The sequence below is a fragment of the Tenacibaculum haliotis genome (assembly GCF_025215075.1).
Lineage (GTDB): Bacteria > Bacteroidota > Bacteroidia > Flavobacteriales > Flavobacteriaceae > Polaribacter > Polaribacter haliotis_B.
The window spans coordinates 115,343-173,013 of sequence record NZ_JAOBTH010000029.1 but is presented as its reverse complement, the minus strand read 5'-3'; the positions used below and the strand labels follow the sequence as shown (position 1 = coordinate 173,013).

Sequence of the window (57,671 nt, the reverse complement as noted above, 5' to 3'; positions counted from 1 at the left end):
GAAGAGTTTAAGGATGCAGGTATTGTTATGTTAGGTAATTTACACCCGTTAACACAAGCATCTGTTTTAGATCAAATGAACGAACGCCCTAAATTAGTAGTATTAGATACTATGAATTTTTGGATGGATATTGCTTTAGCAGATTTACATACCGTTTTAAAACGAGTAGATGTTATTACAATTAATGATGAAGAGGCGCGTCAGTTAAGTGGAGAATATTCGTTGGTGAATGCAGCGAAAAAAATCCATGAAATGGGACCAAAATATGTAGTGATTAAAAAAGGAGAACACGGAGCTTTATTGTTTAATGAAGGAAAGATGTTCTTTGCACCAGCATTGCCATTGGCAGAAGTTTTTGATCCAACAGGAGCAGGAGATACTTTTGCAGGAGGTTTTTGCGGGTATTTAGCAAAAACAGAAGATGTTTCGTTTAAAAATATGAAAAACGCAATTATCTATGGTTCTAATTTAGCTTCTTTTTGTGTTGAGAAATTCGGAACACAGCGAATGGAAGAACTAACGAAAGACGAAGTGCAAACGCGCTTGCAGTCTTTTAAAGAATTAACACAATTTGATATAGAATTATCATAAATAAAAATCCGCGCTTTTTGCTGCGGATTTTTTTATATAACAACAACACAATACAATTAAATATTTTATCAAATGAGTGACGCTATTAAACATGAATGTGGTATTGCAATGGTTAGATTATTAAAGCCATTACAATATTATAAAGACAAATACGGAACCGCATTTTATGGTGTAAATAAAATGTACTTGTTAATGGAAAAACAGCACAATCGTGGTCAAGACGGTGCAGGTTTGGCGAGTATTAAATTTAATGTAGCACCAGGAACAAGATATATTAGTAGAATACGATCTAATCAGTCGCAACCAATTCAAGATATCTTCGGAAAAGTAAATGAAAGAATTAGCGGTGTTTTAGAAGAAAATCCTGATAAAGTAGACGATACTAAGTGGCAAGAAGAAAATGTGCCTTATTTAGGAAACCTTTTTTTAGGGCACGTACGTTATGGTACTTTTGGTAAAAACTCTATAGAAAGCGTACATCCATTTTTGCGTCAAAGTAATTGGAAACATCAAAGTTTAATAGTTGCAGGTAATTTTAATATGACCAACTCTAAGCAATTGTTAAATGATTTAGTTGACTTAGGTCAGCATCCAAAAGAGTTTACAGATACGGTTACTGTAATGGAAAAAATCGGTCATTTTTTAGAAGATGAAGTTTCAGATTTATACATTAAAGCAAAAGAAGCAGGTTTTAGTAAAAAAGATGCATCACCGTTTATAGAAGAACATTTAGATATTCAGCGAATTTTACAGCGATCAGCAAAAAACTGGGATGGTGGTTATGCAATGGCAGGGCTGTTAGGACATGGTGATGCTTTTGTTTTAAGAGATCCGTCTGCAATTCGTCCAGCATTTTATTATCAAGATGATGAAGTTGTTGTGGTAGCATCAGAGCGCCCTGCAATTCAAACAGTATTTAATGTACCTATTGATGAGATTAAAGAAATAGATAGAGGACATGCTTTAATCATCAAAAAAGATGGTGAAGTTTCAATGAAATCGGTTTTAGAACAACGTGTTAAAAAAGCATGTTCTTTTGAGCGTATCTACTTTTCTAGAGGAAGCGATGCTTCAATTTATGAAGAGCGTAAAAATTTAGGGAAATATGTTTTTCCAGAAGTGTTAAAATCGATTGATAATGATATTGAAAATGCAGTTTTTTCTTACATTCCTAATACTGCTGAAACGTCATTCTTCGGAATGATGGAAGCTGCTGAGGATGTGTTGAATCAGCAAAAAACTGCTGCTATTTTAGCAGGTGATGGAAAATTATCAAAAGAAAGAGTTGTTGAGATTCTTTCTAAAAGACCACGTTTTGAAAAAATAGCCATTAAAGACGCAAAACTTCGAACTTTTATTACTGATGATAGTAGTCGTAATGATTTAGTAGCGCATGTATATGATGTAACGTACGGAGTTGTAAAATCAACTGATAATTTGGTGATTATTGATGATAGTATTGTGCGTGGTACTACTTTAAAGAAAAGTATTATTAAAATATTAGATCGTTTAAATCCGAAGAAAATAGTTGTAGTTTCTTCAGCGCCACAAATTCGTTATCCAGATTGTTATGGTATCGATATGGCTAAAATTAATGACTTTATCGCTTTTAAAGCAGCTTTAGAATTATTGAAAGAAACGGATCAATATCATATCATTGATACAGTTTACGAAAAGTGTAAAAAGCAGGCGTCGAATGAAGATAAAGACGTAGTTAATTATGTAAAGGAAATGTATGCCCCTTTTACTGATAAAGAAATTTCAGCTAAAATTGCTCAAATGTTAAAAACTGCTGATATTACATCAGATATTGAAGTGATTTTTCAGAATGTAGAAGATTTACATAAAGCATGTCCTGATAATTTAGGAGATTGGTATTTTACAGGAGATTATCCTACAGATGGAGGTAATCGAGTAGTAAACCAAGCGTTTATAAACTTTTATGAAGGAAGTGATGAAAGAGCCTATTAAAAGGTGATATTCAAAACAAAAAAAGCGAAATCAATTGATTTCGCTTTTTTTATTCTTAAATTTTGGTTTATAACGGAACAACAATGGCACCATTAAATTTTTCTTTTATATCATTCAAAGCTCTGTCGGCTTGTAATTTTGTTTTATAATTACCTACTTGTGCTTTCCAATCTGGTTGGTCGTATTTAAGTTTTGTATAAACACCAGGAAATTCAACTTGAAATCGATAGCGTAAGCTTTTAGCTCTTCTTTCCAAACCGTTATATAATTGGATTCTAAAGCCAGTTCCATTGTGTTTATTATACTCTCTTTTCTTTGCTATTAAGGAATTAATATCTTTATTATCAGTATAATTATCTTGAGCACTAGTGCTAAAAATACCAAAAGCAAGAGTTAAAATTAAACTTACTATAATGCTTCTTTTTTTCATTTTATTAAACTTTTTTACAAAAGTAACGACTTGTAATTTAATAGATTGTCTGCGGGGATTATTTAGAATAGTTATAAATTAAGAATTAGCAATCTCTTAACATTTCACAATTTAGAGAGAAGTAGTACTTTTGTCCAGCTTTCTATGTGCTGATTTTATATTAGCATTATAGAAAAAACTGTACCAAAACAGATACAAAACTTATATTTAATAGTATGAAAAGTGTGAAACATCACAGCAGATTAACCCAAACACTCGTAAAGAGTTTAGCTTTCTTATTAGTTTTATTCGTAAGCTTTTCAGCGTTTTCACAAGAAATTGACGAGGCGCGTCAGAAAGAAGGAAAGAAATTATTTAAGTCTTTATGTGCTTCTTGTCACAAGTTAGATAAAAAACTTGTGGGACCTAAGTTAGGTAGTATAGAAGAAAGAAGAGAAAACGACTGGTTGAAGTCTTGGATTAAAGACAATGCAGCGTTAAGAGCTTCTGGGGATAAGGATGCTAACGAAATTTTTGATGAATATAAGCAGTCTAACATGACCGCTTTTCCTCAGTTAACAGATAAAAATATCGATGATATTCTGTATTATACAACTGTAGGAGAAATTAAAAAAGCAGGTGAAGCAGTTGCTGCAGTTGGAGCTGCTGAAAAAGGTGATGCTCCAAGATGGTTGTTGTATTTATTAGCAGCAGCTATTATTACAGCTTTCTTAATTATTGCTAGTTTGTTAAAAACAATTAGTGAGTTAAAAGGAGCGCCAAAAACTCCTGGGTTATTAGGGCAAACAGCTGAGTTGTGGGCAGGTATTAAGAAAAATACTTTTTTACACGTGTTAACGGTAATATTCGGAGCCTTAATTGGAGCTTATATTTTATTCGGAACATTGTTTCAGGTAGGTGTTGATGAAGGGTATCAGCCAATTCAACCAATTGCTTTTTCACATAAAATTCACGCAGGTGATAATAAGATTGACTGTCAATACTGTCACTCTTCTGCAAAACACAGTAAAACTTCAGGTATTCCTTCAGTAAGTGTTTGTATGAATTGTCATAAAAACATTTCAGAAGTTGCTGATGATACGAAAGTAGTGATGGATGATCATACTTTAGTGAAGTCTGACTTAGATAAAGAAATTGCTAAGATTTATGATGCAGCCGGATGGGATGCTGAAAACTTAGAGTATACTGGTGAAACGAAACCTGTAAAATGGGTTAGAGTTCATAATTTACCAGATTTTGCATATTATAATCACTCACAACACGTAACAGTTGCAGGTTTAAAATGTCAGAAATGTCATGGGCCAGTTGAAGAAATGGAAGAAGTATATCAGTACTCTCCATTAACAATGGGTTGGTGTATCGATTGTCATAAAGAAACTAAGGTTGACTTAAAAGGAAACGAGTATTATGCGAAAATTCATAAAGAATTAGCAGCAAAGTATAACGTTGACCAAGTTACAATTGCTCAATTAGGAGGAAAAGAGTGTGGTAAGTGCCACTATTAATCAATTAGAAAGTAGAAAAACACGTATATAAATGGCTTCAAACAAAAAATACTGGCAAAGTGTTGAAGAACTTAAAGGTAGTTCTGTTGTTGAAACGCTACGTAATAATGAGTTTGTACAAGATATTCCTACAGATGAGTTTTTAGGTGATAAAGAAACATTAGAAACATCATCTACTTCACGTAGAGATTTCTTGAAATACGTTGGATTTACAACAGCTGCCGCTTCTTTAGCTGCCTGTGAAGGTCCCGTAAGAAAATCAATCCCTTATGTAGTACAACCTAATGATATCGTTGCAGGCGTTGCTGATTGGTATGCAACTACAATTGCAGATGGTTTTGATTTTGCAAACGTATTAGTAAAAACACGCGAAGGTCGTCCTATTCTTGTAATGCCTAATAAGCAAGCAGGAGGAGAAACAAACGCACGTACGCAAGCATCTGTCTTATCATTATATGATGGTGACTTACGTTTAAAAGAACCTAAAAAAGGAGGTGCTGAAATTTCTTGGGCTGATGCCGATAAAGAAATTGTAGCTAAACTTAATGAATTAAAAGATGCAAACGAACCAGTAGTTTTATTAACAGGTACTTTAGCGAGTCCTTCTACTGAAAAAGTAATTGCTGATTTTACTGCTGCATATCCAAACGTTAAACACGTTGTTTATGATGCAATTTCAGAAAGTGCAACTGCTGATGCTTTTGAAGCTATGTATGGTAAACGTGCTATGCCTAATTACGATTTTAGTAAAGCAGAAGTAATTGTTTCTGTCGGTGCTGATTTTATTGGTGATTGGCAAGGTGGATATGAGAAATCTTATGCAGATGGGCGTAGAGCTGAGTCTGGTAAAATGTCTCACCATGTTCAAATAGAAAGTAATATGTCTTTAGCAGGAGCAAATGCTGATAAAAGAATGGTGGTAAAGCCTTCTGATCAAGTATACGCTTTGGTTAATTTATATAATGCTGTAACAGGAGAATCTCTTCCGTCTAAAGCAACAAAGCTTGATGCTGAAATTAAAAAGCTAGCTAGCGATTTAAAGAAAGCAGGTTCAAAAGGAGTTGTAGTTACAGGTTTAAATGATAAAAACGCTCAGTTAATTGCCTTTGCAATTAATGAGAAATTAAATAGTGAGATTTTCGATACTCAAGCCGTTAATTTAACGCGTCAAGGTAACGATACTCAAGTAGCTGAATTAGTTGCAGATATTAAAAGTGGTAAGGTTAAAGGTTTAGTTACTTATAACACCAACCCTTTATATACTTTAGCAAATGCAAATGAATTAGCAGAAGGAATTAAAAAATTAAAATTATCTGTTGCTTTATCTACTCAAGATGATGTAACAGCTAAGGCTACACAATATACACTGCCTACACCTCATAACTTAGAAAGTTGGGGAGATGTTATGGCAACTAAAGGTACTTATAGTTTAATGCAGCCAACTATTTCTCCATTATTTAATACACGTCAGTTACAAGATGTGTTGTTAAAATGGTCTGGTAGTTCTGTAAACTATTACGATACTTTAAAAGAATTTTGGAGCACTACTGTTTTAGGTGGCGCATCTTGGAATCAAGCATTACATGATGGTTTCTTTAAACCAGAAACATTATCAGCAGAAGAGGCTTTTGAAACTACAGTAGTTATAAATACAGCTGCAGTTGAATTAGTAAGAGCTGCTCATAATTCTTCAGGATTCGAATTAAACTTATATTCATCAACTGCATTAGGTGATGGTAAGCAGGCCAACAACCCTTGGTTACAAGAATTACCAGATCCTATTACTCGTGCAGCTTGGGATAACTACCTAACTGTTTCTATGGCTGATGCTAGAGAATTAGGTTTTGAAAACCCAGTGAAAGATAACGGAGCAATTAACGGTAACTACGCAAGCGTAACAGTAAACGGAGTAACAATTAAGAATGTTCCTGTAATGATTCAGCCAGGTCAAGCAAAAGGATCGGTTGGTTTAGCATTAGGTTATGGTAGAACTGAAGGTTTAAAAGAAGAGATGCAAGTTGGTATTAACGCGTATCCTTTCTTAAAGAATGGTAACAATGTACAATACAATGTTGCTATCGAGAAAACTTCAGGATGGCATAAGTTTGCTTGTACTCAGGTACAAAGTACACTTGCAGGTCGTCATGATATCTTAAAAGAAGCTACATTACAACAAGTTAATAATAAAAACTTAGACCCAAAACATACTTGGAATAAGCCAGCAATGGTTTCTTATGATCACCAAGAAACAGAGGCTAGTAAAATAGACTTATGGGACGATCATAATCGTGAAGTTGGTCACCACTTTAATTTATCTATTGATTTAACATCTTGTACAGGATGTGGGGCATGTGTAGTAGCATGTCATGCAGAAAACAATGTGCCAGTTGTAGGTAAAGATGAAGTACGTGTAGGTAGAGATATGCACTGGTTACGTATCGATCGTTATTATTCTTCTACTGTTGCAGATAAGCAGCATGAAGCTTCAATGACTATTGAAGAATTCAAAGCAGAGAATCCTAACTTAGCGAATAAAGACGTTGAAAGAAAGTATACAGAAAGAGTTTTAGAATTAAGTAAAGGTGATTTATTTGACGCTTTAGAAAATTCTGCAGAAAACCCAGAAGTAGCTTTCCAACCAATGATGTGTCAGCACTGTAATCACGCACCATGTGAAACAGTTTGTCCGGTTGCAGCAACATCTCACGGTCGTCAAGGTCAAAATCAAATGGCATATAACAGATGTGTTGGTACAAGATACTGTGCAAACAACTGTCCATATAGAGTACGTCGTTTCAACTGGTTTAACTATGCTGAAAATAACGAATTCGATTTCAACATGAACAACGAATACGGTAAGATGGTGTTAAATCCAGATGTAGTAGTTCGTTCTCGTGGAGTTATGGAAAAATGTTCTATGTGTATTCAAATGACTCAAGCAACTATCTTAAAAGCTAAAAAAGAAGGTAGAGCTGTAAATAAAGACGAATTTGAAACAGCATGTTCATCAGCTTGTTCTACAGGAGCAATGGTGTTTGGAGATGTTAACAATTCTGAAGATGCAGTAGCAGCATTAAAAGAAGATAATAGAGCTTTCCACGTGTTAGACTATATTGGTACAAAACCAAACGTAGTATACCAAGTGAAAGTAAGAAATACAAACGAAGCTTAATAATATAATTAATAAGTATATAGATTTATGTCGTCTCATTACGAATCATCTTATAGAGAACCTTTAGTGTTGGGTAACAAAAGTTACCATGATATCACTGAAGACATTGCAAAACCTATCGAAGGTAAAGCAAATCAAAATTGGTATATCGCATTTTATATTTCTTTAGCAGCAATGCTATGGGGATTTGGATGTATTTTCTACACAGTCGGTACTGGTATCGGTGTGTGGGGATTAAGTAAAAACATTGGTTGGGCTTGGGATATTACCAACTTCGTTTGGTGGGTAGGTATTGGTCACGCAGGAACATTGATTTCGGCAGTACTATTACTATTCCGTCAAAAATGGAGAATGGCAATTAACCGTTCGGCAGAAGCAATGACAATCTTTGCGGTTTTTCAAGCAGGATTATTTCCAATTATTCACATGGGGCGTCCATGGAATGGATATTGGGTGTTACCAATGCCAAACCAATTTGGTTCGCTATGGGTAAACTTTAACTCACCATTATTATGGGATGTATTTGCAATTTCAACTTATTTATCGGTATCATTAGTTTTCTGGTGGACAGGTTTATTACCAGATTTTGCAATGATTCGTGATAGAGCAGTAAAGCCTTTTCAAAAGAAAATTTACGCTTTATTATCTTTCGGATGGTCTGGTAGAGCAAAAGATTGGCAACGTTTTGAAGAAGTGTCTTTAGTGTTAGCAGGTTTAGCAACACCATTAGTACTTTCTGTACACACAATCGTATCGATGGATTTTGCTACTTCTATTAACCCAGGATGGCACTCAACAATATTTCCACCTTACTTCGTAGCAGGAGCAATCTTTTCAGGATTTGCAATGGTACAAACCTTATTAGGTATTATGCGTAAGGTTACTAATATGGAAGCTTATATTACACGTTTGCACGTAGAATATATGAATATCGTAATCCTTTTAACAGGTGGTATTGTTGCTGTAGCATATGCAACAGAATTCTTTATCGCATGGTATACAGGTTCACCTTATGAAAACTATACATACTTATCATTTGGAGCCGAAGCAGGAGCATACGGATGGGCATTTTGGTCATTATTATGGTGTAACATCATTTTACCACAGTTTTTATGGATTAAGAAATTAAGAAGAAGTTTTATCTTTTCTTTTATCATCTCAATCATTATAAACATTGGTATGTGGTTTGAGCGTTTTGATATTATCGCAATTGTATTAAGTAAAGGACACTTACCATCTACATGGTGGCGTTTTGAACCAACATTTGTTGATGTAGGTATTTTTGTAGGAACTATCGGATTTTTCTTTGTATTATTCTTATTATATGCAAGAACATTCCCAGTAATAGCACAGGCAGAAGTTAAGACAATCTTGAAATCTTCAGGAGAGAATTTTAAAAAATTAAGAGAGGAGAACAATGAGCACTAATAAAGTAATTCACGCATTTTACAATGATGATGATATCTTAATGGATGCCGTTAAGAAAATCAAAGGAGAAAATCATCACCATATCGAAGAAGTATTTTGTCCATTTCCAGTTCACGGACTAGACAAAGCATTAGGATTAGCGCCAACACGTTTAGCAATTACTGCATTCTTTTACGGAATTACAGGATTATGCTTTGCTATTTGGATGACTAATTACATGATGATTCAAGATTGGCCACAAGATATTGGTGGTAAGCCTAACTTTAGTTGGTTTACAAATATGCCAGCTTTTGTACCAATTATGTTTGAATTAACAGTGTTTTTTGCAGCTCACTTAATGGTTATTACTTTTTATATGAGAAGTAGAATATGGCCATTTAAAGAAGCAGAAAATCCAGATCCAAGAACTACAGATGATCATTTCTTAATGGAGATCCCTGTTCATGGTAATGAAGACGAGTTAAAAGCATTGGTTGAATCGACTGGAGCTGTAGAGATTAACATAGTAGAAAAGCACTAATAAAGAGATATGAAAAGTTTTGTAAAAATAATCGTCGCTTTAGTTGTAATAACAAGTGTTATTTCATGTGGTGATAAACGTACACCTCAATTACAATATATGCCAGATATGTATGTATCTGTTCCTTATGACGTAAATGGTGCTGATGGTTTAAATGCTAAAATGGTTAATAGATTACCAGTTGCAGGAACTGTAAGCAGAAAAGGTATTGTAGCATATGATATTCCGAATACTCAAGAAGGATATGAGAAAGCAAAAGCTGAATTGAAAAATCCATTAGCTGTTACTGAAAAGAATTTATCAAAAGGTAAAGAGTTATACGGAATTTACTGTGCTACTTGTCACGGAACAAAAGGTGATGGTAATGGAGTTTTATCTCAAAGAGATAAATTTAATGGTATACCAAATTATAAAGACAGAGATTTAAATTCAGGAAATATTTACCATGTTATTATGTATGGTAAAAATTTAATGGGATCTCATGCTACACAATTACAGTACAAGGAGCGTTGGCAAGTTGTACAGTATGTAGAGAAGTTAAGAAGCGAATTAAAATAAGTATATAATAGATAGTTAAGATATGTACAAGTTTTCAGGAAAATTAAAAATGCTAGCTATTATTTTAATGGCTTTGGGACTTATAGGAACTGTTTGGAGTTTTTATAGTGCACCTAAAACATTAAAAGAAGCAAAAGAGATTTTAGCAAAACAACACGATGCTCATGGAGCAGACCACAGTGTTGCTGACTCTCATGAAACAACAGCAGTAGCACATGTTGAAGAAGCGAAAGCTGAAGCGCATGGTGAAGAAGAAAATCATGAAGAAAAAGTAACTGAAGAGCATGCTAGCGATAGTACAGCTGTTCATACAACAGATACTGAGACAAAACAAGTAGCAGATTCAACACATAAAGCAGCAGTAAAAGAACATCATACTGAAACTGAAGTTGCGCATACTGATGCTGTTAAAACGCACGAAGAGAATCATGATGCTCATGCAGAACATGCTTTTCACCAAATGCAGAATCGCCCTTGGGCAGCATTCTTTGTAGCTTTAATGTTTTTCTTAGGAGTTACATTATTAGTGTTAGCTTTTTACGCAATACAAAGAGTAGCACAAGCAGGTTGGTCTATCGTATTATTTAGAGTAATGGAAGCTATTACAGCAAACTTACACTATGTAAGTGCTATAATGTTAGTGTTTTTAATCGCTACATTTATGCATATGAATCATTTATTCCCTTGGATGGGTGAAGGTGTTTTTGATCCACAAAGTCCAAACTACGATGCTGTAGTAGATGGTAAAAAATGGTTTTTAAATACACCAGGATGGTTAATGAGAAGTATCTTTTATTTAACGGTATGGAATGTATATCGTTTTGTAATTAGAAAAGGATCTATAGCGCAAGAAAACGGAGATTTAAAATTACACAAAAGAAATTATAATATTTCTGTAATTTTCTTATTCCTTTTTATGATTACTGAATCTATGATGTCTTGGGATTGGATTATGGGTATCGACCCACACTGGTTCTCTACATTATTCGGTTGGTATGTATTAGCAACTTTCTTAGTCTCAGCTTTAACAGTAATTGCTTTTGTAACAATTTATTTAAGAGCTAAAGGTCATTTACCATTTGTAAACGATAGTCATATTCATGATTTAGCAAAATACATGTTTGGTTTTTCAGTATTCTGGACATACTTATGGTTTGCACAGTTTATGTTAATCTGGTATGCGGATATTCCTGAAGAAACTACCTATTTCTTATTGCGTTTTAATGAATACAAAGTGCCGTTTTTAGCAATGGTAGTTATGAATTTCATCTTTCCAATATTATTATTAATCAATAGCGATTTTAAAAGCGTTCCTTGGTTTGTAACAATAGGAGGAGTTGTAATCTTAGCTGGTCATTATTTAGATTTATTCGTAATGATTATGCCAGGAACAGTTGGAGCTCAATACGGGTTCGGAATAGGAGAAATAAGTGGTATTTTATTCTTCTTAGGATTGTTTATATACGCTACTTTTAGCGCATTCGCAAAAGCAAATCCACTAGCAAAAGGAAATCCATTCTTACACGAGAGTGAAACACACCATTACTATAACATCGAACACAGAGGTGAAGATAGTAACGACCATTAATAATTATAATTAATAAACAAATAGTTTAGATAATATGCTCGCTTTATTTTATATTTTCATAGCAGTTGCAATAGGAGTTAGTTTCTGGCAAATTACTCGTATCATGAATCTTCGTTCTGTACTTGCTACAGATAAGGACAACGAAACACAAGGTAAATTAGCCATAGGATTCTTAGTTTTCCTATACGCAATGATGGTTTACTGTTTAATAGCAATGAATGTAATTATGTTACCTGAATCTGCTTCAATTGAAGGAGAACACGATGACAATTTATTTAATATTACGTTTTGGCTAATTGGTATTGTACAATTTGCAATGCAATTCTTAATTTTCTTTTTTACTTATAAGTATAGAGGAAAAAAAGAAAACAAAGCATTGTTTTATGCAGATAGCCATAAGTTAGAATTAATATGGACGGTTATACCAGCAGTTACAATTGTAATCTTAATTGGTTATGGTTTATGGGCATGGAACAATATTATGTATGTTGGTGATGATGAAAATCCGATTGAAATTGAAGTATATTCAAGACAATTCGACTGGCAAGCACGTTACGCAGGAGCAGATAATGAATTAGGTTTAGGAAATGTAAACTTTATTAAAGGGATCAATTCTATGGGAGTTGATATGTCTGACCCTAGTTCTCAAGATGATAAAAAAGTAACAGAATTAGTTTTACCAAAAGGGAAAAAGATCTTATTTAAGTTCCGTTCTCAAGACGTATTACACTCAGCTTATATGCCTCACTTTAGAGCGCAAATGAACTGTGTACCTGGTATGGTTACTCAATTTGCATTTACACCTAAGTTTACAACCGAAGAAATGCGTCAAAGTTCTGAAGTTATTGCAAAAACTGATGGAATTAATAAAATCAGAAAAGTAAAAGGAGAAGATCCTTATGAGTTTGATTACTTGTTGTTGTGTAATAAAATTTGTGGTGCATCTCACTACAATATGCAAATGAAAATTACTGTTGTTGAAGAAGCTGAATACAACAAGTGGTTATCAGAACAAAAAACGTTAGCTCAAGTTATTAAATAAGATATTTTTTAAAAGTATATATATAGATTATGTCAGATCACCATCACAAAGAAACATTTGTAACCAAATACATCTTCAGTCAAGATCATAAAATGATCTCGAAACAATTTCTTGTTACGGGTATATTTATGGGAGTTATAGGAGGTTTTATGTCTATGTTATTTCGTTTGCAAATTGCATGGCCAGAAACATCATTTTCAATCATTGAAGCATTTTTAGGAGACCATCAAACAGATGGAATCATGAATCCTGATATGTACTTAGCATTGGTTACAATTCACGGTACAATAATGGTGTTTTTTGTATTAACTGCTGGTTTAAGTGGTACATTTTCAAACTTATTAATTCCATTACAAATCGGTGCTCGTGACATGGCTTCTGGTTTCTTAAACATGATATCTTACTGGTTATTTTTCTTATCATCAGTAATCATGATTATTTCATTATTTGTTGAAGCAGGACCTGCTTCAGCTGGATGGACAATTTATCCACCTTTATCTGCATTGCCACAAGCAATACCAGGTTCAGGAATGGGAATGACGTTATGGTTAGTTTCTATGGCTATTTTCGTTGCATCTTCATTAATGGGATCGTTAAACTATATTGTTACGATTTTAAATTTACGTACAAAAGGAATGAAAATGACAAGATTGCCGCTAACAATGTGGGCTTTCTTTATCACTGCTATTATTGGTGTTATTTCTTTCCCTGTATTATTATCTGCAGCATTATTATTAATAATGGATAGAGGTTTTGGAACTTCATTTTTCTTATCAGATATTTTTATCTCAGGAGAAGTATTACATTATCAAGGAGGATCGCCTGTATTATTTGAACACTTATTTTGGTTCTTAGGTCACCCTGAAGTATATATTATTTTATTACCAGCATTAGGACTTACTTCTGAAGTAATTTCAACAAATGCTCGTAAACCAATTTTTGGATACCGTGCAATGATCGGATCAATCATCGCGATTGCTTTCTTATCAACAATTGTATGGGGTCACCATATGTTTATTACAGGAATGAATCCTTTCTTAGGATCTGTATTTACATTTACAACGGTATTAATTGCAATTCCATCTGCTGTAAAAGCATTTAATTATGTAACAACTTTATGGAAAGGTAACTTACAATTAAACCCTGCCATGTTATTCTCTATCGGATTAGTTTCTACATTCGTAACAGGAGGTTTAACAGGATTAGTTTTAGGGGATTCAGCTTTAGATATTAACGTACATGATACGTATTTCGTAGTAGCGCATTTCCACTTAGTAATGGGGGTATCTGCTTTATTAGGAATGTTTGCTGGTGTATATCACTGGTTTCCTAAAATGTATGGTAGAATGATGAATAAGACATTAGGTTATTGGCACTTTTGGTTAACTATTATTGCGGCTTACGGAGTATTCTTCCCGATGCACTTTGTTGGTTTAGCTGGTTTACCACGTCGTTATTATACGAATTCAAACTTTCCAATGTTTGACGATTTAGTAGAAATCAACGTATTCATGACATTAATGGCATTTGTTGGAGGAGCTGCTCAGTTAATTTTCTTAGCAAACTTCTTTATCTCTATGTATAGAGGTCAGAAAGCGACACAAAACCCTTGGAAGTCGAATACTTTAGAATGGACTACTCCAGTAGAACATATTCACGGAAACTGGCCAGGAGCAATTCCTGAAGTTCACAGATGGGCATATGATTATAGTAAAACTGATGAAAATGATGAGTATGTACACGGAAAAGATTTCGTATTACAAACCACCCCATTATTAGACGGAGAAGAGCCATCTTAAGATAAAGAATAAGTAATCAAGATAGATTACGTTTTAAAAAGCTGAACAATAATTATTGTTCAGCTTTTTTTATATCTAAATATTAATAATACATATTTGTTTGGTTTAAGATTGATAAAAGGTGCATTAGAACAGGTATATGTTATTAGAATCGATTATTAGCCTAACCTATTATTTTGCTGAAAGCCATTATATATAATTTATAGCGTATATTTTATCATTATTTTTGCAATATGATGCAGCTTACAGAAAAAGACTTACTTGTAAAATTAAAAGCAAATTTTGGTTATGATAGCTTTCGGTTACAGCAACAAGCAATTATCGAAAATGTTTTAAATAATAAAGATACCTTGGTAATTATGCCAACTGGTGGAGGGAAATCGATATGTTTTCAATTGCCAGCATTATTTTTTGAAGGTATCACCGTAGTTGTTTCTCCGCTAATAGCCTTAATGAAAGATCAGGTAGATAGTTTAAAAGCAAATGGTATTGCAGCCACTTATTATAACAGTAGTCAATCATCCGAAGAACAACAACAAGTTTTTGATTCGGTTATAAATAAAACTGTAAAGCTGTTGTATGTGGCTCCAGAAAGTTTATCGTTACTTCAAAATATTTTAAATCCAAATTACGTTAGTTGTATTGCGATTGATGAAGCACACTGTATTTCTGCTTGGGGTCATGATTTTAGACCGTCGTATAAACAATTATCATTTTTAAAAAGAATACTACCAAATGTTCCTATTGTGGCGTTAACCGCAACTGCGGATAAAGCTACACAAGAAGATATTTTAGAGCAATTAGCAATGCCGCATGCTACTAAATATGTAAGTTCTTTTAATAGAGAAAACATCAGTTTAGAAGTTCGACCTGCAAACGACAGAGTTCAGCAAATTATTAAATTCATCAATAAAAAACCGAATGAAGCTGGTATTGTATATTGTTTAAGTAGAAAAGCTACGGAACAATTAGCAAGTAAATTAAAGCAGCAAAATATAAATGCGAAGGCATATCATGCAGGATTAAATTTTGAGGAACGCGCCAAGAACCAAGAAGACTTTATTAAAGACGAGGTTCAAATTATTTGTGCTACCGTTGCCTTTGGTATGGGAATCGATAAATCTAACGTGCGTTGGGTGATTCATTATAATATGCCTAAAAATATCGAAGGATATTATCAGGAAATCGGTCGTTCTGGGCGTGACGGATTACCAGCACAAGCACTACTTTTTCATAGTTATGCTGATGTAATTCAGCTACGTCAGTTTATAGCAAATACAAGTAACAAAGAAGTTCAGGAAGCAAAGTTAGATAGAATGAAGCAGTTTGCAGAAGCAACTGTGTGTAGACGGAAAATATTGTTGAGTTATTTTGGAGAACTGATTGAGGAAAATTGTGGTAATTGTGATGTTTGTAAAAATCCTGTGCAGTTTTTTGATGGAACAATTATAGCGCAAAAAGCACTTTCTGCAATTTATCGACTGCAAGAAAAAGAAGCCATGGGTACGGTGATTGATGTTTTACGTGGCGCAAAAAATGCGGCGGTTTTAGATAAAAATTATCAAAATTTAAAAACATACGGAATAGGAAATGATATTTCTTGGCAACATTGGCAACATTATATTATTCAATTGATAAACCAAGGATATTGCCAAATAGCGTTTCACTTAAACAATACGTTACATTTAACAGATTTTTCTAAAAAAGTACTTTTCGATAAAGAAAAAATTCAATTAACAACTCCAGTTGAATTCAAATCAACTGAAAAAGCTATTAAAGCAAAAGGTAAAAAAACATCGAAATCAGCCGTAAAAGATACTTTATTTGAACGTTTACGTAAATTACGATACAGAATTGCACAGGAAGAAAATATTGCAGCCTATTTAGTTTTTAGTGATGCTACTTTACGTGAGTTAGAAAACGAGCGTCCACAAACAGATAATGCTTTTTTAGCGATTAGCGGAGTAGGGCAACGTAAATTAGAAGTGTATGGTGGAGAATTCATGGAAGAGATTAAAACTTTTGTAAAAGAGAAAAAGAAAGGTAAAAAAGATACAACGCTCGAAACCTATAATTTATACAAAGAAGGTTTTTCGATTGATGAAATAGCAGATAAAAGAAATTTAAAAGCACAAACAATATTTTCACATTTATCTAAATTATATTTAGAAGGAAAAGATGTGAGTTTAGATGAATTTATTGATGCGACAACTATTAAGTTAATAGCGAACGCAAAAAAAGTATTAAAAAACGAACCGACTTTAAAGCCTTATTTCGAGTTTTTAGGAGAGAAAATTCCGTACGAGCAAATACGTATTGGATTGACGATTTTACAGAAAAGAAGATAAAATAATGTGAGTTTGATGTAAAAATGTTGATTTTTTAAATTGTCACTTCGAGTGATTTTCGATAGAAAATTATATCGAGAAGTATAATTTAAAACGAAAAAAGTTGTCTTCGATACTAAATTATTTCAGAATTTCACTCGAACAAATATTTTTTTACACCTTGAAATCACGCTTAATTAATCTAAGACATCATTATATAACAACAATAAATCCCGTAATTCTAAAGCAATTTGTTTTCTTAAAACAGCAGGTGTAATAACTTCAATTCTACTTCCATATTTTAAAATTTGCTGACGCAATTCAACAGTGTTTCCAACAAATAATTTAAGAATAAAATAGGTAGTATTTTCTTCAATTATTTCTTGATTTTTATAAATAGGTGTGGTTTTAATATATTCTTTTTGACTATTATCAATCTTTAATTTTATTATTTGAGGTTTTATCGTTTCTTCATTAAAACTAACTCCAACCACATATTGTAGTTCTTCGTCAACTCTATCTAAATTTATGTTTATATTTTTACTTGTAATTATTAGGTTAGAAATTCTGTCTATAGCAAAAGTTCTGTAGCCATTATCAGTTTCGCCAATAGCATACCATCTATTTTGATATTCTTTTAAAGCATAGGGTTTAAAGCAATACGTTTTAATAATATTATTTTTTTGATAATTAATGTGGCTAAATGTAATTTCTTTTTTCTTTTGTATGGCTTCAAAAATATCATTAAAAACATCAATATTAAACTCTAAAGCATTGGGTTCAAATAAAATGTATTGCATGTGTTTTTGCGACATTTGCAACGCTTTTTGATACGCGATAGCCATCGATTGGTATTTTATAAAATGCGAATACAATTCATTACAACCATCTAAAAGTAACGAATAATAGCCTTTTACGGTATCGTCTATTTTAAAACCAGTTTCCTTTAAACTTTTAATATCATTACTTAGTGTACTAGTGCTATTGCTGTGCCCTTTTATATTTAAGTGCGTAAGTAACTCTTTACTCGTTTTATTGCCTTCTTTTAAAAAGTTAATAATAACTATTTGACGTTGAATTTTTTTGCTGATAGTTGTTTTTATGCTCTTCATTGTATTAGTAGCTTTTAAACAAAAGTAGTATTTGATTTTCCATAAAAATAGGAAAACGTTTTGTTTTCCCAATTTCGTGGAAAACGATGATTTTACTTTGTGGTATAATTAAAAACAAATTATTATGAACAAACAAGTATTACAAAGTCAATTAAAAGATTCGGGAAAAGCGTATTTATTTTATTTTTTTGGAGGAGCGCATTATGCGTATTTAGGAAACTGGGGAACACAAATTTTATTCTGGTTCACAGGTGGAGGTTTATTTATTTGGGCATTTATTGATATGTTTAGAATATCAAGTATTGTACAGCAACATAACATGCCTATTTTACAGCAAATTTCAGATTTAGAAAAAAGAGAAAAAGATGAAGACTTTCAAAAACAAATGATGATGATGCAAGCTGTGAAAAATGGGTAGGGAAATTAACAATACTTATAGTGTTTATCGCTTTAAATAGTTGCAATTCTTTCAAAACAAATGTAATTGTAAACTCTATGTATAAAACGTTAGTAAATGGTATTTATATCGGAGGAATTAGTATGAAATCACTACAAACTTACGATCTTATTACAACTGGAAAACTTAAGTTTTATTAATAAAAAAAGAAAAATAGATTCATTTTAATTAATGAATTTATTTTTTATATTTACTTAAAAAAATAATATGAATAAAAAATATGTTTATCTAATACTTATTTTTGTTAATCTTAATTTGTTAGCACAAGAAAAAGGAAGATGGGAAAAAGTTAAATCTTATTTTAATTCAGTTGATAGTTTACAAAGTAAAAGACTTATAGTATATAATGATTTTTCATTTAATAAAATGAAAATAATTTCTAATAATTTAGAACAAGTAGATATAAAACTAAACGAAGATAAAGAAATAAAACAAGTTGATTTTTTTAAAGAAAATAAAATTGTAGAAACTTTAAACGATGATTATTATTTTATAAATTCAAATAATAATTTATTCTCTATTCTTGATGATAAAATACAAGTAATTAATACATTAAATGATAAGAAATCATCATTTGATTTTTATTTGTTAGAACACATTTTAAAAATAACCCTTACATTAAATGATGAAATAGATGAAGTTTTTATTGCAAATTCTTGTTTTGAAAAGGAATACGATGAAGAAGGCGCCTTTATAGGGAATAATATTATTTTAAAAGAAGTATTACCTGATAATGTAACACAAATCGTACTTAAAGGAGATAAGTATATTTACTTATATAAAGTTAAGTATTCATTAAAAGATGGAATAAAAGTTTTTGCTGATGATACTGGTATATTTAGATATCAACTATCAGGTCATTGGACTTATAGTAATTCTGCTATTGAGGAAGTTTATTTAAACATCAATCAAACAGATGTGAAAACTATAAGAACTAAATATACAGATTTCAAGTATTCTTTAAGTAAGGACAAGTTCGTTTGGAGGTCAAATAATCATGAGCAAACATATTCATTAAAAAAAATAACTAAAATATCTGAAATTCTAAATGAATTATTCTAAAATAGTATTGATGTTCTGTCTTTTTTCATGTAGTGATTTCTATCCTCAAATGTTTGAAAATAAAATAGATAAAGAGCTAGAAAGAGTAAAAAAAAATAAGGTAGAAATTTTTTATGATAATTTTGAAGATAAATTAAAACTTTTAGTTGATTGGGAGTTAAAAGAACTATATAAAACAAGAAAACAAATATTTTTTTTAACAAAGAACCTTCCAGAAAAAGATAAGTTAAAAATACAATTTGAAAAATTCAATGAATGGAAGCATACGATTTCTGAAAAAGAAATTGAGTTAGATTATTGGTATTTAGAAAAAATATCGGAAATAAATGAAATATATAACTGTCATGATAAAAATTGTTTCAAAAAAAACTTACAAATTGAAGGGAGGTTTTTGAAATTTGTAATTAGGATTGTAAATGAAAATAATGATTTGGTGAAAGAAATTGGAGTTATAAAAACTAATGTCAATAAAAATCTTGAATATCTGTCTAATACTCTTAATACCGCAAGTGTGTTTTTAATGTTAACTCCTGAGCCTGCTGTAAGTAAAGGAGCAGTCGTTATAATCGAAGCAGTAAGTGTTTTTGTGGTATTAACTAATTCAAAATTAAATGATTATTTTGAAGATATAAAAGAAAAGTTAATAAAGAATTTTTCAAATTATTATATTCAAGGCTTTTTAATAAATGATAAAATGAATAATTTAGATATTTTAAAAAACATCAATAAATGAAAAAAATAATACTTATTATTTTTTTAGCTACAAACCTACCTGTTTCTTCTCAAAAAACTAAGATTATAACAGCTGGGATTAAAGCAGTTTCGAAAAAAGGGATATCTAAAAAAATCTCAACTAAAACATCAATAAAGTCATTAGAAACATTCCGCTTTTCACCAAAAAAATCATTGGAAAAATCAACTTATAAGTTGTCTCCAAAAGAAAGTAAAGTTTTTTTGAATAGAGTTTTTTCTGAAAAAAGAGCAACTGAGGTGTACAAGAACCTAGGTCATGAAAACATTAATAGAATTCATAAATTATTACCCAAAAACTCTCCCAAAGAATTAAAAAAAGTATTTATTTCAGATTTTGAAAAAAATCCAAAACTACTTACTTTATATGAAAATGATAATTTACTTAATTGTTGTTATAAAAAGATTATGAATATGGGAGCGAGCTATAGACGAGATTTAACCTTTATTAAACAAATAAAACAAGGAGTTTCACCTATAAAAATAAATACGATTAATCAAGGTAAAGCGGGTAAAACTATTAATGGTGTTTTTTTTAGATTGAAGGAGATAACATTACCAAATGGGCTAAGAATTAAAGGTGTTTTTCCTGATTTTAAAAAGCATTCTATTTTTGAAGTTACTATACCTAACCACAGCATGTTAAAAACTGATAATTCCCAGTTCAATTTAGCCTTTTTAAAATTGAAAAACTCATTAAAGAGAAGTACTGAATTACAAGAAAAATTCCCAAAGAAAATTGTAGATGAAATAAGTTCTAGAAAATTAAGTATTTCAAAATCGAATAATCGAGTTAAAGGTCATGTGTGGCATCACACAGAAGATGGAACTTTGCAACTTATTAAAAGAGAAATACACGATGCTGCAAGACATACTGGGGGTAGAGCTATTTATGGTGCAGGAAGTACATTAAGGTAGTTAGAGTTCTCTTACAAATCTTACAATCGTCTTTTTCTTGAAGTTCGCCAACTAGTTTTCCATCAGTATTCAAAACATAACCAAAGCAACCCATAAAACGTCAGTTCGAGTAATTTTAATGTAGTGAAACGGAATGAAAATTGTATCGAGAACTAGTAAGGACCTTCTCAATAGAAAATTATTTCCCATTTACATTTCAATAATTTCACTCGAAGTGATAGGTGTTATGAAAATTAGAATGGTTAAATTTAAATATTTTATTTTCAATAATTATTGAAAGTTTAATAATAAGTTGTATATTTGCCATATGGATTTAGATGACGCAAAATTAAAATACATTCATACTTGGGGAAGTTTAGCTACAAGTTGGGGAATTAATAAAACAATGGCGCAAGTACACGCGTTGTTGTTGGTGTCAACCAAACCAATGTCTGCAGATGCTATTATGGAAACTCTAAAAATATCTAGAGGAAACGTAAATATGAATGTAAGAGCATTAATTGATTGGGGAATTGTAAGTAAAGAGTTTGTAATAGGAGAGCGTAAGGAGTTTTTTGTTGCTGATAAAGATATTTGGGAGTTGTTTAAGCAAGTTACCAAAGAACGAAAGAAAAGAGAGATTGAACCAGTTTTAAAAGTGTTAGATGAGTTACAAAACGATGTAAATGATAATTCTGAAGAAGCAATGGAGTTTAAAAAAGTGATGAAAGATTTAGCTACCGTAACAAATACAGTTAATTCTATTCTTGATAGAACAATTAAGGCTGATGAGCATTGGTTACTATCAAGTTTTACCAAAATGATTAAAAAGTAAAAAAATTTAAAATAAAATTTTCAATAATTTCTGAAACTATGAAAATAAATATCTCAATAATGACCTGGATTAATAGAGTTTTAATGATTCCATTTTTAGTGCTCTTAATTTTATCAATTTTAGAAAATGATTTCCTCTCTTTAGCGGCTATTTTAGCTTTTGTGATAGGCGTTTTTCAAGTGTTTTCATTCTTGCTCACCTTATTTTATTCGGGAAGTATTAACAAGTTTGAGCGAAAATTAATGTTGATTTATGGTATAGCAGTTGTACTTTATTTTGGTGCTTGTTTTTTTGTAAGTGAATATAATTTCAATAAAAATGATATTATTTATTACATATTATGTGCTATACCAGTAGTCTTATCAATTCATTGGACTTCTATTTTAGAAATGATAAAAAAAGAAATATGAGTCAGTTTACATACATAATATACCTATTATTATCAAGTACAATTGTTCTTTGGGTAGGAGAGGCTTGTTATAAAAACGGACAAATATATATTCTAAATTATTTTCCTGATAGAATCAATTTTGGAAACGGCATAAATAATCTTTTAAGAATAGCTTATTATTTATTAAACATTGGTTTAATCGTTTGGAGTTTAAATACAATGAATCCTATAAATAGTTTAGAAGAAGTAATACTAGAAATAACAAAGAGGTTGAGTTATATGATTCTTATAATTGCCTCACTGCATTTTATTAATATTTATACAGTTTATTTAATTCACAAACATTTTAAAAATCAATAACTATGAACACTTCATTAGAATTAATCGCCTACATTATTTATTTACCAATAGCAATAGGATTAACAACGTTTGTATCATATCACCTTTTTAAAAACAGTAAAATATTTATGTTAGATATTTTTCATCAAAAGGTAGAAATTGCAATGGCAACAAATAAACTTTTTAAAATCGGTTTTTATTTATTAAACGTTGGTTTTGCGCTACGTATTTTAGAAATATATAGTTTATCTAGTTATAAAGATTTAGTTGAAACTTTAAGTGCTAAAATAGGAGGATTCTCTATTTACTTAGGAGTTGTAATGATGTTTTTTATCCTCTTCTTTTTAAAAGGAAGAAAAGCAAGTAAACAAACTACTTTAGAGGTTGAAAATAAATAACAACTGAAAACATTACAAATTACAGGAAGAAAAGAGCATAAAAAAACCTCACAAATTAATGTGAGGTTTTTAATATTTATCAGAAGGCATTGCCTTTTACATATTACGCCTATATTGTCCACCAACTTTAAATAAAGCTTCGGTAATTTGACCTAAAGAACAGAATTTTGTAGCTTCCATCAACTTATCAAATAAGTTTTCATTCTGCACAGCAGCTTCCTGTAAAATTGCTAGTTGTTCTTGCACTTTTCCGTCGTTAGCTTTGTTTAAAATGCTTTTTGTTTTTATTTGATATTGCTTTTCTTCTTCCGTTGCACGGATAACTTCCGCAGGTTGTACTGTTGGAGAACCTTTAGAACTCAAGAAGGTATTCACTCCAATAATTGGGAATTCTCCTGTATGTTTTAAAGTCTCATAATACAAACTTTCCTCTTGTATTTTACTACGCTGATACATGGTTTCCATCGCTCCTAAAACACCACCACGTTCGGTAATTCTATCAAACTCTAACAATACTGCTTCTTCAACTAAATCGGTTAATTCTTCAATAATAAAAGCGCCTTGAATTGGATTTTCATTTTTAGTTAAACCTAATTCTTTATTGATAATTAACTGAATTGCCATTGCTCTACGTACCGATTCTTCAGTAGGTGTTGTAATCGCTTCATCATACGCATTGGTGTGTAATGAATTACAGTTGTCGTTAATAGCATATAAAGCTTGTAATGTTGTACGGATATCGTTAAAATCAATTTCCTGAGCATGTAAAGAACGACCAGAAGTTTGAATATGATATTTTAACATTTGTGCTCTAGAGTTGGCACCGTATTTATGTTTTAATGCTTTTGCCCAAATTTTACGAGCAACACGACCAATTACTGAATATTCCGCATCGATTCCGTTAGAGAAAAAGAACGATAAGTTTGGTCCAAATTTATTAATATCCATACCACGAGACAAGTAGTATTCTACATAGGTAAATCCGTTAGATAATGTCAACGCTAATTGTGTAATTGGGTTGGCACCAGCTTCAGCAATATGATACCCAGAAATTGATACTGAATAAAAATTACGAACTTGTTCTTTAATAAAATATTCTTGTACATCTCCCATTAAACGCAAGGCGAATTCTGTAGAGAAAATACACGTATTTTGAGCCTGATCTTCTTTTAAAATATCAGCTTGTACCGTACCACGAACTTGTGCTAAGGTTGTTTTTTTAATTTCAGCATATACATCCGCAGGTAAAATCATATCACCTGTTAAACCTAAAAGCATTAAACCTAAACCATCATTTCCTTCAGGTAATTTACCTTGATAAACAGGTCTTTCTAGATCTTTTGAATCGTAAATTTCTTTGAATTTCGCTTCAACTTGTTTTTCTAACTTATTTTCTTTGATGTATTTCTCACAATTCTGATCGATAGCAGCATTCATGAAAAAACCTAGCAGCATTGGTGCAGGCCCATTAATTGTTAAACTTACCGATGTTAAAGCATGCGTTAATTCGAAACCAGAAAATAATTTCTTGGCATCATCTAAACAACATATAGAAACTCCTGCGTTACCGATTTTTCCGTAGATATCTGGTCTTACTCCTGGGTCATTACCATATAAAGTAACCGAATCGAAAGCAGTAGATAAACGCTTTGCAGGCATTCCTAAACTTACGTAATGAAAACGTCTGTTCGTACGTTCTGGTCCTCCTTCACCAGCAAACATTCTTGTTGGATCTTCACCGGTTCTTTTAAATGGATACAATCCTGCGGTATAAGGAAACTCTCCCGGAACATTTTCTTGTAAATTCCAACGTAATAAATCTCCCCAGGCTTGGTATTTTGGCAAGGCTACTTTCGGAACTTGCGTATGTGATAAAGTTTCACTGTGAGTATCTATATTTATAACTTTATCTCTTACTTTAAAGCTATAAACAGGGTCTTTATATTTTTTTACTTTATCAGCCCAATTTAAAATAATCTCCCAGTTATGAGGATCGAGATTTAATTTTACTTTGTCGAATTGAGCTATTAATAATTTAATGAAATCTTGCTCGTCATTCTGAACTTGTTTCAGAATCGCATCAGAATCTAATCCAATTTTAGAAATGGCAACATTCGAATTTGTAATAGATTCGATAGTTTTATAAATACCATATAATTTTTGAGCAACGATAACTTGACTATCCACTTTTTTATCATAAGCTCTATTGCTTTCTGATATTTCAGATAAATAACGAACTCTACTTGGCGGAATTACAAATATCTTTTCAGACATTTCTTTGGTAATTTCCATCTTCGATTTTAAATCAACTCCAGTTTTTTCAATTAATTTATCCATAATACGTTTGTACAACGTATTCATTCCTGGATCATTAAATTGAGAAGCAATGGTTCCGAAAACCGGCATATCATCCATATGAACATCCCAAAGGTTGTTGTTACGCATGTATTGTTTCTTTACATCACGAATTGCATCTAAAGCACCACGTTTATCAAATTTGTTTAGAGCAACCAAATCAGCAAAATCAAGCATGTCGATTTTTTCTAACTGTGTTGCTGCTCCAAATTCAGGAGTCATTACATATAATGATGTATCAGAATGTTCTATAATTTCGGTATCCGATTGCCCGATACCTGAAGTTTCTAAAATGATTAAATCAAACTCAGCGGCTTTTAAAACTTGCACAGCTTCGTTTACATATTTAGATAATGCTAAATTAGATTGACGCGTAGCTAAAGAACGCATATAAACACGTTCGTTATTAATCGCATTCATACGAATACGGTCTCCTAATAAAGCACCTCCTGTTTTTCTTTTTGATGGATCAACAGAAATTAATCCAATTGTTTTTTCAGGGAAATCAATTAAAAATCGACGAACTAGCTCGTCAACTAAAGATGATTTTCCTGCTCCACCAGTTCCGGTAATTCCTAAAACCGGCGTTTTAGAATTTTTATTTTTTTCATGAATTGCCGCTAAAGTTTCTTTTGCTACTTCAGGGAAGTTTTCTGCCGAAGAAATAATACGCGCAATGCTTCCGATTTCTTTATCCGCTAAATGATCAATTTCATCGTTTAAAACATCACCAATTGCAAAATCAGAAGTTTTAACTAAATCGTTAATCATTCCTTGTAAACCAAGTTCACGACCATCATCAGGAGAATAAATACGTGTAATTCCATAATCCATCAATTCTTTGATTTCTTCAGGAAGAATTACACCACCACCACCACCAAAAATTCTGATATGGCTAGCTCCTTTTTCTTTTAATAAATCATACATGTATTTAAAATACTCATTGTGTCCTCCTTGGTAAGATGTAATCGCAATGGCATTTGCATCTTCCTGAATTGCACAATTAACTACTTCTTCAACACTTCTATCATGCCCAAGATGAATTACTTCTACTCCTGTAGATTGAATAATTCGACGCATAATATTTATGGCAGCATCATGACCATCAAATAATGCAGCAGCAGTTACAATTCGTACTTTATGTATAGGTTTATAGGGTGCTATTTGTTCCATTCGTAAATTTTATAAAAAATTGATGGGGCAATTTACGAATTTCTTAAAAGATATAAGAATTGTTTAAGGATTATAAATAGTTAAGAAAAGCCCAATGTTTTCTTTTTTCGATGTAGTATAAATTATTTTCGTTTAAATAAGCTTCACGTTCAAAGCTTAAATTTTTGTAGGCTTTTAATTTGTCTTTATATTTTAAAAATTTAATAAACCATTCTATAAAATAGAATAGAAAAAAGAAGATGATAAAAAGCTCTCGTTGTTGCTTTAAATGTATTTTTTCGTGATTTACAAGTTCTGCATTATGTTTTAAATCTTCTCTTTTTAAAAAGATAAAAGGATATAAGGTTACTCCAACAAATCCTTTAGGAACCATGTGTTTAGAAACGAGAATCATAAGTGGTTATGAGAAATTTATAGGTAAAAATACTCATTTATATTTTAGGAGATATTTTCTTTCGTAGATTTTTAAACAAACTGTTTCTTGTTAGTTGGTTTTTAAGTAGAAGTTTTTAGTACGGTGAAAAAAATAATAGTTCTATGCTAAATGTTCTATAAAACGATTTATAATAAAACGGTGCTTTGTTTTTAAAACAAAGCACCGTTTAAAATAATTTTAAAAATTGATGTTAACGCCAGCCACGAACATTATAGCTTACATTTTTTGGTTGGTTTTTACCGTATGCAACTCCAACATCTCTTGCTGCTTTAATATACGTTTTTTTCAGATCTAAAACTTTTAATTTATAGTTCCAGTCTCTATCTTTTAAATCTTTAACACGTTTTGCAATTTTAGCATATAACGTTTTAACTTGATTATAAGAAGAGGCTTTAGGTTCTACTTCACTTAATATAGCTGCGGCATCATTAGCAGCATCTATATCTTGATTCGCAATCCAAATACTTTTAGCTCTCGCTAACTTTTCTTTACAGTCTTTATCAATGATTTTTTGATAGGCTTTTTTAATTTTGTTTTCTATTTTAGAAAAACAAGTACTTGCTACAGGAACGCTTGTATAAAGAGCTAAAGCTTCTTTTAATTTTCCTTGAGCTTCTAATGAACCAGCTTTACTAATTATCTTACTACAATTGGCATTGTAATAATCAATTATTTTAGCTTTTCCGTTACTAATAAACTCTTGAACTGCTGGGTTTTTAGCTTTTAACCTTTTTATAGCGCTAATATATGCTTTGGTTTCATTAGAGCCAACTCCTTTTAATTGAAAAGATTCACTGGCAAATAAAGTACCATCTTTTCCATCACCAATATAAAGAGTAAGATCTAAATTTAAAGCAATTTTTACAGGAGCAGAACCTATAATATCTTTATTAGATACATTAATTAAAGGTACCATCACAAATCTAGCATTATAACCACTATTACTTATGCCGTTTTTAGTAATTATTTTGGTCAATTTGTTTGCCAAAATTCGCTTTGCAGAAGTAGGTATTCTTTCAGTTTGATTAGGAATAAAACTAGATAGAACAATTCCTTCGTTATTATTTTGCTGTGCAGAAACTTCGAAGAAACTAACTAAGAATAAACTAAATATTATATATTTTTTCATGTCTTTTTATTTTCCTCCTAAAATAATGGTAGCTCTACCTAAACCTTTCATAACCAGTTTATTTGGTATTTGATGAGTCTTTTTTAGGACTTTACTTAATTTTTTAACAAACCTACGAGCGTCAATAGCCCTTCCTTTCTCGTTAAAAAGAGGAATTCTTACTTGTTCAAATAAGGCCATATCTTCTGTCATATCAGTAGTGCTAAACCTCCCTTTAACAGTGTTGTCTGCAAGCCAATCTTCAATAATTGTACCTAATTCTTCACCTCCGTATTCAGTTTCTAAATCATCATCCCAATCATCCCACTTTTGTATTCTTACAATAATTTCTCTACCATTTTCAAACATATCATCAAAATGTGTTTGTAAAGAAGATGAAAAATTATCCATATGAGATAAAACTGCTTCTTCTAATAAAACAGGTATTTCTGCAGAAAAAGATTGAGCTCCTGTTCCGGAAGCAGATGCTACTTGTTTATCAGTATAAGAATCTAATCCTTGTAAGTTAAAAGTAATAGATTTTTTTGGACCTGTTTTATTTAACGTTAATGTTAATTGTAAAATAATATCTGCTTTAGCAATTGCTTTTAATTGATCAATTGGATTTTCATTTACACTTGCACCTGTTTCTTTAGAGCTACGCATTGCATTTTCAGCAGCGTTAGATTCTAATGTTTTAATAGCAGATTCCATATTTTTTAAAGGAAACCCTCTTTCAGCCATCATCTGGTTTATTTTACTAATTGTTAGTAAAAGATATGTGCTTTCTTGAAAGGCTCTTTTATAATCAGGTACTTTTACGATATTACCTTGATTTCGATAGGTTTTCATCCATCCATTTTGATTACAAAGTACATCACTAGGCACGACCATTAAAGTTGGTTTCTTTGCTTGTGAAAACACGATACTTGTAAGTACAGTAAATAATAATGTTATAAATATTTTCTTCATGTTATTTTTTTTTAAAAACCAGCATCTAAGCTTTTGATTATACCAGCGTTTTCTAATTCTTTTCTAAGTTCATCTTTATTTACAGAGACAACAATACCTATTTTGTACATTTTTTTGCTAACTTTTAATCTATCTCCAGCAGCAATTGCACCATCGTTAGAAGCGGTAACAAATTTCATGTATTTACCTCCGTCTTTAAAAAAATTTGTAAAAAAACTTTTCTTTTCACTTTCTAAATTAGAATTTCTGGCTAATGGTTTTTGAGATTTACAACCTTGTTTACCTGCAGTAAATCCTTTAAATATAACACCATGTACAGCATTTCTTTTTGCTTTTTCGATAGCGAGTCTTGGCTTTTTAGAATACGACCAAACTTTTACAAGATAAGTTCCTTGTTTTCCTGTACTCATACAGTCTAACTCGTAACGCCATTCGTGAGTGTCTTTGGTTTTTTTGTTTTTACGTCTTTGAGCATTTGTATTTAAAGAGAATGCAAATATTGCTACGAGTAGTATTGTTATACTTTTAATGTGTTTTTTCATGATTAAGAGTATTAAATTATTTTAATTGTCTAATTAACATTCCTGAGTAATAATCTTTACCTCCCTTAAATGTAGTTGATGTAAGGTTTGATTTTTTATCATTAGCATCTTCACCAGCATTAAAACGATTGTCCCAAATTTGGTCTTTAGAAACTTTTATTTTTCCTTTTCTAACATATTTGGTCAGTCCAGTTTTTTCATCTAAAACTTGTTCTAAAACTTCGAAAGATTCTCCTCCTACTAATCCCTCTTTCATACCTATTTTTGCAGTAATAGGCTCTCCACTATAAAGAGGTGTTTTTGTTTTAAATACATCATACTCTCTTTGAAGTTTAGCGTAAACAGCATCTAAATTTCTTACAGTAGCTAATTTTATAATTTGTTCTTCTGTTCTTTCTTCTTTTAATGAAAATAAAACAAGACTAGTTGTTTTTTGTTTTCCAACAAATTCCATTTTAAACAAATCACTATTTTTAAATGCGTCTACTTTCGCTTTATTAATTCCAGAATTGTCTACCCATAAATCATTATAAAATGTTGCAGCAATTTCTTCATTCCAAACTAATTTATACAAGTATGCAGTTGTCCAAACAGAATAACCTTCTTTAGCCTTATTATATGATTTTTCTACTCCTTTTAAAGCAGCTTTTCTAGCAAACGACATTCTAATTTTATTAGCTTTTTTAACACCTTGTTTTTTAAGTATTGCAGCAGCAATTTCATTACTAACAAAATTCAATTTATTTACAATTATAAAAGTGTTATTTATTAATTGTTCTCCTGCATCTGCTAAAGAAGAAACTCCTCTTACAGATCCTTTTGCTATATTAGCTTGCATTTCAGATGCATTATATGAACCTCTTTTACCTATAAGATCCATGTTAAAAGCACCATTTGGTTGCTTGTTAAACCATTTAGCAACTAACTGATTAGCAACTTTGTTGTCATTTAAATGGTTGGTTATAAGCACTGTTGCTTCTTCGTCATTTTTAGATAAATCTATTTTAAATGATTTAGCATCAATAGTATGGTTGTTGTACTTTTCTGGAAAGGGAGCTTCATTATATGATTTAAGGACAACATCTTTTCTAGGGAAGTCATCAGACTCAATAAGCATTGTGTGTAAAGAGCTTCGGCTGTAATTAATGTCTTTAATATCTCTTTTTTTCTGAGCATTTGTAGTAACTATCGTAAAAATAGTTAAAATAGTAAATAAATTTTTTTTCATTATATTTTTTTTAGATTTAATAGCAACAATATTAATCATATTTATGCTCATAAACTATAAAAGTTATTAGCAATTATGAAAGTTAATTATAGTAGTGTAATCCATGAGAATTAATTATTTTAAACTGTTTTTTAACAGCTGTTAGTGGAGTTTGTTTAGAAGTGATTTTAAAATCGAATTTTTATTGTTTTTATCCCAAACTACAGATAAAGTGGTGCGTTGTGGTATGTTTTTAAGTTCAATGAATTTTACCTTCATGTCATATCCGTGTTGTAATGATTTAGGTACAATTGATAACCCAAAATTATTCTCTACTAGTTTGTAAATAGATGCAGCATGAATTGTATTGTGGGTAACAAGGGGTGTAAAATTACTATCATCGAAAATTTGCATTACCTTTTCAAAATAAGAAGGACTGTAAGAAGGATCGAAAAGAATAAAAGATTCATTTTTTAATTGATGCAATCCTTTAAAATTATTTTCATTTACAGGGTGATTTTTAGGTAAAACTAAACAAAAAGATTCTTTTAAAATAGGTTTTATAGCAAGCCCTCTTGGTACACGATCTAGCCTTACAAAACCTAAATCAATATCATTAGAAAGTAAACTGTCTATCTGTTTTTTATTGTCCATTTCCTTTAACCCGAACTGAACATTTGGATATTCTTTTTTAAACTCAACTAATAAATTAGGAATAATATTTTGCATTGCAGAACCTACATAACCAAAGTTTAGATGCCCGTCTTTTCCGTCTTGTAAAAGTTTAGCATTTTCAAAAGCATGGTTGAGGTTTTTTAAACTCTGAGTAAGTTCGGTTTTAAGATATATTCCAGCCTCCGTTAATGCTACCTTTCGGTTATGACGAACAAATAACTGAATATCTAAATCTTCTTCCATTTGTTTTATCTGTCTGCTTAAACCTGGTTGAGAAATAAAGAGTCTTTCAGCAGCTTTTCGAAAATGCAAATCTTCAGCAACTGCTAAAAAATAACGGAGATGTCTTAATTCTATTTGATTACTCATGGTTATTAATTGATGATTATTTAAGTCTTATTGGTTATCAAAAATAAAAATAACTTTGATAAAAATAAAATAGAACAGGATGTTTAAGTACGGAATAGATAAATTAACTGTAAATAAGGTAATTGCAATTGCTGAAGGAGCTTTAAAAGCAACCATTACAAAAGAAGCTGAAAACAGTATAATTGAATGTAGAAGAAAGGTGGAGGTAATGGCAAATTCAAAAGCTGCTGTTTACGGAATCAACACGGGTTTTGGCCCTTTATGTGATGTGCAAATTACACCTGAAGAAACCAGTAAGTTGCAAGAAAATTTATTGATTACACATGCAGTTGGTGTTGGAAATCCGATTGATAAAAAATTATCTAAAATCATGATGATTTGTAAAGTGCATGCGCTTTGTCAAGGTTTTTCGGGCGTGCGATTAAAATTAATAGAACGCATCATCTATTTTATTGAAAACGATTTGTTACCAATTGTTCCTGAGCAAGGATCAGTAGGGGCATCGGGAGATTTAGCGCCACTTTCACATTTGTTTTTACCGTTGTTAGGTGAGGGGGAATTTTGGATTGAAAATGAGATTGTCAGTTCAAAAGAAATATTAAAAAAGCACAATTTAGCACCGTTAACTTTAATGGCTAAAGAAGGTTTAGGATTAATTAACGGAACGCAATTTATTTTAGCGCATGCTATTTTAGGACTTCAAAAAATGGAATATATTTTAGATGTTGCTGATGTTGCTGGCGCAATGACTTTAGAAGGTTTTCAAGGAAGTGCTTCTCCTTTTAGAAAAGAATTACATGCAATTCGCCCGTTTAAAGGCAATATAAAAGTAGCCGAACGTATACGAATGTTATTACAAGGTTCTCAAAATGTAGAAAATCATTTGGAATGCGATCGTGTGCAAGATCCGTATTCAATTCGCTGTATGCCACAAGTTCACGGAGCATCAAGAAATGCTTTTGAGCATTTAAATGAGCTGGCAGAAATAGAAATGAATGCTGTTACCGATAACCCAATTGTATTGAGTGAAACTGAAGCAATTTCGGGTGGTAATTTTCACGGACAACCTTTAGCAATGGCTTTAGATTACGCATCTATAGCAGCATCAGAATTAGGAAATATTTCCGACAGACGTTGTTATTTGTTACTGGAAGGTAAATACGGCTTACCAAGATTATTAACCGAGGCAGGAGGCTTAAATTCGGGGTTTATGATTCCGCAATACACTACCGCAGCTTTGGTAACTGAAAATAAATCGTTGTGTTTTCCGCCTTCGGCAGATAGTGTTCCAACTTCATTAGGGCAAGAAGATCATGTTTCTATGGGAAGTATTTCTGGGCGAAAATTCAATCAAATTTTAGGAAATATCGATAAGATTTTGGCTATAGAATTTATGTACGCAGCACAAGCAATGGAGTTTAGAAGACCAAATACATTTTCTGATATCATTGAAGAAAATTTTAAAATCATCAGAAACAAAGTTGACAAATTAGAAGAAGATCGTGTGTTAAAAGATGATATTAAAACATTGGTAAATATGGTTAAGAATAGAGAATTTACAGTTCGTTAAAAAATAATATTCGTTTTAATTCATAACCAAATATAGGAGCGTCATTCTGAATTTATTTCAGAATCACACCTTTATAATAAAGAGTATGTTATGATGTGAACCTGAAACGAGTTCAGGTTGACGTAAAAGGAGTTATTATAAATTACGGACAATAAAAAAATAAATTATGATGTCATTTAAAAAACAAATCAAACAAGGTATTCCGAATGAATTACCAGAAATGCCAGTTTATGATTCGTCAATAAACAGAGCTCCGAAACGTAAAGATATTTTAACTGCTGAAGAAAAAAAGTTAGCATTAAAAAATGCTTTGCGATATTTTGATAAAAAACATCACGAAGTTTTATTACCTGAATTTTCAGAAGAATTAGAAAAATACGGACGTATATATATGTATCGTTTTCGTCCTACCTATAAGATGAAAGCTAGAGACATTAAAGAATATCCGGGTAAAAGTACACAGGCAAAAGCAATCATGTTAATGATTCAGAATAATTTAGATTATGCCGTGGCACAACATCCGCATGAATTGATAACTTATGGAGGAAACGGAGCGGTTTTTCAAAACTGGGCACAGTATTTATTAACCATGCAGTATTTGTCTAAAATGACAGATAAGCAAACTTTAACCATGTATTCGGGGCATCCAATGGGATTATTTCCATCAAACAAAAACGCGCCAAGAGTTGTGGTAACGAACGGAATGGTAATTCCGAACTATTCACAGCCTGACGATTGGGAAAAAATGAATGCGTTGGGAGTTTCGCAATATGGGCAAATGACGGCAGGAAGTTATATGTATATCGGCCCCCAGGGAATTGTTCACGGAACAACAATTACTGTTTTAAACGGATTCAGAAAAATTAAAAAAATGCCAAAAGGAGGTTTGTTTGTTACTGCTGGTTTAGGAGGAATGAGCGGAGCGCAACCAAAAGCAGGTAATATTGCAGGTTGTATTACGGTGTGTGCTGAGGTGAATCCGAAGATTACACAAGTACGGTTAGAACAAGGTTGGATTGATGAAAAAATTACCGATTTAGATGAATTAGTAGCACGAGTAAAATCGGCAAAAGAAAATGAAGAAACAGTTTCTATCGCTTATTTAGGGAACATAGTTGCCGTTTGGGAAAAATTTGATGAAGCCAATATTCATATCGATTTAGGGTCAGATCAAACATCATTACACAATCCTTGGGCAGGTGGATATTATCCAGTTGATATTTCTTTTGAAGACGCTAATGTGATGATGGCTGAGCATCCGAAGAAATTTAAAGAAGAAGTTCAGAAAACATTAAGAAGACACGCAAAAGCAATCAATAAACACACCGAAAAAGGAACCTATTTTTTCGATTATGGAAATGCTTTTTTATTAGAAGCTAGTAGAGCAGGAGCCGATGTTATGAACCCGAATCCGACTTTAGGCCGTGAGTTTAAATATCCGAGTTATGTGCAAGATATTATGGGGCCAATGTGTTTTGATTATGGTTTTGGACCATTCCGTTGGGTGTGTGCAAGCGGGAATCCAGAAGATTTGGCAAAAACAGATGCGATTGCTTGTAAAGTTCTAGAAAAAATAAAAAAGAATTCGCCTATTGAAATCCAACAACAAATGACGGATAATATTCAGTGGATTAAAGGAGCACAAGAAAATAAATTAGTGGTGGGTTCACAAGCACGTATTTTATATGCGGATGCTGAAGGACGTACAAAAATTGCCGAAGCTTTTAACAAGGCAATTAAGAAAGGTGAAATAGGTAATGTAGTGTTGGGGCGTGATCATCATGATGTTTCAGGTACCGATTCACCTTACAGAGAAACTTCTAACATTTATGATGGTTCTCGTTATACGGCCGATATGGCCATACAAAACGTAATTGGCGATAGCTTTAGAGGTGCTACATGGGTTTCTATCCACAATGGAGGTGGTGTTGGCTGGGGTGAAGTTATTAATGGTGGATTTGGCATGCTTCTTGATGGTTCTAAGAGTGCGTCAAGACGCTTAAAATCAATGCTTTTATGGGATGTTAATAACGGAATAGCAAGAAGAAGTTGGGCTAGAAATGAGGAAGCAGTATTTGCGATAAAACGAGCAATGAAAGCCGAAAAAGATTTGCAGGTTACAGTACCTAATTTAGTTGATGATGCATTGTTAGATAATTTATAAATCCTAAGAAAATGAAGATATCAAAATTACTTTTTTTGCCAATTATCGCTTTAATTATTACTTCATGTAGTGCTGTTAAGGTAACAACAGATTATGATACGAAAGTAGATTTTAATCAATATAAAACCTTTGCTTTTTATAAAAAAGGAATTGATAAAGCAGCTATTTCAGATTTAGATAAAAAACGAATTATGCGTGCTGTTGAATTAGAATTGATGGCTAAAGGAATGACAAAATCTGCGACACCAGATATTTTAGTAAGTCTGTTTACAAAGTCGCGTGAAAAAATCAACATAAGCGATAATATGTACGGCGGATTTTATTATCCATATTATTACGGTATGAATCGAATGAGTGTTTCTCAGCATACAGAAGGAACCTTGTTTATAGATTTGTTAGATGCAAAAAAGAAAGAATTAGTTTGGCAAGGTATAGGTACAGGAGCGTTAAGAATGAGTGATGTTGAAAGAAAAGAAGCTCGTGTTAAAGAGTTTGTGAATGAGATAATGGCTAAATATCCGCCTGAGAAACATAAAAAATAGTGTAATTTCATAAAATAAAAAGCATCAAATAAGTACTTATTTGATGCTTTTTTTGTGTTTAAAATGAATACTTTTGTTAAAATGTATAATAAACGAATAGAGTTAACTGAAGAGGATTACTATTTAAATGAAGATGGTTATAAAGTATTTACCGAAAAATTTCATTTAAAAAGAGGGTATTGCTGTAAAAGTGGTTGTAAACACTGTCCGTTTGGTTATGATAAAAAAACAGATAGCTTTAAATAATGTGACAATTATAAAATAATTGTTTCTAATAAAATAGATAAACAAACAAAGATGAAAAAAGTTATAGCAGTAGCATTTGTAGTTTTACTTACAGGATGTGCAGAATTACAAAAAGTAGTAAATCAATTGCCAACAGGAGGTGTTTTGTCACAAGAACAAATCGGAAATGGTTTACGCCAAGCATTAGATAAAGGGATTCAACATCAGGTATCTAAATTAACAGCAAAAGATGGATTTTACCGAAATGAGTTAGTGAAAATTATTTTGCCAAAAGAATTACAAGCAGTAGATAAAGGTTTGCGAAAAATAGGGTTAAGTAGTTTAGCTGATGAAGGCTTAAAGGCTATTAATAGAACTGCAGAAGACGCTGTAAAAACAGCAACACCAATTTTTGTAAACGCGGTAAAAGAAATAAGTTTTAATGATGCAAAGAATATTCTATTAGGAGATAAAAACGCAGCAACATCTTATTTAAAAGGAAAAACAAATACGGCATTGTACAGTCAGTTTAACCCCGTAATAAAAAAATCTTTTAGTAAAGTAGGAGCAGATAAAATTTGGGCAAACTTAATTAATAAATATAATAAAATTCCATTTGTAAAGAAAGTGAATGCTGATTTAACGGATTATGTTACGGGTGAAGCTTTAAAAGGAGTTTTTACGATGATTGAAGTTGAAGAAAAAGGAATTCGTGAAAAAGTTGGTTTACGAGATACTGCTTTATTACGTCAAGTATTCGCACTACAGGATAGAAAATAAGTGTAAGGTTTTAACCTTAAGTAAATTAAACCTGAAACAATAAATATTGTTTCAGGTTTTTTACTTTATAACTTTATCTAGTTATATGTATCTTAGCATTGCTAACATTGTTACGTAACAATTATTACAAACCAAACAGTCTATTTCAAGTATATTTGTGCCCATATGAACGAAAATTTAAACCCTGAAAACACCAATTTATCAAACGAAGATTTAGATGTAGAAAAAAAACTACGTCCGCTTTCTTTTGATGATTTTTCAGGACAAGATCAAGCAATTGATAACTTAAAAATATTTGTAGAAGCCGCTAATCAACGTGATGAAGCATTAGATCATACGTTGTTTCATGGCCCTCCAGGGTTAGGAAAAACTACCTTGGCCCATATTCTAGCAAATGAGTTAGGAGTTGGAATTAAAGTAACCTCAGGACCAGTTTTAGATAAGCCCGGAGATTTAGCAGGGTTATTAACAAATCTTGATGAACGAGATGTGTTGTTTATTGATGAGATTCATCGACTAAGTCCCATTGTAGAAGAGTATTTATATTCAGCAATGGAAGACTATAAAATCGATATTATGATTGAGTCAGGACCCAATGCACGTACAGTTCAAATAAATTTAGAACCTTTTACTTTAGTAGGAGCCACAACACGATCGGGGTTGTTAACAGCACCCATGCGAGCTCGTTTCGGAATCAGTAGTCGTTTGCATTATTATTCAACAGAATTACTGACTACTATTATTCAACGTAGTTCACATATTTTAGGAGTACCAATTTCTATGGAAGCAGCAATAGAAATTGCAGGTAGAAGTAGAGGAACACCTCGTATTGCTAATGCATTATTGAGAAGAGTACGAGATTTCGCTCAGATAAAAGGGAATGGAAGTATTACAATTGAAATAGCTGTTTATGCATTAAAAGCATTGAATGTTGATGCGCATGGTTTAGATGAAATGGATAATAAAATTTTAGTAACTATTATTGATAAATTTAAAGGAGGCCCAGTAGGAATTAGTACCATTGCAACTGCAGTTAGTGAAAATACTGAAACGATTGAAGAAGTATATGAACCGTTTTTAATTCAACAAGGCTTTATAATGCGTACTCCAAGAGGTAGAGAAGTAACCGACTTGGCATATAAACACTTAGGAAGAATAAAGGAATCAACTCAAGGAGGTCTTTTTTAAAAATGAAATTACTAAAAAAACTCATACCTATATTAGAATGGTTACCAAACTACAAGAAATCACAGTTTAGAGGTGATGTTGTAGCGGGTATAACTGTAGCAACGGTTTTAATTCCACAAGGAATTGCGTATGCATTAATTGCAGGATTACCACCTATTTATGGTTTGTATGCGGCTTTGGTACCCCAATTAATGTATGCAGTTTTTGGATCATCTCGTCAAGTAGCAATTGGTCCTGTGGCAATGGATTCTTTAATTGTAGCAACAGGAGTTTCGACATTGGCATTAATAGGATCTGAAAGTTATATTGCTATTGCTATTTTATTAGCATTAATGGTAGGGAGTATTCAGCTTTTAATGGGGTTGTTTCGTTTAGGATTTATTGTAAATTTTTTATCAAGACCTGTAATTATAGGGTTTACATCTGCTGTAGCACTTATTATTGGATTAAATCAGTTTCGAAATTTACTTGGAGTAGATTTTTTACAAAGTGATCAAGTACATATTCTTATAGAAGATATTATTAATAGAATAGGACATTTCAATACAAATGCAACTATTATCGGAATTACAGCATGTGTTGTAATTATGATTTGTAGAAAAATCAACAAGAAAATACCAAATGCTTTAATTGTTGTGGTTTTAGGAATAGTGACGCTTCGTTTTTTTGGAAGCTATTTAACAGATGTCGCAATTGTAAAAGAAATTCCGTCGGGTTTACCAAAATTCACGATTCCAGTTATTGATATTGCTTTAATTAGAGAGTTGACACCAATAGCAGCAACATTGGTAATGGTAGGATATTTGGAAATTATATCCATAGGAAAAACATTAGAAGCAAAACAAGATGAATACAGAATAAGACCTAATCAAGAATTAGTAGCCTTAGGTTTAAGTAATATTGTAGGTTCTTTATTTCAATCATACCCATCAACTTCTAGTTTTTCTCGCTCAGCGATTAATGAAGAAGCAGGTGGTAAAACAGGTGTTTCAGCAATTGTAGCTGTAATTATGGTGGTACTAACATTGCTGTTTTTAACACCAGTATTTTATCATTTACCTAAAACAGTTTTAGCAGCAATAATTATAGTAGCGGTATTTAATTTAATAAATGTAAAAGAAGCTAAAAGATTATGGACAGCAAATAATTTAGATTTCTGGTTGTTAATTGCAACGTTTTTATCGACTATATTCTTCGGAATTGAACCCGGAATATTAATCGGTGTTGGTTTGTCTTTAATTGTATTGATTTTTAGAACATCTAGGCCTTATGTAGTCGAATTAGGAAAAGTACCTAGCTCTGATTTTTATCGAAATAAAAACAGATTTAAAGAAGTAATTACAGATAAGGAAATATTAGTTTTTCGTTTTGATGCGCAATTATTTTATGCAAATTCAAATTACTTTCGTGAGAAGTTAGATGAAATGACGGCAGAAAAAGGAAAATCATTGAAGCTAATTGTACTAGATGCAGAAAGTATCAACCGTGTTGATAGTACTGGTATAGAAATGCTAAAGGAACGTATTAGATATTACAACAAAAGAAACATAGCATTTTATTTTGCAGGAGTAAAAGGCCCTGTAAGAGATGCTTTTTTTAGAGGAGGTGTATTAGAAGAGGTAAGTTTAAATCACTTTTTTATGCGTGCCAATGGCGCAGTTAATTTTTTTAAAACAGGCGATAATCAAAATCAAAAAAAATACGCACAATATATACATCAGGCGTACGATTAATTAATAATCAAAATGATAAATATCATTTTATATACAGCATATAAACTGTTATTTTAATATTTAAAGATAGAGATACTAAGAGTAATGATAATAGAACAAATTTATACAGGTTGTTTGGCTCAGGGAGCTTATTATATTGAAAGTAACGGAGAAGTTGCCATTATAGATCCACTACGTGAAGTCGAAAATTATATCGATAAAGCGAGTAAGACCAATGCAAAAATAAAATATATTTTTGAAACGCACTTTCATGCCGATTTTGTGAGCGGACATGTAACGTTAGCAGAAAAAACAGGAGCAACAATTGTGTATGGACCAACCGCTCAAACAAGTTATAAATCTCATGTAGCAACAGACGGTGAGGTTTTTAAAGTAGGTAATATTACAATTACAGTGTTACATACTCCTGGGCATACAATGGAGAGTACTTCTTATTTGTTAAAAGATGAAAACGGAAGAAATCATGCTATTTTTAGTGGAGATACCTTATTCTTAGGAGATGTAGGTCGCCCAGATTTAGCCCAAAAAGGAGTGCTCACTCAAGATGATTTAGCAGGTTTTTTATACGATAGTTTACGTACTAAAATAATGACTTTAGAAGATGAGGTTATTGTGTATCCAGCACATGGAGCAGGTTCTGCTTGCGGAAAAAATTTAAGCAAAGAAACTATTGGAACAATTGGTGATCAAAAGAAAACCAATTATGCTTTGAGAGCTGATATGACCAAAGAAGAATTTGTAAAAGAAGTAACAGATGGATTATTGCCACCACCAGCTTATTTTCCTTTAAATGTAAAAATGAACAAGGAAGGATACGAATCTATTGATGAGGTTATAAAAAAAGGTGCAATATCGTTATCGGTAACTGATTTTGAGAATGTAGCGAATAATACAGATGCAATAATTTTAGATGTTCGTCATCAATTTGACTTCATAAAAGGATTTATACCGCAATCAATATTTATTGGTTTAGGTGGAACGTTTGCTCCGTGGGTAGGCGCTTTAATAAAAGATGTAACGCAACCAATTTTATTAATAACCCCTGTTGGAGAAGAAGAAACAACGATTAAGCGTTTATCACGTGTAGGTTTTGATAACGTTTTAGGTTATTTAGACGGAAGCTTCGAAACTTGGAAAGCATCAGGTAAAGAAATTGATACTTTACGATCTGTTTCTGCGGATGATTTAGAGGAAGCTATAAACAATAATGCAAAAGTTTTTGATGCTCGTAAACCAGGAGAATACTCAAACGAACACATTGTTGATGTACCAAGTACTCCGTTAGATTTTTTAAATGATCATATTGAAGAATTCCCTAAAAGCGAAGATTTTTATATCCATTGTGCCGGCGGATATCGTTCGGTAATAGCAGCTTCAATTTTAAAAGCAAGAGGGTACCACAATGTAATTGATGTAGCAGGTGGTTATGCAGCGATAAAAGCAACGAATATTGCCAGAACAGTAACCGTTTGTCCGTCAACATTAAAATAAACTAGCATGAAGACAAAGATTCTTTTTATAGGGATGATTTTTACAGTACTATTGTCTTGTACATCAAAAGTAAATGGGGTAAAAGATATTTCTGTCGATGATTTGCAACTTGTACTAAAAACGAATGAAAATATTCAATTACTAGACGTTCGTACTCCTAGCGAATGGGCAGAAGGCGTTATTAAAAAAGCCATTGAGATAAATGTAACAGCTAATAACTTTGAAAATATTGCTTTAGAGAAGTTAGATAAAACAAAACCGGTATATATTTATTGTCGATCTGGAGGTCGATCTAAAATTGCATCAGAATTACTATTAAAAAAAGGTTTTGAAACCTATAATGTTTTAGGAGGTTATAACGAATGGAAACAAAAAAAGGAGTAAAATGAAACAAGAAATATATATTGAAAATTTAAAATGTGGAGGTTGTGCTGCTACCATTAAAAAAGGGTTGTTAGCTATAGATGCAATTTCAAATATTGAAATCGATGTAGAAAAATCTATTGTTACCATTAACTCAGAAAATGGAGATTTAGCCGTTGTAAAAGAAAAATTAGCTAAGTTAGGCTATCCAGAAGTAGGCGACAAAAATACCATAATACACAAAGCAAAGTCATTTGTTAGTTGTGCTGTTGGTAGAATAGATTCATAATAAAAAACCGAGTTTTAAACTCGGTTTTTTTATGCTTTGATAATATTAAATAGGATCATTTACAGGGTCAACTACTGGTTCTTCAAAATCACACGGAACTTCCTCATAATTATCAATAAACCCCATTTGGTTATGATCGTACTTTGGTAAGTTAACCGTTTTTGTGCAATCGTCTTCACAGCTAAACAGTAAAGTCAGCGTAATTATTAAAGATAAAATTTTTACAACTTTTTTTATTGATTTCATTTTTTTTTAAATTAAAAAGAAATCTAATATAAGCGAAATAAAAAACCTAAACATTTTGTTTAGGTTTTTTATTTTTAGAAAAAAGATATTCTCAAAAGTTTAAAATAACAAGAGCTAAAAAATTAATTCGTACTGTTTTTCCTTTTGTAATTATAAATAGTTTCAGAAATAGTAAACCAACAGAAGTAATATATTCCAACAGAGAAAATAATATCTCCAATCATTCGAAGCCATTTTAAGGTTTGTACTACTGGTGAGTATAGTAATTCAGCATCTCTAGCAAAAGAGTATCCTTTTGTAATAGAGGTGTATGCTTGAATTATACCAATAGGAAGTAAACTAAATAACACCATGGCTATTAATCCTATATTTAATAACCAAAAGGCTCTTTTTAATTTTTTACTTTCCCAAATTCTATCAGAATAAAATCGTAGGCATATTAGAATGAACCCCATTCCTAGCATTCCATATACACCAAATAAAGCGGTATGTGCATGCACAGCAGTAGTATTTAATCCTTGTATGTAATATAAGGCAATTGGTGGATTTATAAGGAAACCGAATACACCAGCACCTATAAAATTCCAAAAAGAAACCGCTATAAAGAAAAAGATAGGCCATTTGTATTTTAGCATCCAAGGTTTACTTTTTAAAAGACTCCAGCTTTCTTTAATTTCAAACCCCATTAGGGTTAGTGGTACGACCTCTAAAGCGCTAAAAGTGGCTCCTAAAGCAATGGCTTGAATTGGAGTGCCTGAATAGTATAAATGATGTAAGGTTCCGATAATACCACCTGCTAAAAATATGGTTGCAGAAGCGACAGAAACTCTACCTGCAGTTCTTGTCGAAATTACTTCCATTTTAGAGAAAATAAAGGCAATAACTACTGTTGCAAAAACTTCAAAGAAGCCTTCAACCCATAAATGCACTAACCACCATCTCCAATAATTGATTACAGGTAAACTACTATTTTCACCATACATTAATCCAGAGAAAAAGAACATACCAATAGCAACAACAGATACTAACAAAATAATCAGTAAATTTTTTGAAGCATCGTTTTTACGTATGGCATGTAAAATATGTCTTCCAACCATAAAAACCCATAGAATTAAACCAATACCAAGGAATATTTGCCAGAACCTTCCTAGATCCATATACTCATAACCCTGATGACCAAAGAAGAAGTTAGTTGTTAAGTCTAGAAATTGATGTACACCTAACCATTCTCCTAACATTGAACCTAAGACAATGATAATTAATGCTACGAATAAAAAATTTATACCAAAAACTTGATATTTAAATTCTTTTCCCGAAATCATTGGAGCTAAAAATAAACCAGTAGCTAGCCATGTAGCAGCAATCCAAAATACGGCTAATTGCGTATGCCAGGTTCTGGTGATAGAATATGGCAAAATATTTGCTAAATCAAAGCCAAAAAACGCTTGCCCTTCTACGGTATAATGCACTGTTATAATACCTAGTACGACTTGCAGTCCTATTAAAAGAGATATGACAATGAAATATTTTAAGACAGATTTTTGTGAACGAACTAGCGTCATTCCCGTTAAGGGGTCGCTATCAGGTTTTGTTATCAAATCTCCTTTTTCGTGATTTCTTAAATAATAAAATGTTAAAACTCCAATAAACAACAGTAATAATACAATTGATAATCCTGACCATATAATTGAGTCTTTGGTAATAACATTATCAATTAAAGGTTCGTGTGGCCAGTTTGAAGTATAGGTATAATCTTTATTTGGTCTGTTAGTACTTGCGGCCCAAGAAGTCCAAAATAGAAAAGCATTTAATTGCTCTAATTTAATAGGATCTGTTAATGCTCCTTTAGGGATTGCGTATTGCTCTTTTCCTTCAGAAAAAATAGAAGTATAATGCTTTACATTTGCTTTAATTGCAGCCAATCGTTCTTTTGATATTGTAACAGTTTTTGTATTACTATTATACGTATTGGTTTTAATATCGTTAATCAAACGAGCTTTAATAGCAGCCTTATTTTCTAGATCTAAGTTGTTATATGGTTTTTGAAAATCAGTTTCTGACCAGTTTTCTAGTAAATATACAGCTTCTTTATGTATCCAGTCAGCCGTCCAATCTGGTGCAACATAGCTACCATGTCCCCAAATAGAGCCAACCTCCATTCCTCCAATAGATTCCCAAACATTTTGACCTATTTGAATGTCTTCTTTGGTGTAAACAACCTCTCCAGAGTTTTTTACAATCACTTTTTCTGGTATGGGAGGTTGTGTTTGATACACTTCGGTACCTACCCAAATTAGTGCTATAAATGAAAGTGTTACAACGCTAATAAATGCTATCCAAGTTTTTTTCATGTTTCCTTCTAGTTTTGTAAAGTTTGTTCTAAATCAATCCCTTTTTTAAATAAAATATTATTCTCTAAATGAATATGTTTATGTAAGTCTTCTTCAAATTCTTGTAATAAAGAAAAAGTTACTTTGTATGTACTACAGCCATCTTTTGGAGGGGTGTAGTTAGTGCTTAAAGCGGCTATTTTTCTAAATCGTAGCCCTTCATTATCATGCTCTTTATGCATCATTTTGATGGGGCTTTTTACGCTGTCGAATTGTGTACTTGAAATAGTACTGCTATTTCTACTAGCCAATGCAAGTTTTTTGAAATACGGAAATAATATTAATTCTTCTTTTTTCATGTGGATTGTTAAATCGTTTGCACTTTCAGAAAACAACGTATTTATTTCAAACAATTCAGGATGTTTTTCTCCATGTACGCTACACAGTTTATCTAGGTATTGTTTAATTTCAGGTGTTTTATTTTCGATGTATTTATGATGTTTGTTATAAATATAATCAGAAAGAAAATCGATGTCCCAAGATTTATAATCATTGGTGTCGGTCTCCGTTTTAAAACAATTTACTATTTGCTTAATTAAGGTGTTTTTGTTAACATTATTTACGTCACATACTGTTTCTATACTTCTGTTTCCATTACAGCAAAAATCTATTCCATAAGATTTAAAAATGTTGGCTGCTTTGTAATTTTTCGCAACAATATTGCTTACTAGAGTTTGGTTATTTATATCCATTGTGTTTAATTATCATTTTAAAAGAGGTGTAATTTTTAATTGACTTTAATGTTTGTATTTTCATTTTATTGTTAACTTTTTAAATTGATTAATTCCGAAAAAGAAAAGGCAACTCACTTTTATTACTTCTGCTAAAACATATAAAAAGTGTAGTTTGCTTTTAGGGACTTGTATGTCTTTAATAATTAATTCTGCTCGTTCGTTTAGAGTAGGTAACATCCAAAATGTTTGGAGTGCTACAACAAATACTACAATGAGAAATACATAAGATATTTGTTGTTTTTTAGAGAGTAGTATAATACTGGTAATTATTAAAGTAAAAGCTACTTCCAATATGTTTAAAGCTCCAAAAACGAGTTTGCCAATACCTAAACCAAGCTTGGTTGTTATGTTAGGTGCTTGAAATTTAAGCCAAGATTCCATAAAACTAATAGCGCCTATAAAACCAATCCAAATAAATGTTATTATAATTATTTTTTTCATAAAGAATATATGGATCTTTTTATCTGTTATAAAATTAAATTTTATCTTTTTAAAAAAAAAGTATCTGAATTCATATCGTTAACAAGCATTAATAAAGTAGTGTTATTTAACATTGCTTTAAGTTTGTCACGAACTTCAACAAATTGAAAATGTAGCGGACAAGGTGATTTTTCATTACATTTACTTAAACCTAAACCACAGCCTGTATAAATAGCATCACCATCTAGTATTTTTACAACATCACTAAGTTTAATAAGTTCCATTTTATTATCTTCTATAACAAAACCTCCGTAAGGTCCTTTTATAGATTTTACAATATTATTACGTGTGAGCTGTTGTAATACTTTTGCGGTAAAAGCTTGTGGTGAATTTATGGCTTCAGATATGGTAGCTAGACTCACTTTAACATCTTGCGCACTTTGTTGTGCAATATATATGATTGCTCGAAGACCGTATTCACATGATTTTGAAAACATAAATATTATTTTAATAGTACAAATATAGTTATTATTTTACAGAAGATAAAAATGTCCGCTTTAAATTTTAATTGTTTTTATTTTTAAAATTAACAAGGAAATTGGTTTGTAATTTTAATTTCTTTGAAAGAAGGCTAATGAAGTTTGTTTATCAGAAATTAAAGATAAAATGATGTGTTTTTACACAAGAAAATCCCAAGCAAAAGCTTAGGATTTTAGAGATATTCATTCGAACAGAGTCGATAATTAATTTAAAACTTTAAAGTAGCTCCAAGTAAAAAGTTTGTTCCTGCTTGTGGAAAATAATATGGAGTAGTTCCCCACATATATCCGTTAGAGCTATATTCTTTATTAAAAATATTATTTATCAATCCAGAAAAAATAATACTTTTAAATATCGACTTTGTTTTAATTGTATAATTAAGATTTAGGTCATTAACAAAATAGTCATCTAATTTTGATGCACTCAATTCGTTATTACTCATAAACTGTGAGCTAACATATTTTGATAATAATGCAATATTAAAATTGTCAGTAGGACGAATGTTAATTGTATTAGCTGCAATAAAATTAGGAGAATAAGAAATATCAGTATCACCTAATACAGTAACTGTGTTTCCGTTAGTTTCTTTAAAAGAAATGTTTTTGTTCTTACTAATAGTAAGGTTAGGAGTTACATTTAAATAATCGGTAATGTTTATAGAAGCGTCAATTTCTAAACCTAAGCGATAGCTTTCGCCAATATTAGCTCTTATAGGTGCCCCTACATTGTCAATCTCACCAGTTAAAGCTAACTGATCCTGGTACGCCATATAATATACGTTGGTGTTAATTTTAATATTACCAGTATTCAAACGCCAACCTAATTCAAAATCATTTAATTTTTCTGGTTTCGGATTTCCGTTTTCGTAATCAGTTCTATTAGGCTCTCTTTGTGCACGCGCATATGAGAAATAAACACTGTTGTTGGTGTTGAACTTGTAGTTTAAACCAGCTTTTGGATTAAAAAAATTAAAAGTATCGTCTACTAAATTTGTTTGAACTCCGTTTGCTGTATAATTAACATTTCTGTTTTGTAAATCAGCAAATAAAGAAAGTTGCTCATTTACTTTATAAGTTGCTTTTACAAAAAGATTAAAGTCTTCTTTGTTTCCATAATTATCATAGAGGTTATTTCTTATTTCTCCATTGCCAGAAAAACGAGACCATATAGCTTCTCCAAAATGATCACCTTCATATTTGTTCCAAGCACCACCAATAAGAAGATCTAAGTTGTCTTTTTTGTAGTTTACATTATAAGTAACACCATAAAAATTATTACGCAACCACTTTCTTCTAATATAATCCGTATTATTTTCATCTTGATTAGCGATTGGTAAAGCTCCTATTACATTCCAATTTACATCATAGTTTAAAGCTTGCTTATATTGTTCGTAAAAACCTCTTCCGAAAGTATAATGTAAAGCAATGTTAGATGATAAATTATCAGAATACTTTTGATTCCAATGTAATTGTGCATGGTCTTGTTTGTAGTTATCTACTTCATTACCATAAAAACCTTTTATATTTCCATTAACATCATACAAAGCACCAGCAGAATTAAAAGTTCTATCAGTTTTTAAAGTAGCAGCATCAACTCCGTTCCATGATTGATATGTAATTTCATGACCACCAAAAACAAGTCCTTTAATTAGTGTATTATCATCAACATAACTACCTTGTAAGAAGTACGATTTTAAGTTTGATGAAGCTCTGTCTATGTATCCATCAGAAGTAATTCTTGAAATACGACCAGAAAATTTAACATGATCATTTAACTTTCCTGTTCCTGCTTTTGCAGTATATTTTTGGGTGTTAAAAGAACCAAAAGAAGTAGCAATTTCACCAAAGGCTTCATCAGAACCACTATCGGTTAATACATTTAAACTAGCACCAAAAGCACCTGCACCATTTGTAGATGTTCCTACACCTCGTTGTAATTGAATACTTTGAGTTGAAGAAGAAAAATCGGGCATATTTACCCAGTAAGTTCCTTGACTTTCGCTATCGTTATAAGGAATACCGTTAATGGTAATGTTTACACGTGTAGCATCTGAACCACGAACACGAATACCAGTATATCCAACACCAGCACCAGCATCAGACGTCGTAACAACTGAAGGTAAGTAATTTAGTAACATTGGAATATCTTGACCTAAATTACGTTTCGCAATTTCTTTTTTAGATAAGTTAGAGTGTGTTACAGGTGCGTCAGCTTGTACACGTACTGCAGCAACTAATACTTCTTCTAAAACAGTAGCGTCAGAAGTTAATTGAATGGTAATATTTTGATCTTTTAAAACAGCTATGTTTTTAACTAAAGTTTTAAAACCTACAAAAGAAATTTCAATATCGTATGTTCCTTTTTCTAGTTTTAATTTAAAGTTTCCGTCAAAATCAGTAGCAGTTCCTTTTTTTAATTCTTTTACAGCAATGGTAGCACCTACAAGTGCTTCTTGATTATTGTTAACTACTTTACCCGTTATAATAAAGTTTTGTGCATTTACTGTTATAGCAGTAAATAATACGATTAAAAAAGCTATAGCTTTTAGTTGTTTATTAAAAGACATCGGTCTCATTTTTTTATAAAATAAAATCGAATAAAAAGAGGTAATTATTCCTTGTTATTGTTGAATAATTGGTTACTTACGTTATTGTGAGGGTAGCGAAAATATCTTTTACATAACGATACGTTACCTGGTTCACAAAAGTTTGTTTTACAAAATGGCGATTATCGCCTCCCTAAACAGCATTACCTGTTCTAGGTTCATTGGGTATGATCTCAGCCGATATAGGCACCCCTTTACGAGAACGCGGCAAAGGTAAAGCGAATTTTATAATTGAAAACAAAAGAATAGATAATTTTAAGTGTAATGTTAAGGCTAGTAAAAAGTTGTTAACATAAAAAATGTAAGAATTTTATTTTGAAGCCATTTCCTGCTTTCACTACTCGCTTTTTTCGTACCTCAAAAGAGCTCAAACAAACCGTTCAATCAGGGCTAAGATTTTTGCGAAGTATTTAGCTGTTTAATCGAGTTTTGGTTTCTTTCTCAATGTTTTTTTAATGGAAGTTCTTTTTTTGTTTTCAGCTTTTCTTAAAACAGATCCTCTACTTGGTTTCGTAGTCCTTCTTATTTTAGGTCTTTTTAAGCCTTGGGTAATTAGCGCTAAAAAACGCTTTATAGCAAGGTCTTTGTTTCTGTGTTGAGAACGAGTTTCATCAGAAGATAGCATTAAAACATGTTCTTTGGTAAGTCGAGTAGCTAGTTTTTTAAAGAGTATTTCTTTTTGTCTTTCAGATAATTGGTTAGAGTTCGCAAGATCAAAAGTTAATTCTATTTTAGACGATACTTTATTTACATGTTGCCCGCCAGCACCAGAACTTCTTATGGCTTTAAATTTTAATTCTTTAACAAGTTCGTGCGTATTCATAATTATAAAGAAGGTTTGTTTAAAGTAATAGAAAAAGAAAACAGATTTTCTTTTTTAGAAAGTAACCTATCAATAATTTCAATTGCTTTTTTCAATCGCGTTTCTTTATCTCCTTTTAATAAAACGTATGGGCGATTGTATTTTTTTAAGGTGTTTTCAAAAGCAGTAAACATTTCTAAACGTTCGCCAGGTTTATCACGTAAATCGTCGGCTTCCCACGGAGTATCAATATACGTTAAAAAATAAATATCGTACGAGTTTTCAATAGCAGCTTCATCGAGTATAGGATCTACAAAACCACCATAATATTCTTCTGAATATACTTTTGTTTCTAGTAAATCGGTATCGCAAATTAAAACTTTATCCGCTTTTAGCGATAAATCATTTTCTAGTTTTATTTGACCTTCTGCGATAGGTATAATGTCTTTTTGTTCACAAATTTTACGTTCGTTATTCCATTTGTCTTGTAAATATTTACGGGCAAATTCTGGAGCCCAAACAGTATTGTAATAACGTGCTAATTGTCCAGAAAGGGTAGTTTTACCAGTGCTTTCGGGTCCGAATAAAACAACCTTTACAAGGTTGCTGTTTTTTTGTTTAAGCTTTTTTTCCATGCTAAATAACCGCTAACGGCAATAAAGGTAAAAATTAAATATTGAAAACTTGTAAACGTAAAGCCTTTGTAAAAATAAAGAGGCACAGAAATAACATCTCCGATAATCCAATAAATCCAATTTTCAATTTTACGTTTCGCCATCAACCACATTCCTACAAAGAAAATAGCGGTAGTAAAAGTATCTACATAAGCTGTCCAATTGTTCCATTTATCAAAATAAGTATATATAGCATACACGAAAATTAGAGTTGCAAAAAAGATAAAAACACTTGTTTTCTTCTCTTTTAAAGTTGTACTAGAAATAGGTGTAACGTATGTAGTATCATTAACATTGCGAGTCCAAATATACCAGCCATAAACACTCATTATAAAATAATAACCGTTTATCATCATATCACCTAGTAATTCCCATTTTAAGAGAAGATATACAAAAATTGCGGTACTAATCATTCCTGTAGGAAATACTAATATTTTATTTAGTTTAGAAAACCAAACAGACAAAAAACCAAAAATTACGGCAATAATTTCTAGCCAAACATCAATAGTGTCGTAGGTTGAGTATTGCTCAAAAAGAAAACTAAAAACTTGGTTCATAGTTACTACGGTCAGATTTTACTATTTTCATAAATAATATTCCGCTATCTATTAATTCGAAAGTATTTTTTAATTCGTCTGTTACCATTTTCATTACGGTATCGTAATCACCATACACTTGCGTACTTAACGGATTTTCAAGAATTGTTAAACCCGAAGCTCTTAGCTTTTTTATAAAATTAATAATAGGAGTTTCAAATTCGTTTTGAAGTGGTGTTAACGTAAGTTCTACTGATATTTTCATAAACCAATGTTTTTAAAAAGCAAAGTTACAAATATTGTAAATGCTATTTAGCAATACATGTTTTTTTAACGCGCATACACACAAGTAAAGCCTTCGGTTTCTAAAAAGTTAATTTGGTATTCATCGGTAACACCTTCATATAAAATTTTACCAGTAGTTTCGTTAGTCTCAAAAGAAAAATCTTCAATATAAATATGGTTTAAAAAGAGTAGTTTTTTCTTTCCATAAATTTTATATAAACTCTCTTTAGCTCCCCAAACTATAGTTAATTTACTAACCAAAGCATCATGATTTGCAATTGATTTATAGGCTTCAATCGGCGTAAATTTATGGGCTATCTTTAAAATTTTATCGCGTTGTTTTTCAATATCGATACCTACGGGTTTGTCATCAGAAATTATAATACCCGAAAAAGTAAAAGAATGCGTTATCGAAATAAATTTTCCGTCTTTTAAATGCGGTTTTCCGTATTCATCATATACTAAGTCTGCATCAGTATAGCCAAACTTATTTAGTAAGTGACGAACGCTTAAAAAACCCCTACGGTGTAAATCCGATTTCATGTTGTTAACTCGGTCTTTACTACTCTGAGTAAGTTCAATGCCTTCAGATAAATTTTCAAAAGATTCTTCAATCTTCCAAATCAATACTTTAGTGGTTTCGTTTACCGTTAATGTTTTGTGAACAGGCATATTTTAGAAAGTTATTTCGTAATTTTGCGACTTAGAAATTTAGATATATAAATATACATAAATATGAGCACAAAAAACGCTACATACGTTCCTTTTAAAGTTAAAGATATCTCTTTAGCTGATTGGGGAAGGAAAGAAATTTTATTGGCAGAAGCTGAAATGCCAGGATTAATGAGTTTACGTGAAGAATATAAAGATGAGCAACCATTAAAAGACGCTAGAATTGCAGGGTGTTTACACATGACAATTCAAACGGCTGTTTTAATAGAAACTTTACAAGCTTTAGGTGCTGAGGTAACTTGGAGTTCTTGTAATATTTTTTCTACACAAGATCAAGCTGCTGCTGCAATTGCTGCTACAGGAACACCTGTATATGCTTGGAAAGATATGACGGAAGAAGAATTTGACTGGTGTATCGAACAAACTTTATTCTTTGGTGAAGATAAAAAACCATTAAACTTAATTTTAGATGATGGTGGAGATTTAACAAATATGGTATTAGATCGTTATCCTGAATTAGCTGCAGGAATTAACGGATTATCAGAAGAAACTACTACAGGAGTTCACAGATTGTATGACAGAGTAAAGGCAGGAACTTTACCAATGCCAGCAATTAACGTAAACGATTCGGTAACTAAATCTAAATTTGATAACAAATACGGATGTAAAGAATCTGCAGTTGATGCAATTCGTCGTGCAACTGATATTATGTTAGCAGGTAAACGTGTTACAGTTTGTGGTTATGGTGATGTAGGTAAAGGTACAGCTGCTTCTTTTAAAGGTGCAGGTTCTATCGTTACAGTTACAGAAATTGATCCTATTTGTGCTTTACAAGCTGCAATGGACGGTTTTGAAGTTAAGCGTTTAGAAACTGTTGTTGGTAATTCTGATATTATTATTACAACAACTGGTAATAAAGATATTATTCAAGGTCGTCATTTCGAAGCAATGAAAGACAAAGTTATCGTATGTAACATTGGTCACTTCGATAATGAAATTGACATGGCTTGGTTAAACAAAAACCACGGAAACACAAAGGATACTATTAAGCCGCAAGTAGATAAATATAACATCGCAGGAAACGATATTATCATTTTAGCTGAAGGTCGTTTAGTAAACTTAGGATGTGCAACAGGTCACCCAAGTTTTGTAATGAGTAACTCATTTACAAACCAAACTTTAGCACAAATCGAACTTTGGAAAAACAAAGATGCTTACGGAAACGATGTGTACATGTTGCCAAAACATTTAGATGAAAAAGTAGCAAAATTACACTTGGCTAAGATTGGTGTTGAATTAACAGAATTACGCGAAGAGCAAGCTAGCTATATTGGTGTAACTGTTGATGGACCTTATAAGCCAGAACACTACAGATACTAAATTTTATCATTCTGAAATTGTCACCTTGAGCGCAGGCGAAAGGTTGTTTCAGAATTTTATCATACATAAACCTAAAACTCTTTCATTAATTTGAAGGAGTTTTTTTATTTGGGCGTTTTAACAGGCTATCCGCTATATCTTTTTTAATGTTGTTCTCGCTACAATTTTTTTCATTCTTCAAAAAATCACTCGAACATACATTAAAAAAGGATGCCGCTGCTATCCTTAACGCGATCTTCGATTCATAACAATAATTTGCTCTAACTCTATTTTTTGTGTCATTCTGAATTTATTTCAGAATCACATCTAATAAGTTAACTCATTATTAATAAACTACAGTAATTAATTGTTTTAAAAAAAAAACACATTAAAATACTTAGCCCCGATTGAAGCATTTGTTTGAGCTCCTCGCAGAGAGCGAGTGCGGAAAGCGGGAAATAGCTTCAAAAAAAAATCCCACAACTAAGTTGCAGGATTTTTTATATAAGTTTTAAACTTGAATTAGATATTTAAAGAGGTAAATAATTCAATTAATTTTGGACTAGAAGGTCTAGGTGCGTTTGCATCTACAATATTTCCTTGCGGATCGATTAAGATAAAACGAGGAATACTATTTACTCTATATGCACCTGCGAAATTTTTATCTCTTTTAGAATATAATTGAATTCCGGTTAAGTTTTTGTCAGCTACCATTGTTTTCCAAGTACCATAATCTCTTTCACTATCAACAGAAATACTTACAAATTCGATGTTTTTACCGTGGTATTGTTTTTCAACTTTTTGTAAAAAAGGAATTTCTTGTTTACAAGGGTTACACCAAGTTGCCCACATATCTATGTACACATATTTTCCTTTTAAATCATCTAAAGACGTTGTTCCACCTTTAAAGTTTTCGTAGTCAACAAATTTAGGAGATTCACTTCCTGTAGCTAATTTGGTAGCTAAATATAATTTGTCGGCATGCGTTTTATTTAAATAGTTTGTTAAGCCTTTTATGTTTTGTTTCTGAAAAGAAACAAAGGCAGAGTCTAATTTAGTTGCGGTCATTCTTTTATTAAAATCGGCAACATATTCATTTACTTTGGTGTCAAATTTTTCTTTTGGCAATGTAAATAGGTCTTTATCATCAAGAAGATTTTCTTGTAATAATGACGATTTTGCTAAGAAACTACTTTCACCAGATCCTTCACCTGTAAAAGTAACTGTTTCGTCAAACTCTTTAGTGTCAAGTGTCATGTTAACATTTGCACCGTTTTTTAAATATAAAGAAGTAGATTCTTTTCCGTCAAAAACACGATAAAATCCATCTTTAAGATTCATAGTATCTTTAAACATACCGTTTTCATCAAGCTTAATAACTCTACTGAATTTTAATTGAGGATTAGAGATAACGATAGAATCTGAGCTTTGGTTTGTAATTTTTCCTGATAAAGTAACAAAGTTATTTGGTGCTGTTTTACAAGAAACCACAGTAATGGCTATTGCTATTAAATAAACTATTTTTTTCATTGGGTTGATGTCGTTTAATTAGTGTTTTAGAATGTACTAAATTAATGATTTTTCTATGAAATATAATAATTTTAACTTTTTATCCTAGCCAACCTTCTCTGTCTAAACTTCGGTATTGAATGGCTTCTGTTAAATGTGCAGATTGTATATCTTCTGTGGAAGATAAATCGGCAATTGTTCGTGATACTTTTAATATTCTGTCGTAAGCCCGTGCCGATAGGTTGAGTTTTTCCATCGCCATTTTTAGTAAAGCTTTACTTTCGTTAGATAATTTACAAAATTCACGAATTTGCTTTACATTCATTTGTGCATTGTAATGAACAGTATCAGAATCATTAAACCTAGTTGTTTGTATTTCACGTGCCTTTGTTACTCGCTTTCTTATTGCTACACTTGATTCTCCTTTTCTTTCTTCCGACAGTTTATCAAACGGAACCGGAGTTACTTCTATGTGTATGTCAATTCGATCTAACAAAGGACCCGATATTTTGCTTAAATAACGCTGCATTTCAGCAGGAGAAGAGGTCATTGGAGAGTTTGGGTCGTTAAAAAAACCTGAAGGACTCGGGTTCATGCTAGCAACTAACATAAAACTACTGGGGTAATTTACTGTGAATTTTGCTCTCGATATTGTTACTTCTCTATCTTCAAGCGGCTGTCGCATTACTTCTAAAACTCCGCGTTTAAATTCTGGCAATTCATCTAAAAACAGAACGCCATTGTGCGCTAGAGATATTTCTCCTGGTTGTGGTAGGTTATTTCCCCCGCCAATGAGCGAAATGTCCGAGCATGTGTGATGTGGCGATCTAAATGGACGGCTGTACTGCAATCCTGAGTTTTTTACTTTACCTACAACGGAGTGTATTTTGGTAGTTTCCAAGGCTTCTTGTAAAGTCATTGGTGGTAGTATTGATGGAAGTCGTTTGGCTAACATTGTTTTACCTGCACCTGGTGGGCCAATTAAAATAATGTTATGTCCGCCAGCAGCGGCTATTTCCATACAACGTTTTATACTTTCCTGCCCTTTTACATCACTAAAGTCAAATTCTGGAAAATCTACGTGTTTGTAAAATTCAGCACGGGTATCAATAATAGTTGGTGCTATCAATTTCTTGTTTTCAAAATGATTAATAACCTCCATAATATTGTCTACTGCCAATATATTTAAATCATTAACAATAGCAGCTTCTTTGGCATTTTCTTTTGGGAGTATAAAGTTTTTATAACCTTCTTCTCTGGCTTTTATAGCAATTGGTAGCGCTCCTTTAATAGGTTGTAAACTTCCGTCTAAAGAAAGTTCTCCCATAATTATATATTCATTAATATTTGCAGACTTAATTTGTTTTGATGCAGCAAGAATACCTAAAGCTATCGTTAAATCGTACGAAGCTCCTTCTTTACGAATATCTGCGGGAGCCATATTTATAATTATCTTTTTTCCGGGAAGTTTAAAGCCATTATTATTTAATGCAGCAGAAATGCGATAAGAACTTTCACGAACTGCATTATCAGGTAGTCCTACTAAATGGTAACCGATGCCTTTGTCTATATTTACTTCTACCGTAATTGTTGTGGCTTCAATGCCAAAAACAGCAGATCCATAAGTTTTTATTAGCATAACTTTCTCTTTATGTTAAAGATAGCTAAAATTAATGTCTTTCTATTAACTGATATATTGAAACTTATTGTTTTAAGCTCCTGCCATTTTTTTGAAATTAACGCAAAAAAAAACCTCTTACTAAAAGAGGTTTTTTAAATATGTGTGATTGTTTATTTTTTATTAAAGGTGTCTAATCCAGTTTTCAACCAATCATAATAGGCTGCATGACCAGAATACTGTTGAGGCGAATTTAGAAGTTCTAAATCTGGACTCATTAAAATATAAAATGGTTGCGATGCTGTTTTAAAATTAGCAACTTGTAACGTAGCCCATTTATCACCATAAGTTCTAATTCTTTTTACTTTACCATTTGGCTTAATAAAATCGAATTGCTCTTCTTCAGGTAATTGTCTTTCATGATCATCTACATATAATGATATTAATACATAATCATCGTTAATTATAGAATAGATGTCTGGTTTAACCCAAATGGTTTCTTCCATTTTACGACAGTTAACACATGCCCATCCTGTAAAGTCTAATAAAACTGGTTTGTTAACAGACTTTGCATAAGCAATTCCTTCTTCAAAATCCTTAAAACAATTTAATCCTAACGGACATTTGTTGTCTTTTTTATAAATACTATGAAATTGAGGTGGTGCAAATCCACTTAATAAAGCATTTTGATCCCATGTTGGTTTTTGCATAACTCCTGGAGCTAAATATATAGCTAAAGCTAAAGAACCAATACCAAGTAATACTCTAAAGAAAGTAAGTTTACCATATTTCTTTCCGATAAATCCGAATAAGTATAAAGCTGTTAAAAATGATATTAACACCCAAATACCAATAAAAATCTCTCTTTTTAATAAGTCCCAATGACCTACTAAATCTGCATTAGATAAGAATTTAAAAGCAAATGCT

General features: G+C 31.7%; 53 protein-coding genes (2 of these 53 running past the window's edge). 30 read left to right on the top strand and 23 right to left on the bottom strand.

The genetic code is table 11. The annotated features are described in order from the left end of the window. Both N2251_RS12525 and N2251_RS12520 read left to right on the top strand, forming a co-directional pair. A protein-coding gene (locus tag N2251_RS12525) for a PfkB family carbohydrate kinase (protein WP_260587070.1) crosses the window boundary here: on the top strand, positions 1 to 591 show its 3' portion. 336 nt of this gene lie to the left of the window's left edge; the window shows 591 of its 927 coding nt (coding positions 337-927); its start codon lies off the left edge, out of view; the stop codon is at positions 589 to 591. A 72-nt stretch (positions 592 to 663) separates the two neighbouring features. Next, on the top strand, positions 664 to 2,562 hold the full coding sequence (locus tag N2251_RS12520) for an amidophosphoribosyltransferase (protein ID WP_260587069.1): 1,899 nt from the start codon (positions 664 to 666) through the stop codon (positions 2,560 to 2,562). 67 nt (positions 2,563 to 2,629) lie between these two features. On the opposite strand, the gene N2251_RS12515 is transcribed toward N2251_RS12520, so the two are convergent. Continuing rightward, entirely contained in the window at positions 2,630 to 2,992 is a 363-nt protein-coding gene (locus N2251_RS12515; protein WP_260587068.1) for an SPOR domain-containing protein, read from the bottom strand. A 215-nt stretch (positions 2,993 to 3,207) separates the two neighbouring features. Between N2251_RS12515 and N2251_RS12510 the strand changes: the two genes are divergently transcribed. The 9 genes from N2251_RS12510 (at position 3,208) to recQ (ending at position 16,952) form a co-directional block, all read left to right on the top strand. Continuing rightward, on the top strand, positions 3,208 to 4,497 hold the full coding sequence (locus N2251_RS12510) for a c-type cytochrome (protein WP_260587067.1): 1,290 nt from the start codon (positions 3,208 to 3,210) through the stop codon (positions 4,495 to 4,497). 31 nt (positions 4,498 to 4,528) lie between these two features. Further along, complete coding sequence (locus N2251_RS12505) at positions 4,529 to 7,669, top strand: TAT-variant-translocated molybdopterin oxidoreductase (RefSeq protein ID WP_260587066.1); 3,141 nt, start codon at positions 4,529 to 4,531, stop codon at positions 7,667 to 7,669. A gap of 27 nt (positions 7,670 to 7,696) precedes the next feature. Next, positions 7,697 to 9,097, top strand: a complete 1,401-nt coding sequence (gene nrfD / locus N2251_RS12500) for an NrfD/PsrC family molybdoenzyme membrane anchor subunit (RefSeq protein WP_260587065.1) — start codon at positions 7,697 to 7,699, stop codon at positions 9,095 to 9,097. Beyond that, on the top strand, positions 9,087 to 9,617 hold the full coding sequence (locus N2251_RS12495) for a DUF3341 domain-containing protein (RefSeq protein WP_260587064.1): 531 nt from the start codon (positions 9,087 to 9,089) through the stop codon (positions 9,615 to 9,617). Before nrfD ends, N2251_RS12495 begins: the two co-directional genes overlap by 11 nt. Positions 9,618 to 9,626: 9 nt before the next feature. Beyond that, a complete protein-coding gene (locus tag N2251_RS12490; protein WP_260587063.1) occupies positions 9,627 to 10,175 on the top strand; it encodes a c-type cytochrome in 549 nt (182 codons plus the stop codon). 22 nt (positions 10,176 to 10,197) lie between these two features. Continuing rightward, positions 10,198 to 11,763 (top strand): quinol:cytochrome C oxidoreductase, encoded by a 1,566-nt coding sequence (locus N2251_RS12485; protein ID WP_260587062.1) that lies wholly within the window; start codon positions 10,198 to 10,200, stop codon positions 11,761 to 11,763. A gap of 34 nt (positions 11,764 to 11,797) precedes the next feature. Next, complete coding sequence (locus N2251_RS12480) at positions 11,798 to 12,805, top strand: cytochrome c oxidase subunit II (protein ID WP_260587061.1); 1,008 nt, start codon at positions 11,798 to 11,800, stop codon at positions 12,803 to 12,805. Between the two features lie 29 nt (positions 12,806 to 12,834). Continuing rightward, complete coding sequence (locus tag N2251_RS12475) at positions 12,835 to 14,604, top strand: cytochrome c oxidase subunit I (RefSeq protein ID WP_260587060.1); 1,770 nt, start codon at positions 12,835 to 12,837, stop codon at positions 14,602 to 14,604. Positions 14,605 to 14,837: 233 nt separating this feature from the next. After that, a complete protein-coding gene (recQ, locus tag N2251_RS12470; protein ID WP_312025123.1) occupies positions 14,838 to 16,952 on the top strand; it encodes a DNA helicase RecQ in 2,115 nt (704 codons plus the stop codon). Between the two features lie 176 nt (positions 16,953 to 17,128). Here the strand turns inward: recQ and N2251_RS12465 are convergent, their stop codons facing one another. Further along, the gene (locus tag N2251_RS12465; RefSeq protein ID WP_260587059.1) at positions 17,129 to 18,043 is read right to left on the bottom strand and encodes a helix-turn-helix transcriptional regulator; all 915 of its coding nucleotides are present in this window, start codon (positions 18,041 to 18,043) and stop codon (positions 17,129 to 17,131) included. A gap of 124 nt (positions 18,044 to 18,167) precedes the next feature. Here N2251_RS12465 and N2251_RS12460 point away from each other — a divergent pair, with 124 nt between their 5' ends. The 8 genes from N2251_RS12460 (at position 18,168) to N2251_RS12425 (ending at position 23,172) form a co-directional block, all read left to right on the top strand. Continuing rightward, positions 18,168 to 18,461, top strand: a complete 294-nt coding sequence (locus N2251_RS12460; protein ID WP_260587058.1) for a TM2 domain-containing protein — start codon at positions 18,168 to 18,170, stop codon at positions 18,459 to 18,461. A gap of 246 nt (positions 18,462 to 18,707) precedes the next feature. Next, positions 18,708 to 19,562: a hypothetical protein gene (locus N2251_RS12455; protein WP_260587057.1), complete on the top strand. Its 855-nt coding sequence runs from the start codon at positions 18,708 to 18,710 to the stop codon at positions 19,560 to 19,562. 10 nt (positions 19,563 to 19,572) lie between these two features. Continuing rightward, positions 19,573 to 20,295, top strand: coding sequence for a hypothetical protein (locus N2251_RS12450; RefSeq protein WP_260587056.1), 723 nt, complete (start codon positions 19,573 to 19,575; stop codon positions 20,293 to 20,295). Continuing rightward, on the top strand, positions 20,292 to 21,230 hold the full coding sequence (locus tag N2251_RS12445; protein WP_260587055.1) for an HNH endonuclease: 939 nt from the start codon (positions 20,292 to 20,294) through the stop codon (positions 21,228 to 21,230). Before N2251_RS12450 ends, N2251_RS12445 begins: the two co-directional genes overlap by 4 nt. Before the next feature lie 307 nt (positions 21,231 to 21,537). Next, positions 21,538 to 22,044: a GbsR/MarR family transcriptional regulator gene (locus N2251_RS12440; protein WP_260587054.1), complete on the top strand. Its 507-nt coding sequence runs from the start codon at positions 21,538 to 21,540 to the stop codon at positions 22,042 to 22,044. 38 nt (positions 22,045 to 22,082) lie between these two features. Beyond that, positions 22,083 to 22,454 (top strand): hypothetical protein, encoded by a 372-nt coding sequence (locus N2251_RS12435; RefSeq protein WP_260587053.1) that lies wholly within the window; start codon positions 22,083 to 22,085, stop codon positions 22,452 to 22,454. Next, a complete protein-coding gene (locus N2251_RS12430) occupies positions 22,451 to 22,795 on the top strand; it encodes a hypothetical protein (RefSeq protein ID WP_260587052.1) in 345 nt (114 codons plus the stop codon). Before N2251_RS12435 ends, N2251_RS12430 begins: the two co-directional genes overlap by 4 nt. Positions 22,796 to 22,797: 2 nt before the next feature. Then, complete coding sequence (locus N2251_RS12425) at positions 22,798 to 23,172, top strand: hypothetical protein (RefSeq protein WP_260587051.1); 375 nt, start codon at positions 22,798 to 22,800, stop codon at positions 23,170 to 23,172. A gap of 96 nt (positions 23,173 to 23,268) precedes the next feature. Here the strand turns inward: N2251_RS12425 and N2251_RS12420 are convergent, their stop codons facing one another. The 7 genes from N2251_RS12420 to N2251_RS12390 all read right to left on the bottom strand — a co-directional run bounded on the left by N2251_RS12420 (position 23,269) and on the right by N2251_RS12390 (position 32,009). Then, positions 23,269 to 26,700 (bottom strand): methylmalonyl-CoA mutase family protein, encoded by a 3,432-nt coding sequence (locus N2251_RS12420; protein WP_260587050.1) that lies wholly within the window; start codon positions 26,698 to 26,700, stop codon positions 23,269 to 23,271. Positions 26,701 to 26,770: 70 nt separating this feature from the next. Further along, the gene (locus N2251_RS12415; protein WP_260587049.1) at positions 26,771 to 27,094 is read right to left on the bottom strand and encodes a hypothetical protein; all 324 of its coding nucleotides are present in this window, start codon (positions 27,092 to 27,094) and stop codon (positions 26,771 to 26,773) included. Positions 27,095 to 27,326: 232 nt separating this feature from the next. Then, entirely contained in the window at positions 27,327 to 28,265 is a 939-nt protein-coding gene (locus tag N2251_RS12410; RefSeq protein WP_260587048.1) for a hypothetical protein, read from the bottom strand. 6 nt (positions 28,266 to 28,271) lie between these two features. After that, positions 28,272 to 29,216: a DUF6175 family protein gene (locus N2251_RS12405; protein ID WP_260587047.1), complete on the bottom strand. Its 945-nt coding sequence runs from the start codon at positions 29,214 to 29,216 to the stop codon at positions 28,272 to 28,274. 11 nt (positions 29,217 to 29,227) lie between these two features. After that, positions 29,228 to 29,758 carry a hypothetical protein gene (locus tag N2251_RS12400; protein WP_260587046.1) on the bottom strand — a complete coding sequence of 177 codons (531 nt, stop codon included), beginning with the start codon at positions 29,756 to 29,758 and terminating at the stop codon, positions 29,228 to 29,230. 16 nt (positions 29,759 to 29,774) lie between these two features. After that, positions 29,775 to 30,986 carry a hypothetical protein gene (locus N2251_RS12395; RefSeq protein ID WP_260587045.1) on the bottom strand — a complete coding sequence of 404 codons (1,212 nt, stop codon included), beginning with the start codon at positions 30,984 to 30,986 and terminating at the stop codon, positions 29,775 to 29,777. A gap of 141 nt (positions 30,987 to 31,127) precedes the next feature. After that, positions 31,128 to 32,009: a LysR family transcriptional regulator gene (locus tag N2251_RS12390; protein WP_260587044.1), complete on the bottom strand. Its 882-nt coding sequence runs from the start codon at positions 32,007 to 32,009 to the stop codon at positions 31,128 to 31,130. 79 nt (positions 32,010 to 32,088) lie between these two features. Between N2251_RS12390 and hutH the strand changes: the two genes are divergently transcribed. The 10 genes from hutH to N2251_RS12340 all read left to right on the top strand — a co-directional run bounded on the left by hutH (position 32,089) and on the right by N2251_RS12340 (position 42,354). After that, a complete protein-coding gene (gene hutH, locus N2251_RS12385; RefSeq protein ID WP_260587043.1) occupies positions 32,089 to 33,579 on the top strand; it encodes a histidine ammonia-lyase in 1,491 nt (496 codons plus the stop codon). Positions 33,580 to 33,748: 169 nt separating this feature from the next. Beyond that, positions 33,749 to 35,743 carry a urocanate hydratase gene (hutU, locus tag N2251_RS12380; protein ID WP_260587358.1) on the top strand — a complete coding sequence of 665 codons (1,995 nt, stop codon included), beginning with the start codon at positions 33,749 to 33,751 and terminating at the stop codon, positions 35,741 to 35,743. A gap of 11 nt (positions 35,744 to 35,754) precedes the next feature. Then, positions 35,755 to 36,285 carry a DUF4136 domain-containing protein gene (locus N2251_RS12375; RefSeq protein ID WP_260587042.1) on the top strand — a complete coding sequence of 177 codons (531 nt, stop codon included), beginning with the start codon at positions 35,755 to 35,757 and terminating at the stop codon, positions 36,283 to 36,285. An 81-nt stretch (positions 36,286 to 36,366) separates the two neighbouring features. Continuing rightward, positions 36,367 to 36,531: a C1orf53 family protein gene (locus N2251_RS12370; RefSeq protein WP_260587357.1), complete on the top strand. Its 165-nt coding sequence runs from the start codon at positions 36,367 to 36,369 to the stop codon at positions 36,529 to 36,531. Between the two features lie 51 nt (positions 36,532 to 36,582). Then, complete coding sequence (locus N2251_RS12365; RefSeq protein ID WP_260587041.1) at positions 36,583 to 37,290, top strand: DUF4197 domain-containing protein; 708 nt, start codon at positions 36,583 to 36,585, stop codon at positions 37,288 to 37,290. A gap of 165 nt (positions 37,291 to 37,455) precedes the next feature. Continuing rightward, positions 37,456 to 38,478 carry a Holliday junction branch migration DNA helicase RuvB gene (gene ruvB, locus N2251_RS12360; protein ID WP_260587040.1) on the top strand — a complete coding sequence of 341 codons (1,023 nt, stop codon included), beginning with the start codon at positions 37,456 to 37,458 and terminating at the stop codon, positions 38,476 to 38,478. A 2-nt stretch (positions 38,479 to 38,480) separates the two neighbouring features. Further along, positions 38,481 to 40,211, top strand: a complete 1,731-nt coding sequence (locus N2251_RS12355) for a SulP family inorganic anion transporter (RefSeq protein WP_260587039.1) — start codon at positions 38,481 to 38,483, stop codon at positions 40,209 to 40,211. 84 nt (positions 40,212 to 40,295) lie between these two features. Beyond that, complete coding sequence (locus N2251_RS12350; RefSeq protein ID WP_260587038.1) at positions 40,296 to 41,702, top strand: MBL fold metallo-hydrolase; 1,407 nt, start codon at positions 40,296 to 40,298, stop codon at positions 41,700 to 41,702. 6 nt (positions 41,703 to 41,708) lie between these two features. Beyond that, positions 41,709 to 42,086 (top strand): rhodanese-like domain-containing protein, encoded by a 378-nt coding sequence (locus N2251_RS12345; RefSeq protein ID WP_260587037.1) that lies wholly within the window; start codon positions 41,709 to 41,711, stop codon positions 42,084 to 42,086. 1 nt (position 42,087) lies between these two features. Then, the gene (locus N2251_RS12340) at positions 42,088 to 42,354 is read left to right on the top strand and encodes a heavy-metal-associated domain-containing protein (protein WP_260587036.1); all 267 of its coding nucleotides are present in this window, start codon (positions 42,088 to 42,090) and stop codon (positions 42,352 to 42,354) included. Between the two features lie 45 nt (positions 42,355 to 42,399). Here N2251_RS12340 and N2251_RS12335 read toward each other — a convergent pair whose 3' ends face one another. The 11 genes from N2251_RS12335 to N2251_RS12285 all read right to left on the bottom strand — a co-directional run bounded on the left by N2251_RS12335 (position 42,400) and on the right by N2251_RS12285 (position 52,258). Then, complete coding sequence (locus N2251_RS12335) at positions 42,400 to 42,600, bottom strand: hypothetical protein (RefSeq protein WP_260587035.1); 201 nt, start codon at positions 42,598 to 42,600, stop codon at positions 42,400 to 42,402. 122 nt (positions 42,601 to 42,722) lie between these two features. Beyond that, complete coding sequence (locus tag N2251_RS12330) at positions 42,723 to 44,951, bottom strand: nitric-oxide reductase large subunit (RefSeq protein WP_260587034.1); 2,229 nt, start codon at positions 44,949 to 44,951, stop codon at positions 42,723 to 42,725. An 8-nt stretch (positions 44,952 to 44,959) separates the two neighbouring features. Then, positions 44,960 to 45,682: an iron-sulfur cluster repair di-iron protein gene (gene ric / locus N2251_RS12325; protein ID WP_260587033.1), complete on the bottom strand. Its 723-nt coding sequence runs from the start codon at positions 45,680 to 45,682 to the stop codon at positions 44,960 to 44,962. Between the two features lie 60 nt (positions 45,683 to 45,742). Continuing rightward, entirely contained in the window at positions 45,743 to 46,165 is a 423-nt protein-coding gene (locus N2251_RS12320; protein ID WP_260587032.1) for a hypothetical protein, read from the bottom strand. A gap of 41 nt (positions 46,166 to 46,206) precedes the next feature. Further along, positions 46,207 to 46,641, bottom strand: a complete 435-nt coding sequence (locus tag N2251_RS12315; RefSeq protein WP_260587031.1) for an RrF2 family transcriptional regulator — start codon at positions 46,639 to 46,641, stop codon at positions 46,207 to 46,209. Positions 46,642 to 46,892: 251 nt separating this feature from the next. Then, positions 46,893 to 49,250: a TonB-dependent receptor gene (locus N2251_RS12310; protein WP_260587030.1), complete on the bottom strand. Its 2,358-nt coding sequence runs from the start codon at positions 49,248 to 49,250 to the stop codon at positions 46,893 to 46,895. Positions 49,251 to 49,707: 457 nt separating this feature from the next. Beyond that, positions 49,708 to 50,112, bottom strand: a complete 405-nt coding sequence (gene arfB / locus N2251_RS12305) for an alternative ribosome rescue aminoacyl-tRNA hydrolase ArfB (RefSeq protein WP_260587029.1) — start codon at positions 50,110 to 50,112, stop codon at positions 49,708 to 49,710. A 2-nt stretch (positions 50,113 to 50,114) separates the two neighbouring features. Further along, on the bottom strand, positions 50,115 to 50,726 hold the full coding sequence (locus N2251_RS12300) for an AAA family ATPase (protein WP_260587028.1): 612 nt from the start codon (positions 50,724 to 50,726) through the stop codon (positions 50,115 to 50,117). Beyond that, a complete protein-coding gene (gene pnuC, locus N2251_RS12295) occupies positions 50,687 to 51,322 on the bottom strand; it encodes a nicotinamide riboside transporter PnuC (RefSeq protein ID WP_260587027.1) in 636 nt (211 codons plus the stop codon). The genes N2251_RS12300 and pnuC overlap by 40 nt, the downstream gene beginning before the upstream one ends. After that, complete coding sequence (locus N2251_RS12290; protein WP_068701458.1) at positions 51,306 to 51,566, bottom strand: hypothetical protein; 261 nt, start codon at positions 51,564 to 51,566, stop codon at positions 51,306 to 51,308. Before N2251_RS12290 ends, pnuC begins: the two co-directional genes overlap by 17 nt. 65 nt (positions 51,567 to 51,631) lie before the next feature. After that, complete coding sequence (locus N2251_RS12285; protein ID WP_260587026.1) at positions 51,632 to 52,258, bottom strand: 4'-phosphopantetheinyl transferase family protein; 627 nt, start codon at positions 52,256 to 52,258, stop codon at positions 51,632 to 51,634. Positions 52,259 to 52,321: 63 nt separating this feature from the next. On the opposite strand from N2251_RS12285, the gene ahcY reads away from it, so the two are divergent. Further along, a complete protein-coding gene (ahcY, locus tag N2251_RS12280) occupies positions 52,322 to 53,638 on the top strand; it encodes an adenosylhomocysteinase (protein WP_260587025.1) in 1,317 nt (438 codons plus the stop codon). A gap of 501 nt (positions 53,639 to 54,139) precedes the next feature. Here ahcY and N2251_RS12275 read toward each other — a convergent pair. From N2251_RS12275 to N2251_RS12265, 3 genes are all read right to left on the bottom strand, one after another. Beyond that, entirely contained in the window at positions 54,140 to 55,147 is a 1,008-nt protein-coding gene (locus N2251_RS12275; RefSeq protein WP_260587024.1) for a TlpA family protein disulfide reductase, read from the bottom strand. A 79-nt stretch (positions 55,148 to 55,226) separates the two neighbouring features. Beyond that, entirely contained in the window at positions 55,227 to 56,765 is a 1,539-nt protein-coding gene (locus N2251_RS12270) for a YifB family Mg chelatase-like AAA ATPase (RefSeq protein WP_260587023.1), read from the bottom strand. A gap of 152 nt (positions 56,766 to 56,917) precedes the next feature. Beyond that, positions 56,918 to 57,671: the final stretch of a protein-disulfide reductase DsbD family protein gene (locus N2251_RS12265; RefSeq protein ID WP_260587022.1), read on the bottom strand. The gene runs 1,214 nt beyond the window's last position; only the last 754 of its 1,968 coding nucleotides appear in the window; the start codon falls outside the window, past its right edge; the stop codon is at positions 56,918 to 56,920.

What these genes read in the sequence shown, in the direction of transcription:
- nrfD (WP_260587065.1), top strand. Translation starts at nt 7,697, where the DNA reads ATGTCGTCTCATTACGAATCATCTTATAGAGAACCTTTAGTGTTGGGT.
- N2251_RS12355 (WP_260587039.1), top strand. Translation starts at nt 38,481, where the DNA reads ATGAAATTACTAAAAAAACTCATACCTATATTAGAATGGTTACCAAAC.
- recQ (WP_312025123.1), top strand. Translation starts at nt 14,838, where the DNA reads ATGATGCAGCTTACAGAAAAAGACTTACTTGTAAAATTAAAAGCAAAT.
- N2251_RS12430 (WP_260587052.1), top strand. Translation starts at nt 22,451, where the DNA reads ATGAGTCAGTTTACATACATAATATACCTATTATTATCAAGTACAATT.
- N2251_RS12510 (WP_260587067.1), top strand. Translation starts at nt 3,208, where the DNA reads ATGAAAAGTGTGAAACATCACAGCAGATTAACCCAAACACTCGTAAAG.
- N2251_RS12460 (WP_260587058.1), top strand. Translation starts at nt 18,168, where the DNA reads ATGAACAAACAAGTATTACAAAGTCAATTAAAAGATTCGGGAAAAGCG.
- hutH (WP_260587043.1), top strand. Translation starts at nt 32,089, where the DNA reads ATGTTTAAGTACGGAATAGATAAATTAACTGTAAATAAGGTAATTGCA.
- ahcY (WP_260587025.1), top strand. Translation starts at nt 52,322, where the DNA reads ATGAGCACAAAAAACGCTACATACGTTCCTTTTAAAGTTAAAGATATC.
- N2251_RS12465 (WP_260587059.1), bottom strand. Translation starts at nt 18,043, where the DNA reads ATGAAGAGCATAAAAACAACTATCAGCAAAAAAATTCAACGTCAAATA.
- N2251_RS12455 (WP_260587057.1), top strand. Translation starts at nt 18,708, where the DNA reads ATGAATAAAAAATATGTTTATCTAATACTTATTTTTGTTAATCTTAAT.
- N2251_RS12400 (WP_260587046.1), bottom strand. Translation starts at nt 29,758, where the DNA reads ATGAAAAAACACATTAAAAGTATAACAATACTACTCGTAGCAATATTT.
- N2251_RS12365 (WP_260587041.1), top strand. Translation starts at nt 36,583, where the DNA reads ATGAAAAAAGTTATAGCAGTAGCATTTGTAGTTTTACTTACAGGATGT.
- N2251_RS12270 (WP_260587023.1), bottom strand. Translation starts at nt 56,765, where the DNA reads ATGCTAATAAAAACTTATGGATCTGCTGTTTTTGGCATTGAAGCCACA.
- N2251_RS12410 (WP_260587048.1), bottom strand. Translation starts at nt 28,265, where the DNA reads ATGAAAAAATATATAATATTTAGTTTATTCTTAGTTAGTTTCTTCGAA.
- N2251_RS12395 (WP_260587045.1), bottom strand. Translation starts at nt 30,986, where the DNA reads ATGAAAAAAAATTTATTTACTATTTTAACTATTTTTACGATAGTTACT.
- N2251_RS12440 (WP_260587054.1), top strand. Translation starts at nt 21,538, where the DNA reads ATGGATTTAGATGACGCAAAATTAAAATACATTCATACTTGGGGAAGT.
- N2251_RS12330 (WP_260587034.1), bottom strand. Translation starts at nt 44,951, where the DNA reads ATGAAAAAAACTTGGATAGCATTTATTAGCGTTGTAACACTTTCATTT.
- N2251_RS12375 (WP_260587042.1), top strand. Translation starts at nt 35,755, where the DNA reads ATGAAGATATCAAAATTACTTTTTTTGCCAATTATCGCTTTAATTATT.
- N2251_RS12335 (WP_260587035.1), bottom strand. Translation starts at nt 42,600, where the DNA reads ATGAAATCAATAAAAAAAGTTGTAAAAATTTTATCTTTAATAATTACG.
- arfB (WP_260587029.1), bottom strand. Translation starts at nt 50,112, where the DNA reads ATGAATACGCACGAACTTGTTAAAGAATTAAAATTTAAAGCCATAAGA.
- ruvB (WP_260587040.1), top strand. Translation starts at nt 37,456, where the DNA reads ATGAACGAAAATTTAAACCCTGAAAACACCAATTTATCAAACGAAGAT.
- N2251_RS12450 (WP_260587056.1), top strand. Translation starts at nt 19,573, where the DNA reads ATGTTCTGTCTTTTTTCATGTAGTGATTTCTATCCTCAAATGTTTGAA.
- N2251_RS12505 (WP_260587066.1), top strand. Translation starts at nt 4,529, where the DNA reads ATGGCTTCAAACAAAAAATACTGGCAAAGTGTTGAAGAACTTAAAGGT.
- ric (WP_260587033.1), bottom strand. Translation starts at nt 45,682, where the DNA reads ATGGATATAAATAACCAAACTCTAGTAAGCAATATTGTTGCGAAAAAT.
- N2251_RS12315 (WP_260587031.1), bottom strand. Translation starts at nt 46,641, where the DNA reads ATGTTTTCAAAATCATGTGAATACGGTCTTCGAGCAATCATATATATT.
- N2251_RS12290 (WP_068701458.1), bottom strand. Translation starts at nt 51,566, where the DNA reads ATGAAAATATCAGTAGAACTTACGTTAACACCACTTCAAAACGAATTT.
- N2251_RS12390 (WP_260587044.1), bottom strand. Translation starts at nt 32,009, where the DNA reads ATGAGTAATCAAATAGAATTAAGACATCTCCGTTATTTTTTAGCAGTT.
- N2251_RS12285 (WP_260587026.1), bottom strand. Translation starts at nt 52,258, where the DNA reads ATGCCTGTTCACAAAACATTAACGGTAAACGAAACCACTAAAGTATTG.
- N2251_RS12310 (WP_260587030.1), bottom strand. Translation starts at nt 49,250, where the DNA reads ATGTCTTTTAATAAACAACTAAAAGCTATAGCTTTTTTAATCGTATTA.
- N2251_RS12435 (WP_260587053.1), top strand. Translation starts at nt 22,083, where the DNA reads ATGAAAATAAATATCTCAATAATGACCTGGATTAATAGAGTTTTAATG.
- N2251_RS12345 (WP_260587037.1), top strand. Translation starts at nt 41,709, where the DNA reads ATGAAGACAAAGATTCTTTTTATAGGGATGATTTTTACAGTACTATTG.
- pnuC (WP_260587027.1), bottom strand. Translation starts at nt 51,322, where the DNA reads ATGAACCAAGTTTTTAGTTTTCTTTTTGAGCAATACTCAACCTACGAC.
- N2251_RS12415 (WP_260587049.1), bottom strand. Translation starts at nt 27,094, where the DNA reads ATGATTCTCGTTTCTAAACACATGGTTCCTAAAGGATTTGTTGGAGTA.
- N2251_RS12275 (WP_260587024.1), bottom strand. Translation starts at nt 55,147, where the DNA reads ATGAAAAAAATAGTTTATTTAATAGCAATAGCCATTACTGTGGTTTCT.
- N2251_RS12340 (WP_260587036.1), top strand. Translation starts at nt 42,088, where the DNA reads ATGAAACAAGAAATATATATTGAAAATTTAAAATGTGGAGGTTGTGCT.
- N2251_RS12370 (WP_260587357.1), top strand. Translation starts at nt 36,367, where the DNA reads ATGTATAATAAACGAATAGAGTTAACTGAAGAGGATTACTATTTAAAT.
- N2251_RS12485 (WP_260587062.1), top strand. Translation starts at nt 10,198, where the DNA reads ATGTACAAGTTTTCAGGAAAATTAAAAATGCTAGCTATTATTTTAATG.
- N2251_RS12320 (WP_260587032.1), bottom strand. Translation starts at nt 46,165, where the DNA reads ATGAAAAAAATAATTATAATAACATTTATTTGGATTGGTTTTATAGGC.
- N2251_RS12425 (WP_260587051.1), top strand. Translation starts at nt 22,798, where the DNA reads ATGAACACTTCATTAGAATTAATCGCCTACATTATTTATTTACCAATA.
- N2251_RS12480 (WP_260587061.1), top strand. Translation starts at nt 11,798, where the DNA reads ATGCTCGCTTTATTTTATATTTTCATAGCAGTTGCAATAGGAGTTAGT.
- N2251_RS12420 (WP_260587050.1), bottom strand. Translation starts at nt 26,700, where the DNA reads ATGGAACAAATAGCACCCTATAAACCTATACATAAAGTACGAATTGTA.
- N2251_RS12445 (WP_260587055.1), top strand. Translation starts at nt 20,292, where the DNA reads ATGAAAAAAATAATACTTATTATTTTTTTAGCTACAAACCTACCTGTT.
- N2251_RS12495 (WP_260587064.1), top strand. Translation starts at nt 9,087, where the DNA reads ATGAGCACTAATAAAGTAATTCACGCATTTTACAATGATGATGATATC.
- N2251_RS12405 (WP_260587047.1), bottom strand. Translation starts at nt 29,216, where the DNA reads ATGAAGAAAATATTTATAACATTATTATTTACTGTACTTACAAGTATC.
- N2251_RS12300 (WP_260587028.1), bottom strand. Translation starts at nt 50,726, where the DNA reads ATGGAAAAAAAGCTTAAACAAAAAAACAGCAACCTTGTAAAGGTTGTT.
- N2251_RS12520 (WP_260587069.1), top strand. Translation starts at nt 664, where the DNA reads ATGAGTGACGCTATTAAACATGAATGTGGTATTGCAATGGTTAGATTA.
- N2251_RS12490 (WP_260587063.1), top strand. Translation starts at nt 9,627, where the DNA reads ATGAAAAGTTTTGTAAAAATAATCGTCGCTTTAGTTGTAATAACAAGT.
- N2251_RS12515 (WP_260587068.1), bottom strand. Translation starts at nt 2,992, where the DNA reads ATGAAAAAAAGAAGCATTATAGTAAGTTTAATTTTAACTCTTGCTTTT.
- N2251_RS12350 (WP_260587038.1), top strand. Translation starts at nt 40,296, where the DNA reads ATGATAATAGAACAAATTTATACAGGTTGTTTGGCTCAGGGAGCTTAT.
- N2251_RS12475 (WP_260587060.1), top strand. Translation starts at nt 12,835, where the DNA reads ATGTCAGATCACCATCACAAAGAAACATTTGTAACCAAATACATCTTC.
- hutU (WP_260587358.1), top strand. Translation starts at nt 33,749, where the DNA reads ATGTCATTTAAAAAACAAATCAAACAAGGTATTCCGAATGAATTACCA.